Raw genomic sequence first — 57,671 nt, 5'->3', positions numbered from 1 at the left:
GCGCGAGGCCGAGGGGCAACGCCACTTCGCTTGGACAGGTCTGGAGCCCGAGGCGTGGATTGACTTCCGCCCCACGGCTGGCGGCGATCATCGGCTGCGGCTAGAGGTCATTCACATGCTGACGATGGCGGCCGTCAGCGAGCTTCAGTTGATGGTGAATGGGCAAGCGATTGCCCTCAGACACGAACAGGTGGGTGATACGCTCGTCCTGGAGGCACACGTTCCCGACGCGGTCTTGCGAAGCCGTACCGACCGGGTGCGGGTGGCACTCCTGGGTTCATCCCTGGTACGACCCTGCGATCTGAATCCGGAGAGCACGGACAAGCGCTCCCTTGGATTGGGAATTCGCCGAATAGCGCTCATGCCCATTGATACACCCAAAGTGGCTCCTGAGGCGCCCAGCGCAACAAACCCTGTACCACCACCTGCAGCCTGGTATCGCAGGCTGCTTGGGTGAATTGGCCGTGCCAAAGACCCGGCAACTCAGCGTGCCGCAAGTGCCTTGTACACCCCGCATCCCACATACAGATCGCCTGCGCGGCTGACATAAGACATCTTCGTCTGCACCACGCCCGTGGAGGGATTGGTGATGTCGTATTCCACCCATCCCGGCTCACGGTCCGCCTGAGAAACAATGTCACTCACGAGCCGGTCGCCCGCAATGCCGGGGATGTCCTGCACACGCGTCCCCACCTTGGCGGTGTTGCCCCCAAAGGCAAGGTAGGTACCTGCCGTGTCGAGCACAAACACGTACATATCCCGGTCGTGGTACGGCTGGTTCTTGTCAGTGATGCTGCGCAGGAACTGATCCCGCGAGCTGCTCTTGTGCAATGCCACGGCCCTGCCCACCAACACCACGGCCTCCTCGGCCGTGCCCTGCTGCAAACGGAATGCGGAGACCGCACGCGACAAGGTGGATGCGCGGTTTTCGAGGGCCTCGGCCTGTTGCACGGCATGGCCCACCATCTGGGCGTTGTGCTGGGTGATCTGGTCCAGTTGCTGCACCGCAGCACTTACCTCGCGCAGCCCCGTGCTTTGCTCGGCGCTCGATCCGGAGATCTCGCTCATGCTGGCCGCAACGCTGCGAATGCCCCCGGCCATGTCGGAGATGCCCTCCCCGGCTGACCGGATCAGGCCGGCACTGGTTTCGACCTGGCTGACCGAGGCACCAATCAACTCGCGGATTTCGTGCGCTGCGTCACTGGATCGTTTGGCCAGCGTGCGCACCTCTGCCGCCACCACAGCAAAACCACGGCCCTGCTCTCCTGCGCGCGCAGCCTCGACTGCAGCGTTCAAGGCAAGGATATTGGTCTGAAACGCAATGCTGTCGATCACGCCGATGATTTCGGTCATGCGGCGCGCGCCTTGCTGAATGGCTTCGACCGACTGCACAGCGCGCGCCATGGCCTGGGCGCCCACGTCGGCCGCGTCCCGCACCTGCGCGGCCCGTGCATCCGCACTGTGGGCAGTCTGGGCGTTGTTCTGCACCGCAGATGACAGTTGCTCCACACTGGCTGCGGTCTGCTCCAGGTTGGCGGCCTGTTGCTCGGTGCGGTCGGCCAGCGAGCGGTTGCCCTCGGCCAGGCTCTGCCCAGCATGGGCGACCAGCGCTGCATTGCTGCGGATATCGGCCACCATCGACGAAAGGGTGATCACCATGCGCTCAAGCGACTGCGCCATATCGCCCACCTCGTCTTGCCCGTAGTCTCGGCGGGGCTGCGCACGCAGATCTCCGACCTGGGTCAACTCAATGGTTTGTGCCAAGCCTGCGAGGTCTGTCGAAAGGCTGATGTAAAGCACCAGCAGCGCATACGCCACGACGAACCCACCCAGCGCAAGCAACCACCAGGGTGCCCCAAACGCAGCAATGGCCAACGCAGCCCCTACCAGGAGGCTCAACGAGAGCAGCTTGCCAGGCAAATGCCACCTGCGCATCCACCAGAGCCCCGGACGCAGCGGTAGGAATCCTGACATCGTGTCTCCTCTTATCGTTCTTGCCAAATGGCACGAATCCTAGGTGCATGCACTTACGGCGGATTGACAGACCACAAGGTGTATCGCCGCTGCGGGGGTTCGTGTCGGCCAAACCATGCAGACCACACCCGCTCCAGCGCCGGACTGATCGGGGGACCATCGCCCATAATGGCGCCCCATGAATCCCCTGCTTTCCCATCTCCAGCCCTACCCTTTCGAGCGGCTGCGACAGCTCTTTGCGGGGGTCACGCCCCCGGCCGCCTACAGCCCCATCAGTCTGGGCATGGGCGAGCCACGCCATCCTACACCGCAGTTCATCAAGGATGCACTCAGTAACAACCTCAGTGGACTGGCGAGCTACCCCGCCACGGCAGGTGAACTGGGGCTGCGCGAGGCCTTCACCCGCTGGCTGGATCTGCGGTATGCCATTGCGCTGGACCCAGCCACCCAGGTGCTGCCCGTGAATGGTTCACGCGAAGCGCTTTTCTCCTTTGCCCAGACCGTCATCGACCCTTCGCGGGGTCGACCACTGGTGGTCTGCCCCAATCCGTTCTACCAGATCTATGAAGGCGCAGCCTTGCTGGCGGGCGCCGAACCCTACTACGCGGCCAGCGATCCGGAACGCAACTTCGCCGTGGACTGGGACGCAGTGCCGGAGACGGTGTGGCAGCGGACCCAGTTGCTCTTCGTATGTTCGCCCGGCAACCCTACCGGCGCCGTCATGCCGCTGAGTGAGTGGAAGAAGCTGTTTGAACTGAGCGACCGCCATGGCTTTGTCATCGCTTCGGACGAGTGCTACAGCGAAATCTACTTCCGCGATGAACCACCGCTGGGGGGCCTGCAGGCTGCAGACCAGCTCGGCCGCAGCGACTACAAAAACCTGATCTCCTTCACCAGCCTCTCCAAACGCAGCAACGTTCCCGGCATGCGCAGCGGTTTCGTGGCAGGCGACGCCGCGTTGATCAAGTCCTTTCTGCTGTATCGCACGTACCACGGCAGCGCGATGAGCCCCATCGTGCAGGCAGCCAGCATTGCCGCGTGGGGTGATGAGCAGCATGTGGTGGAAAACCGCATGCGCTACCGCAAGAAGTTCGCCCAGGTCACCCCCCTGCTGGCGGGCGTGATGGAAGTCGCCCTTCCGGATGCCGGCTTCTACCTGTGGGCCAAGGTTCCCGACGCGCTGGGCATGGATGACGCCGAGTTCGCGCGAGCCCTTCTGGCTCAATACAATGTCACGGTGCTCCCTGGCAGCTACCTGGCCCGCGAGGCCCAGGGCAGCAACCCTGGTGCCCAACGCATTCGCATGGCCCTCGTGGCAGAAACCGAAGAATGCGCGGAAGCCGCGCTGCGCATCGTGCAATTCATCCAATCCCGTACTGCCTGACCGACAGACCTAGAGACTGACTGACAACAACATGACCCAACAACTGCAAACCCTTATCGACAACGCCTGGGACAACCGTGCCAGCCTCTCGCCCGCCGCCGCCCCCAAGGAGATCCAGGACGCTGTCGAGCATGTGATCGCCGAGCTGAACAACGGCACCCTGCGCGTGGCCACGCGCGAGGGCGTGGGCCAATGGACGGTGCACCAGTGGATCAAGAAGGCCGTGCTGCTGTCGTTCCGACTCAAGGACAACGAAGTCGTCAAGGCCGGTGACCTGGGCTTTTACGACAAGGTGCAGACCAAGTTCGCGCACCTGACCGAAGAAGAAATGAAGGCCACTGGCGTGCGTGTGGTGCCACCCGCCGTGGCCCGCCGTGGCAGCTTCATCGCCAAGGGCGCGATCCTGATGCCGTCTTACGTGAACATCGGCGCCTATGTGGGCGAAGGCACCATGGTTGATACATGGGCCACTGTGGGCTCGTGCGCACAGATCGGCTCCAACGTGCACCTCTCGGGTGGTGTGGGCATTGGCGGCGTGCTGGAGCCCCTGCAGGCCGGCCCCACCATCATTGAAGACAACTGCTTCATCGGGGCCCGCTCCGAAGTGGTCGAAGGCGTGGTCGTCGAAGAAAACTCGGTGCTGGGCATGGGCGTATACCTGGGCCAGAGCACCCCCATCTTCAACCGCGCCACAGGCGAAATCAGCTATGGCCGCGTGCCATCGGGTTCGGTGGTGGTCAGCGGAAACCTGCCCAAGACCGCTGCCAACGGCACGCCGTACAGCATGTACGCTGCCATCATTGTCAAGCAGGTGGACGCGCAAACCCGCTCCAAGACCAGCATCAACGACCTGCTGCGCGACTGACAGCGCACCCTGGGGGCAGGCCCTCCCGCCTGCCCGCCGACAGATACCGACAACAAGAGGGAAACACCATGAGCACGATGGAGCGGATTCTTCGCCTGATGAGCGAAAAAAAGGCATCAGACGTCTACCTGTCGGCCAATGCCCCGGCGCTGATCAAGATCAACGGCGAGTGCGTGCCGATCAACAACCAGATCCTGCCGCCCGACGCGCCGCGCAACCTGCTCTCCGAGGTGGTTCCCCCGGACCGCATTGAGGAGCTGGAAGAAACCGGCGAACTCAACATGGGGGTGCCGCTCAGTGGTGTGGGCCGCTTCCGGGTGAGCGCCATGCGCCAACGTGGCAGCTATGCGGTGGTGATCCGTTTCATCTCGCAGCAGATTCCCGAATTCGACTCCCTGGGCCTGCCGCCCGTGCTGCGCGAACTGATCCTCGAAAAACGTGGCCTGATCCTGATGGTCGGCGCCACGGGCTCGGGCAAGAGCACCTCGCTGGCGTCGATGATCGACACCCGCAACGAAGCGCTCACGGGCCACATCCTCACCATTGAAGACCCGGTCGAATACCAGTTCAGGAACAAGAAGTCCATCGTCAACCAGCGCGAAATCGGCAGCGACACCCAGTCGCTGCAGACCGCCCTGAAGAACGCGCTGCGCCAGGCGCCCGACGTGATCCTGATCGGCGAAATCCGCGACCGCGAAACCATGTCGGCCGCCATTGCCTACGCCCAGTCGGGTCACCTGTGCCTGGCCACGCTGCACGGCAACAACAGCTACCACGCGCTCAACCGGATCTTGTCGTTCTATCCTGTCGAAGTCCGCCCCACCATGTTGGGTGACCTGGCATCCGCCATGAAGGCCATCATCTCCCAGCGGCTGGTGCGCACCATCGACGGGAGCCGCGCACCTGCGGTAGAGGTCATGCTCAACACCAAGCTCGTTTCCGACCTGATCGAAAAAGGCGATTTCTCCGGCGTGAAGGAAGCCATGGAAAAATCCATGGCGGAAGGCTCGCAGACCTTTGAGGAAGCGCTGGCCCGACTCATCATGGATGCCAAGATCGACCGCAAGGAAGGTATGTCGTATGCCGATTCGCCCACCAACCTGATGTGGCGCCTGCAAAACGACTTCTCCCTGGCCGCCAACGCTGCCAAGGCCCAGAAGGAAGCGCGGGACACACCCGACGATGCACCTTCGTTCACCGAGATCGTGCTGGATGTCAAGCCCGCAGCGTGACTCCCTGAGTCGCCTTCGGCACCCTCCCTCCCCTTTTTCGACGCCTCTGATGTCCCGCACCCTGCACCTCGCCGAACAGCTCATCTCCCTGCCCTCCATCACCCCAGAGGATGCGGGTTGCCTCGACCTGCTGGCAGCGCGACTGGTGCCATTGGGTTTTGTGTGTGAACGGCTGGACAGTGGCCCGGCAGACTTCCGGGTCAGCAATTTATGGGCAAAAAGGCCCGTAGCGCTTGATGGGAAAGCGGAAATAGCTATCAAAAACATAGTATTTGCAGGCCACACCGATGTGGTCCCCACGGGCCCCCTGACCCAATGGAGCAGCGACCCGTTCATCCCCACCCACAAAGACGGCAAGCTCTATGGCCGGGGCGCCAGCGACATGAAAACCTCCATCGCTGCCTTCGTCGTGGCCGTGGAGGAGTTTTTGGCGGCCACGCCCGATCCGAAGATCGAGCTGGCCTTCCTTCTGACCAGCGACGAGGAAGGCCCCTCGGTGGATGGGACCAAGGTCGTGATCGAGCAGCTCAAGGCACGCGGCGAAACGCTCGACTACTGCATCGTGGGGGAACCCACCTCTGTCGAAAAAACCGGCGACATGATCAAGAACGGACGGCGCGGCACGCTCAGCGGCAAGCTCACCGTGCGCGGCATCCAGGGGCACATCGCCTACCCGCAACTGGCGCGCAACCCCATCCACCAGGCCCTGCCCGCCTTGGCGGAGTTGGCGGCTACCGTGTGGGACCAAGGCAACGCGTTTTTCCCGCCCACCAGCTGGCAGATCAGCAACATACATGGCGGTACCGGCGCCACCAATGTGATTCCAGGCGATGTGGTGGTGGACTTCAACTTCCGCTTCTCCACCGAATCCACCGCCGAAGGCCTGCAGCAGCGTGTACACGCATTGCTGGACCGCCATAGTCTCGAATACGACCTGCGCTGGACGCTGGGCGGCCAACCCTTCCTGACCACCCCGGGCGAGCTGGTCACGGCCGTGCAGCAGGCCATCACGGCAGAGACCGGTCTGACCACCGAACTCTCTACCACCGGCGGAACCAGCGACGGCCGCTTCATTGCCCAGGTGTGTCCCCAGGTGATTGAGCTCGGGCCCCCCAACGCCAGCATCCACAAGATCGATGAGCACATCGTCGTGGCCGACATCGAACCGCTCAAGAACATCTACCGCCGCACGCTAGAGAACCTGCAGGCCCAGGCCCTTGCATTGGGCAAGGTGTCGGCATGAGTGTGCAGCAGCAACCCCTCATTCCGGCGGGCAATACCGTGGGTACCCTGGTGGAATCCGGTGCGCAATGCCTGGTGGCAGCAGGCGTCTCCTTCGGCCACGGCACAACCAACGCGCACGACGAAGCCGCTTGGCTCGTCTTGTGGCGCCTGGGCCTGCCGCTGGACAGTGACCTGTCGGACGCCCCTGATTCCATCAAAAATCAACCCGTAGCGCCCGCCGATCAAGCGCGAGTAGCTATACTTTTTGAAGAGCGTATCCGCACCCGCAAACCCGCCGCCTACCTCACGCAGGAGGCCTGGCTGCAAGGCGTGCCCTTTTACGTCGATGAGCGCGCCATTGTCCCGCGCAGCTTCATCGCAGAGTTGCTGGTCGATGGTGGTGCCGACGAGTACCTGAGCGACCACACCCACCGGGTGTTGGACCTTTGCACCGGCAACGGCAGCCTGGCCGTGCTGGCGGCCATGGCCTGGCCGGAGGTTCAGGTGACGGGTGCTGACATTTCAGCCGATGCGCTGGCCGTGGCACGCATCAATGTGGACAGACACAACCTGCAAGACCGCATCCAGCTGCAACTCTCCGATGGTCTCACTGCACTGCCTGGGCCCTGGGACCTGATCCTGTGCAATCCGCCCTACGTGAACGCTGCCAGCATGGCAGCGTTGCCCGCCGAATACCGCGCAGAACCCGAGCTGGCCCTGGCCGGTGGCAACGATGGCATGGATTTCGTGCGCCAGCTGTTCGCTGCGGCTCCGGCCTGCATGAGCGAGGATGCGGTGATCATTCTGGAGATCGGCAACGAGCGGGCCTACTTCGAAGCCGCGTTCCCCCAACTGCCTGTTTTCTGGCTCGATACCAGTGCTGGCGAAGACCAGGTTTTACTGGTGACCCGGCAGGCTTTGACCGCCCAATCCCGGCTCACGGCACAATAGAGGGTTGCGCGCCACCGCCTTTTGCATCGGTTGCACCGTTTGCAACGGCCCTGGCCCCCTGCTTTTTCATGCCACCCGCCCAGCGCGGGTGCGCTTTTTTCTGAGCTCCGGATGATCACCCTTAAGAACGTTACCTTGCGACGCGGCGCCAAAGTCGTGCTCGACAGCGTTTCCGCCACCATCAACCCTGGCGAAAACGTTGGACTTGTGGGCCGCAATGGCGCGGGCAAGTCCAGCCTTTTCGCCTTGCTCAGCGGCAAGCTGCACGAAGACGGGGGGGATTTCTACATCCCCACCAGCTGGCGCATGGCCGAGGTTGCGCAGAACATGCCCGAAACCGACCAGCCGGCCACCGAGTTTGTGCTGGAGGGGGACACGCGCCTGGCCGAGGTGCAACGCCAACTGGTAGAAGCCGAGGCCAGCGACGACGGCATGGCCATCGCCCACGCCTACTCGGACCTGCACGATGCCGGCGCGCACGATGCGGTCGCACGCGCACAGGCGCTGATCCTGGGCCTGGGCTTTCGGGTCAGCGAGCTGGACCAGCCGGTCAACAGCTTCTCTGGCGGCTGGCGGATGCGCCTGCAGCTGGCACGCGCGCTGATGTGCCCCAGCGACCTGCTGCTGCTGGATGAACCCACCAATCACTTGGACTTGGATGCCCTGGTCTGGCTCGAAGCCTGGCTCAAGCGCTACGCAGGCACCATGATCGTGATCAGCCATGACCGCGAGTTTCTGGATGCCATCACCAACGTCACCCTGCAGATCCAGCAAGGCGAATTGAACCGCTACGGCGGCAACTACAGCAAATTCGAAGAATTGCGCGCGCAGCAACTTGAACTGCAACAGGCCAGCTTCTCCAAGCAGCAGGAGAAGATGGCCCACCTGCAGAAGTTCATCGACCGCTTCAAGGCCAAGGCCAGCAAGGCCAAGCAGGCGCAAAGCCGCGTCAAGCAGCTCGAACGCATGGAGAAGATTGGACCGGTGCTGGCCGAGGCCGACTTCACGTTCGAATTCAAGGAACCGGCCAACCTGCCCAACCCGATGCTGGCCATCAGCGATGCATCGTTCGGCTATGTGGACGACGAAGGCACGCCCACCACCATCCTCACGGGCGTCAACCGCTCGGTGCTGGCCGGCCAGCGCATCGGCATCCTGGGGGCCAACGGCCAGGGCAAGTCCACCCTGGTCAAAACCATCGCCCGCACCATGAAAGCCCTGGGCGGCAGCGTGACCGAGGGCAAGGGACTGAACATCGGCTACTTTGCGCAGCAGGAACTCGACGTGCTGCGCCCTGCAGAAAATCCGCTGGAGCACATGATCCGCCTCGCCAAGGAGCTAGGCCCCGACCTCAAACAGCCGAGCCGCGAACAGGACCTGCGCAGCTATCTGGGCACGTTCAATTTCACGGGCGACATGGTAAAGCAGGCCGTGGGCACCATGAGCGGTGGCGAAAAGGCCCGCCTGGTGTTGGCCATGATCGTCTGGCAGCGCCCCAACCTGCTGCTGCTTGACGAGCCTACCAACCACTTGGATCTGGCCACCCGCGAGGCGTTGGCCATGGCGCTCAACGACTTCGACGGCACCGTCATGCTGGTCAGCCACGACCGCTCGCTGCTGCGCTCGGTCTGCGAGGACTTCTGGATGGTGGGACGAGGTGTTGTAGGCCCCTTCGATGGCGATCTGGACGACTACCAGCGCTACCTGCTCGAAGAGTCCAAGCGCCTGCGCGAAGAGGCACGCCTGGCCGAGCAGGCACAGACCTCGGTGGCGAGTTCTGCGCCTCCATTGGCCGCAGCACCTTCACCCACTGCCAATCCAGTCCCTGTCGCCGCACCGGTGCCTGCGCCAGCTCCGACCGCATTACCGTCACGGGATGGACGAGAGCAGCGCAAGCTCGATGCCCAGGCGCGCCAACAGCAGGCGGAAGTAACCCGGCCCCTCAAAAAAGAGCTGGAACACATCGACAAGCGCCTGATTGCCTTGGCGGCTGAGCGCACCGCGTTGGAGCACAAGCTCACCCAAGCCCTTGCCCCTGCCGAGATCGCAGAATGTGGCCGCGCCCTCAAGGCGGGAAATGACGAGACGGCCCAACTGGAGGAGCGGTGGCTGGAAATTTCTTCTGCACTGGAAGAAATTTCGGCGTCGGTTGCAGGATAAAAATGTAATTTGATGTAATTGAAAGGGCCACATTTTGTGGCTCTTTCGCTTATGTAGAAACAATTTTATGCTTCTTTTTTCGTAGCAAACTACATTCTCAATGTGCGGGCACTTGCGGTTGCATTTTTTTGCGAAGCGCTGTCAACGGACTGTGGATTGACCGCGTTGTTGGTACATCACAGGAGTTTTTCAGCATGAATACCACCGCAATCTTGTCCGCTTGGCCCGAAGACGAACGCGATCGCAAGCGCGCTCCAGCCCGCTTCTGAAGGCGTGGCAGCCAATTCTCGAAATTCGTAGGCCAACCCAATGCCCGCCACCAAAGTGAAGCACAAAACGTACCAAGGCACGGTATGTGTTTCCACCGAATGGCCCATTTCATAGGCCCATCGAAGCAAGATACCCGGCAGCCCCTTCCCTCTTGCTCCTTTCAACAAAAAACCCCGCAATGCGGGGTTTTTGTTTTTCTGAAGCCTCAGGGCATCAACCCATGTGCAGACCGCCGTTGACCGAGAAATCGGCACCGGTCGCGTAGCCACCTTCTTCCGAAGCCAGCCACGCAATGATCGAAGCGATTTCGCTGGGTTCACCCAGGCGCTTGACAGGAACAGTGGCCACGATCTTTTCGAGCACGTCAGGACGGATCGCCTTGACCATGTCAGTGCCGATGTAGCCAGGGCTCACCGTATTGACCGTCACACCCTTCGTGGCCAGTTCTTGTGCCAGGGCCATCGAGAAGCCATGCATACCGGCCTTGGCTGCCGAGTAGTTGGTCTGGCCCGCCTGGCCCTTTTCGCCATTCACCGAGCTGATGTTGACGATGCGGCCCCAGCCCTTTTCCACCATGTCGGCCACGACCTGCTTGGTGACGTTGAACATGCTGTTGAGGTTGGTTTCAATCACTGCATCCCAGTCTTCGCGCGACATCTTGAGGAACATGCGATCACGGGTGATGCCAGCATTGTTCACCAGCACGTCGATGGTGCCGTGCTCGGCCTTGGTCTTGCCGAAAGCCTCCACCGTGGAGTCCCAATCGCCCACATTGCCCACCGACGCATAGAAGGTGTAGCCCAGGGCTTTTTGCTCCGCCAGCCATTTGGCATGGTCACGGGTAGGGCCACAACCTGCGATGACCTTGAAGCCCTCCTTGTGCAGGCGCTGGCAAATGGCAGTCCCGATGCCGCCCATGCCGCCGGTGACGTATGCAACTTTCTGGCTCATGTGATTTCTCCTTGTTGGTGATTTGCTCAGCAGCCACTCTACCGAAGAAATTCACCACTGCCGTGAAGGAAAACACTGAAGCCCTTTTCTTTTTGGCATATCGCCATGCATCGCACACCTGACGTACCAGGCCCCTTTTCCAATCACGGTTTTGGTGCAGGCTGCAGCCTGCAGTTCATCGGAAAGAAAAGAGAAACATCTTGCGACAACGTTCTCCCCTGAAGTTGGGGCTGCCGCCACCAGGAACAAAAAAGCCGCGTCGCAACGCGGCTTTGATTTTGGCCTTGCACCCGAGAAACAGCTAAACCACAGGTGCGAAAAGGCGCGTGTTAACGCTCCAAGGCCAGTGACACACCCATGCCGCCACCGATACAGAGCGCCGCCAGACCCTTCTTGGCATCGCGGCGCTGCATTTCGTGCAACAGCGTCACCAGGATACGGCAACCCGAGGCGCCGATGGGGTGACCGATGGCGATGGCACCACCATTCACATTGACCTTGGCCGGATCAATCGCCAGCTCCTTGTTCACGGCGCAGGCTTGCGCAGCAAAGGCTTCATTCAGTTCGAAAAGATCCACATCGGCAGCGTTCCAGCCCGCGCGTTGCAAGGCCTTGCGCGATGCGGGCACGGGGCCCATGCCCATGGTGGCGGGGTCCAGGCCACTGGTGCCAAAGGCTGCAATGCGAGCCAGGGGCTTGAGGCCCAGGGCGGCAGCCTTCTTCGCGCTCATCACCACCACGGCGGCTGCGCCATCGTTCAGGCCCGATGCGTTGCCAGCGGTCACGCTGCCCGCCTTGTCAAACGCGGGACGCAGGCCTGCCAGCGCTTCAGCGTTGGTCTTGCGGTTCAGGTATTCATCCGCGTTGAACAGGATGGGGTCGCCCTTCTTCTGCGCCAGGCTCACACCCACGATTTCATCCACGAACTTGCCGGCGTCTTGCGCGGCGGCGGCCTTTTGCTGGCTGCCCAATGCCAGGGCGTCCTGCATTTCGCGCGTGATGCCGTGGGCCTTGGCCACGTTTTCAGCCGTGATGCCCATGTGGTACTGGTTGTACACGTCCCACAGGCCGTCGACGATCATGGTGTCGACCAGCTTCCAGTCGCCCATGCGCTGGCCGTCACGCGAGCCTGGCAGCACGTGCGGTGCCAGGCTCATGCTTTCCTGGCCACCGGCCACCACAATCTCGCTGTCGCCCCAGGCCACAGCCTGGGCGGCGAGCATCACGGCCTTGAGGCCGGAGCCGCACACTGCGTTGATCGTGAGCGCCGGGGTTTCCTTGGCCACACCGGCCTTCATCGAGGCCTGGCGTGCAGGGTTCTGGCCCACGCCAGCCGCCAGCACCTGGCCCATGATGACCTCACCAATCTGGTCGGACGAGAGGCCCGCGCGCGCGATGGCTTCGCGGATCACGATGGCGCCCAGTTCGGTCGCAGGCGTCTTGGCCAGCGCACCACCAAACTTGCCCACAGCGGTGCGGGCGGCCGAAACGATGACGATGTCTTCCATGGAATGTCCTTGTGATTGGAGGTTGTTGGTTGCTTGGTAATTCTCGCAGTGCTGAAAGTCAGGACTTTTGCGTATCAGGATTTCTGCTTCACATAGCTGCCAGGTGCGGGCTCGATGGCCTTGAATTTGGTGCCCTTGCCATAGCCCTTGGGCGCTGCAATCTGCTTGCCTGCATGGCCTTTGAGCCAGCCGGCCCAGTCGGTCCACCAGCTGCCGGAGTGTTCGGTGGCGCCGTCCAGCCATTGGTCGAGCGTGGCGGGCAGCTTGCCATCGGCGCGGATCCAGTGGCTGCGCTTGCCTTTGGCGGGTGGGTTGATGACGCCCGCGATGTGGCCCGAGGCCCCCATCACGAAACGCTTCTTGCCGGGCAGCACCTGGGTGGAGGCATAGGCGGCATTGATGGGCACGATGTGGTCCTCGCGCGAGCCGTAGATGTAGACGGGCAGCGTGAGGTTGCCAAGGTCCATCTTCTCGCCGCACACCGTGAGCTTGCCGGGTTTTACCAGGCTGTTTTCCAGGTAGAAATTGCGCAGGTACCACGCATAGAACGGGCCCGGCAGGTTGGTGCTGTCGCTGTTCCAGTACAGCAGGTCGAAAGGGGGTGGCGTTTCGCCCTTGAGGTAGTTGCCCACCACGTAGTTCCACACCAGGTCATTGGGCCGCAGAAAGCTGAAGGTCGAGGCCAGGTCCTGCCCCTTCATGAGGCCGCCTTTGCCCATCTGCATCTCTCGGAACTTCACGAAAGCCTCGTCGATGAACACGTCGAGGATGCCGGTGTCGGTGAAGTCGATCAGCGTGGTCAAGAACGTTGCGCTGGCCGCGGGCTCATCGCCACGCGCTGCCAGCACGGCCAGCGCATTGCTCAGAATGGTGCCGCCCACGCAAAAGCCCAGCGCGTTGATCTGATCGGCGCCCGTGATGTTCTGCACCACGTCGATGGCGGCCATGGCGCCGTCTTCCACGTAATCGTCCCAGGTCTTGTGGGCCAGGCTGTCGTCGGGGTTTCGCCAGCTCACCACAAAGGTGCGGTGGCCCTGGTCGACGGCGTAGCGAATCAGCGAGTTCTCGGGCTGCAGGTCGAGGATGTAGAACTTGTTGATGCACGGCGGCACCAGCAGAAACGGGCGCTCGTAGACCTTGGCGGTGAGAGGCTTGTATTCGAGCAGCTGGAACAATTCGTTCTCGAACACCACGGCACCTTCGGTGGTGGCCACGTTGCGGCCCACCTCGAACAGGCTTTCGTCGGTCATCGACACGTGGCCCTGGGTGATGTCGTGCAGCAGGTTCTGCATGCCCTTGGCAATGCTTTCGCCCTTGGTCTCGATGGCTTTCTTCTGCGCTTCGGCGTTGAAGGCCAGGAAGTTGCTGGGTGCCATGGCGGCCATCCACTGCTCCACGCCAAAGCGGATGCGGGCCTTGGTTTTTTCATCGGACTCCACCGCATCGGCCAGGCCCATGAGGGTGCGGGCATTGAGCAGGTAGGCTGCGGCCGAGAACGCGGCAACGGGGTTGCTGGCCCAGCCCTCACCGGAGAAGCGGCGGTCCTTGACTTCAGGAGCACCTTGCAGGCCCTGGGCCCAGAGTTCCTGCGCGTCTTTCAGATACTGCTGCTGCAGGGACTGCAGCTTGGTGGGCGAAAATTTCAGGGGTGGTGCTGCTGGTACCTGGGTACCCATGTCCAGCTTCTGGAACGACTGCAGCGCCTGCGACCAGCTTTGCCCGAAAATCTTCTGGAACTGCTCGGCGCTCTCGGCCCAGGGTGATTCAGAATTCATGCTCTTTCCTCATTGATTGGTCGCTCGCAGCGGCAAAGCTTCTGGTTTTTTATCTCTCGGGTTCATTGTTGCCGAGCCCTTTGCACATGGCAACGGATTCAACCCTTCCAGTGAACACAAACCAATGTACCTCATCGTCATCGCCTGGACGTACGTCACCCTCATGATGGCGGTGGCCGAAGCCACCAGCCCCAATGGCACGGTGCTGGGCGCCGTGATCACCTTTGCGCTGTATGGCCTGCTGCCCATGGGCATTCTGGTGTACATCCTTGGCACACCTTCCCGCAAGCGGGCGATCAAGGCACGTGAGGCTGCGGAACAAGCGGCCTACGATGCCGGGCAGGCCGCCGCTGCTGCCGCAGCCACCCCTGAATTACTTGGTTCAGCTGCGCCAGATGCAGGCGGCGAAGCGCCCGCTGCCGCCGAGGGCAGCGCTGTCGCGGCGGTGCGAAAAGAACCGTGAGGCGTTGGTCACGGTGCACCAGGATGATGTGCCGTCGTTACCATGGATGTGGGTGATTCCCAGGGCCTGCAGCCGCAGCCGTGCCAGTCCGGCCAGGTCGCACAGGTATTTGCCCCGGACATCGCCGCTCGGCATAAAACACGTCTCTGAAGCCGGATTCGCCTCGCAAAATGCTGCGCGCACTTCGGGCCCCACTTCGAAGGCCTGGGGGCCAATGCAGGGCCCCAGCCAGACCAGCATGTCCTGGGCGAGCGCTGGAGCACGATTGATTGCTCCATTTTTAATAGCACCCAGCGCTTTCCCATCCAGCGCCAGGGCCTCAAAACGCTTGAAAACTGCTTCCAGCACACCCTGCCCGCCCACTCCGGCAAGCCCGCGCCACCCTGCATGCGCTGCCGCCACCATCTGGCCCGAGCGGTGGGCCCACAGCACCGGCAGGCAGTCGGCCACCATGATGGTGCAGGCCACTCCGGGCGCAGTGGCCACGCAGGCATCGGCGTCGATGCCGTCAGGCGTGCTGCCATCCAGGTGCACCACGCCATCGCCGTGCACCTGGTTCAGAAACACTGGCCGTGCGCTCGTCGGCGCAGTGCCCACCGTGGATTGCAGCCGCAGGCGGTTGGTGTGTACCGCAGCGGGGTTGTCCCCCACATGGGTACCCAGGTTCAGGCTGTCATAGGGCGGCAGGCTCACCCCGCCCGCACGGGTGGTGCACAGTGCGCGCACGCCCGGGGGTACGGGCCAGTCGGGCACCAGGCAATCGGCCGCAGCCAAAGGGCCTTCGTGGGGGCTCAAGCTTCGTGGTCCGGACAGGCTGAAGGCTGGGCCTTCTGGAAGGCGGGCAGCGCCATGGAGGCGTCGAATGCGCCCATCGTGAGTGGCAAGCCCTCCAGGTTCACGTTGAAGCGCCGGCCGTTGAAGATCTGCGGCACGAGGCAGCAATCGGCCAGCGTGGGGGTGTCGCCCCAGCACAGCACAGAAGGGGCCAGGCCCTGGGCTGCGCGCGCTTGCGCCAGCAGCGCCAGCTGGCGCTCAAAGGCCTCGAGCCCGTTGCGCACCCAGTGGCGGTACCACGCGTTCTTGGCGTCTTCCTCCACCTTCAGCTCGCGTACCAGGTACTTGAGCACACGCGGATTGTTCAGGGGATGGATCTCGCACGCCACCATCTGGGCCAGCGCACGCACACGCGCACGTGCCAGCGGGGTCGGGGGCAGCAGGGCTGGCGCGGGATGGGTTTCTTCCAGGTATTCGATGATGGCCATCGACTGCGACAGCGCCGCCCCGTCGTCCGTCACCATCAAGGGCACCAGCGCATCGCCGACGCGGCTGGCGTATTCGGGGGCATGGTGCTCGCCCTTGAGGAGGTGCACGGGGATGTAGTCATAAGGCAGGCCCTTGATCTGCAACGCAATGCGCACGCGGAACGAGGCGGAAGAACGGAAGTAGTTGTAGAGCTGCATGCAAGAAATCCGTTGTTGAATGGAAGGGTCAAAAACGTGGCGGGCGGGGCACCGCAGCTACAGCTGGCGCGCAGTGCGCTGGCCTTGGCGCCGCCCCGCGCGCGGTCCGTCAGGCGCCCGACGCTCCCGCGGGGTCCTGGTGGTTGTAGACAACCTTGGACAGGATGGACATCAGATCGACGCGCTCCTGCGCATTGAGCGGAGCCATCAACCGCTCCTGCACGCGCTGGGCGGCATCACGCATCTGCAGCGCGGCCACTTCGCCCTCCGGGGTGATCCACAGCAACTTGCGGCGGCGGTCGCCGGTATCAGGCTCTCGACGAATCCAGCCGCGCTTTTCAAGCCGCCCGATCACCGAGCCCGACGTGGCCGCATCAAACGCCACGCGGGACGCCAGCGTGACCTGGTCTTCACCGGGCCGGGCCAGCAATTCATGCAGGATGGCGAACTGCACCGGCGTCACGTCAAACCCCGCAGTTTCTTCCATGAAAAGCGCCACGGTTCGCTGGTGGGCACGGCGCACCAGGTGGCCTGGCGTGTTGTGGAAATCGAAGCTCTTTGCCATGGGCGCGAGTGTAGCGCCCCACAGCAGACGGCCTGCGCCCATGGCACACTGCCACACCGAGGCCGCGCCGGGTCCAACCCGGGGTTTTTGCGACACAGTCCATGCCCTGGCATCCGCGCCGTCCGGCAATCATTCATTTCCATTGAACCCAGAAATTCGAGAGGCTGACATGAGCTACGTGTTTTCTCCCGCCCCCGTGGCCAGCGTGCCCGTGGTGGGCAGCGGCGACCGCTTTCCCGTGCACCGCATTTATTGCGTGGGCCGCAACTACGAAGAGCATGCCAAGGAAATGGGCTTCACCGGCCGCGAGCCACCCTTCTTCTTCATGAAGCCCGCCGATGCCATCGTGGTGGTCAACGCGGGCGAGACAGGCCAACTGCCCTATCCCACCCTCACGGCCAACCTGCACCACGAGATCGAGCTGGTCGTGGCCATCGGCAAGGGTGGCAAAAACATCGCCGCCGCCGATGCGTTCACACACATCTATGGCTACGCCGTGGGCCTGGACATGACGCGCCGCGACCTGCAGAACGACATGAAGAAACAGGGCCGCCCCTGGTGCATCGGCAAGGGCTTTGACGCCAGCGCGCCCATTGGCCCCATCACCCCCGCGGCGCAGGCTGGCGACGTGGCCAAGGCGGCCATCTGGCTGCAGGTCAACGGAGCGGACAAGCAACGCAGCACCGTGGCGCAGCTGATCTGGAACATTGCCGAAACCATCGAGCACCTTTCGGCCGCGTGGGAGCTGCAGCCCGGCGACCTGATCTACACCGGCACCCCCGAAGGCGTGGGCGCCGTGGTGCGCGGCGATGTACTGGAGGGTGGCGTCGAGGGCCTGGGCACGTTGCGGCTGAGCGTGGTGTGACGCCCCCGGCCAGGGCGCCACGCGACCCTGGCCCGGGTGCGCAGCCCCGACACTATGCTTTTCATAGCTTCCAGCGCTTATACGACAAGCGCTTGCAGCCTATTTGATCCAGAAAATCCTCCGATGACCTTCCGCAGCCCCATCAAACACTGCCGCGCCTGTGGCACCGCCGTGGTCTACCGCCTGCCGGACGATGGCGACACCAAGCAGCGCGCGGTGTGCCCCGTCTGCAACACGGTGCACTACGAGAACCCGCTCAACGTGGTGGGCACAGTGCCCGCGCTGCCCGATGGCCGCATCCTGCTGTGCAAGCGCAACATCGAGCCGCGCTGGGGCAAATGGACGCTGCCCGCAGGCTTCATGGAGCTGGACGAAACCACGGCCCAGGGCGCCGCGCGCGAGACCGATGAAGAGGCTGGCGCACAGATTGAAATGGGCCCGCTGTTCAGCCTGCTCAACGTGCGCCGCGTGGGCCAGGTGCACCTGTTCTACCGCGCCACGCTGCTGAGCGACCAGTTCAACCCCGGCTACGAAACCATCGAGGCCCGGCTGTTTGCCGAAGACGAGGTACCGTGGGACGAACTCGCGTTTCGCACCGTGAAGGAAACGCTGGAATGCTACTTTGCCGACCGCAAGGCGGGTGGCTTTGGGCTGCACTGCATTGATATCGAGTGAGGCCTGCCACTACAGATACCCTTGATAACAAATGCCAGGCACTGCTTGCGCTGAATGGAGTACGCGCAATGCATAGTAACGACGCTCAAGGCATGCAGCGAATCGCTCCCCATTGATATTTGGTAAATCTCATCACCAAGCCCAATATGAAATACCCAGTTATTCTTTCACTGACGTTGTTATCACAGGCCGCTTTTGCGACCTCAGATGCTTGCATCATTCGTCAATTTCCAGCCAGCCAGCTTCTCAATGTGTCGTCGGCGGGCTGGGCATCGAAAGATGAACCGATTGTTGCCTGTGCCGTCGTCAACCCGGAAATCAGCAACAACCATGGGATGGCTTTCTTTTCCGAAACTTCCACGGGCGATGCGTTGCTGGAGGTGCGTTACGTGGGCAATAAACCATTCCCCGTCAGGAATGCCGACAATTGGATGACAGAAGTGCCTGAGGCCCAACGCACTGCGCTGGCAACGGCCTTGAGGAATCCAAACAAGGAAACCGATGCGGCTGTGATCTTGCACGTGGACAAAACGCTCTACGAAGGCCTCCCAGAAATGGGGAAAAACTTCGCATCCTACCGATTTGGCGTATGTGCCTATGGTTATCCCAAGGAGGGACGGGCATGGACCTCGGTATCCATCAGTACGCTGACAGAATCTGGATGTGGTGGGCGGTTTGACGTTCCCCCAGTCAATTATTTTGAGCGATAGATAGATAACCGAGCGCCCTCATTGCCGCGTGGCATCAAACCTACCTGTAGGTGCCACCATAGTCACGCAAATCAGAACCCTCGCTGTAGCGAAATTCGCAACATGGTCTGCGTAGAAATACTGTCCGACAGATCTTTCGGGATTGCAAGGCACAGGCCAAACCGAGATATGTCGCCTACCCGCCCACCCGCTCCTCGGGCGGCACAGGCGGCCTCGATGAACCGGCTGGGTCTGTCGTCACCGGTGGCAGGCCATCGCTGCCGGGCCGGGGCGGAGTACCAGGCCAGGGTGCCGGAACAGGCGGGGATTGCGGATTGCCCCCGAACAGCCCTCGGATCCAGTCGCGCATGGCACCCAGCGATCCATCGGCGGGGGGTGGTGGGGCATCCACAAACTCGTCCACAAAACGGTCGTTGCCGTTGATCACCTTGGCACGGATCGCCTGCTGCATGAATTCGCCCACCATGGGCAGCGCACTGCGGGCGCCCTGCCCCCAGTGGTCGCTGCGCAGCGTGATGCGGCCGTCGTTGAAGCCCGCCCAGGCACCGGCCACAACGCGCGCATGCATCAGGATGAACCAGCCATCGGTGTTGTCCTGCGTGGTGCCGGTCTTGCCTGCCACATCGGCCTGGATGCCGTAGCGGCTGCGGATCGCGGTGGCCGTGCCTTTGTCGATGGCGCCGCGCATGGCGTTGCGCAGGGTCTGCGCTGCGCGCGGCTCGAAAACTTCTTCAGGGGCTGAGGGGGCAAAGGTCTCCAGCACCTTGCCGTGGCGGTCCTCGATGCGGGTGATCAACACCGGCTCCACATAGCGGCCCAGGTTGGCGATGGAGCTGTAGGCCGTCACCATTTCTTTCAGGGTGACCGGGCTGGTGCCCAGCGCCAGGGACGGCACCTCTTCCAGCGGCGACTGGCGCACCCCCAGGGCCCGCGCCACCTCGGCCACACGGGCGGGGCCCACCTGCTGCATGACCTGCGCGGTGATGGTGTTCTTGGAGAACGCCAGGCCATCGCCCAGCGTCATGGGCTGGTCGCTGGGCGCACCGCCATCGGTGGGGCGCCACACGCGGCCTCCGCCCAGGGGGATTTCCACGGCCGCGTCCATCAGCGTGTCGTCGGGCGACGCGCCGCTGGCAAACGCCGCGCCATACACAAAGGGCTTGAACGTGGAGCCAGGCTGGCGCCGCGCCGCCTGCACATGGTCAAACGGGTCTTGCGCAAAATCGCGGCTGCCCACCCAGGCCAGCACATGGCCGGTGACCGGGTCCTGCGCCAGGAACCCGGCCTGCACGCGCGTCTTCTCGGCGCGCAGCTTTTGCAGGAAGGTGGTGTCATCCAGAAGCGCCTGCAACGCTTCTTCGGGGGCCTGGCCCTTGTCCACGGCGGCGCGGTATTCGGCGCTTTCGCGCACCAGCGTCTGCACCAGTTCGCTCTTCGGGCCCCAGCCATTGCGCTGGGACCAGGCGGTGTCGGCCACCCCCTGCAGCTGGCGCCCCTGGCGCGCTACCGCCTGGTTGGCGATGGCCTGCAGGCGCGAGTCGATGGTGGTGCGGATCACCAGGCCATCGGAGTACAGGTTGTAGCCGTTGCTGTCGGCCCAGGCGATGAGCTGCTTGCGCAGCTGCATCGCAAAGTGCGGTGCGGGGCCCATGACCTCGGTCTGCCGCTCGAAATTGACGCGCAGCGGGCGTTTTTGCAGCGCCTCCAGCTGCTTTTCCTCCAGTTTGCCGCGCTTGACCATTTGCGACAGCACGGTGTTGCGCCGCGCCTGGGCACGCTCGGGGTTGAGCACGGGGTTGTAGTAGGCCGTGCCCTTGAGCATGCCAATCAGCGTGGCGCTTTCCAGCACATTGAGCTTGTCGGCCGATTTGTCGAAATAGGTGCGTGCCGCCATCTCGATGCCGAATGCGTTGTACAGGAACGGCACGGTATTGAGGTAGGTCTCCAGGATCTCGTCCTTGGTGTACGAAACCTCGATCTTGACCGCCGTGATCGCCTCCTTGAGCTTGCGCGTGAGGGCCTGCGGGAACACGCGCGAGCGCCCGATTTCCTCTGGGAACAGGTTGCGCGCCAGCTGCTGCGTGATGGTGGAGCCGCCCTGCGGGTCGCCGCGCAGCGTGTGCACCACCGACGACGCCGTGCGCCGCCAGTCGAGCCCGAAGTGGTCGTAGAAACGGTGGTCTTCGGTGGCGATGAGCGCATTCACCACGTTGGGAGATATCTGGTTGAGTTCCACCCATTCCCGGTTGGCCCAGCGGTATTCGGCCAGCAGCTTGCCATCCACCGACATGAGCTGCGCGGGCAGCTCGCTCTTGGCCTTGCGGATGTCGCTGATGGAGGGGGTGAACGGGATCAACGCCAGTGTGTACACCAGCACGGTGGCGGGCAGCGCCAGGGCGCCCCACATCAGCGCGCGGCGCAGCGGGCGGGGCATCCAGGCAAACAGGCCGGCCAGCCAGCGGAACAGGGCCGCGGCGCGGGCCTGGAAGGAAAGCAGCAAGGTGCGCATCAAAAACCCAGAGAAAGGGGAGAGTGCCTCAGGCGCCCGTGCCCGACAGCAATGCCAGCATGCCGGCTTCGTCCAGCACGGGCACGCCGAGCTCTTCGGCTTTGGCCAGCTTGCTGCCGGCTTCTTCGCCCGCCACCACATAGCTGGTCTTCTTGCTGACCGAACCGGCCACCTTGGCGCCAGCGGCTTCCAGCATGTCCTTGGCCGCGTCGCGGCTCAGGGTCGGCAGGGTGCCGGTCAGCACCACGGTCTTGCCCGCGAGGATCTGCGGGGCGCGTTCGGCCACAGGGCCTTCGGGCCAGGTCACGCCGCAGGCGCGCAGTTGCTCGACCACCTCGCGGTTGTGCGGCTGCTGGAAGAAGGTGTGCAGGCTCTGTGCCACCACGGGGCCCACATCGTTCACCTCCAGCAACTGCTCCACGCTCGCATCCATGATGGCGTCCAGCGTACCAAAGTGCCGTGCGAGGTCCTTGGCCGTGGCCTCGCCCACATGGCGCAGCCCCAGGCCGAACAGAAAACGTGGCAAGGTGGTCTGCTTGGATTTTTCAAGCGCCGCCAGCACGTTCTGGGCCGATTTTTCGGCCATGCGCTCCAGCGCGATGAGGGAGGTCAGGCCCAGCCGGTACAGGTCGGGCAGCGTACGGATCACGTTGGCGTCCACCAGCTGGTCCACCAGCTTGTCGCCGAGGCCCTCGATGTCCATGGCGCGGCGCGCGGCAAAGTGCAGGATGGCCTCCTTGCGCTGTGCGGCACAGAACAGGCCACCCGTGCAGCGGTGGTTGGCCTCGCCTTTTTCGCGCACCACGTCGCTGCCACACACCGGGCAGGCCTTGGGCATCTGGAAGTTGGACACATAGCCCATGCGGTTGCCAGGCATCACGCCCACCACCTCGGGGATCACATCGCCCGCACGGCGCACGATGACGGTGTCGCCCACGCGCACACCCTTCTTGCGGATCTCGAACAGGTTGTGCAACGTAGCATTGGTAACGGTGACGCCCCCTACAAACACGGGCGCGAGGCGCGCGACCGGCGTGATCTTGCCGGTGCGGCCCACCTGCACATCGATGCCTTCGATCTTCGTGGCCATCTCCTGTGCTGGGTACTTGTGCGCCACGGCCCAGCGCGGCTCGCGGGTCTTGAAACCCAGGTCGCGCTGCAGCTGCAGCGAGTTGACCTTGTAGACCACACCGTCAATGTCGTAGGGCAACGCATCGCGGCTGGCGCCCACCTGCTGGTGAAACGCTACCAATTCCGTAGCGCCTGTCGCAATCTGCACCTGCGCCGCGACCGGAAAACCCCATGATTTGAGGGTCAACAGCATCTCGTAGTGCGTGCGGAACACCGGCCCACCCTCGCCGGGCGGCGTGATGGCGCCCAGGCCATATGCAAAAAAGCTCAAGGGGCGCTGGGCGGTGATGTTGGAGTCGAGCTGGCGCACCGCACCCGCAGCCGCATTGCGCGGGTTCACAAAGGTCTTGCCGCCCTGCTCCCGCTGGCGCTCGTTCAGCGCGTCGAAGTCGGCGCGGCGCATGTAGACCTCGCCGCGCACTTCGAGCAAAGAAGGCACACCGTCGGGCAGGGTCAGCGGAATCTGGCGGATGGTGCGGATGTTGTGCGTCACGTCCTCGCCCACTTCACCATCACCCCGCGTGGCGGCCTGCACCAGGCGGCCGTTTTCATAGCGCAGGCTCATGGCCAGGCCATCGAACTTGGGTTCGGCCACGTATTCGATGGCGGGATCGGCGTCCGACAGGCCCAGCTCGCGCCGCACGCGGGCATCAAACGCCTGCGCGCCCGTGGCCTCGGTGTCGGTCTCGGTGTGGATGCTGAGCATGGGCACCGCGTGGCGCACCGAGGCCAGGCCCTCCATCACCGCGCCAATCACGCGCTGCGTGGGTGAATCGAGAGTGAGCAGGTCGGGGTGCGCGGCCTCCAGCCCCTGCAGTTCGCGGAACACGCGGTCGTATTCGGCATCGGGCACGGTGGGCTCGTCCAGCACGTAGTACTGGTGCGCCCAGTGGTTGAGCTGGTCGCGCAGCGCTTTGATTTTGATAGCTGGTTGCGCTTGATCTACGGGCGCTGGGGCCGAAAAAAGGTCTGATTGTTCAGTCATGGTGGCCCAAGCTGGGATTCTTTTTGACAAACCCCAGTTCCCTGCCGCCCGCGAAGCCTACGGATTCATAGAGCCTGTGGGCATCCGCGCGCTGCGCACCCGACAGCAGGAAAACCTTGCAGCAGTTCAGGGCCCAGGCTGCGTCCAGCGCGAACTCCAGCGCTGCCCGGGCCAGTCCCTGGCGTCGGAAGCGCCCGCCCGTGATGACATGCTCGACGACACCAATAGGCATCCCGGCGCTGGCGAAATTGGGCAGGAGCACCAGCATGCAGGTCGCGCCGACCTCGCCATGCCACAGCGCCACCACCAGCCGCACGGTAGGGGACTGCAGCACGGCGCGAAAGTTGTCCAGCGATGCATCGTCGCCCAGCACAGGGTCCTGGGGCCGCAATTCGCGGTACAGCGCCCTGACGGCGCTGTGATCGACCTCATGCGCCAGCCGTACCAGCGTTGCGCTCATGCGGAGGCCTAGCTAAACAGCCGGCGCGCCAGCACCGATCCCGCCGACAGATCGCGTCCGTCGAGCTGGTCGTACAGCAGCTCCAGGTCCGCAGCAATGGGGTCCATGGCCATCGTGGGCAGCGGCTGGCCGTTCTGGTCGCAGAGCACCCCATCCATCGCGTCGCACAGCGCGGCCCCTACGTCGCGCAGGCGCGCAAAAGGCTGTTCGGTGCGGTGCACCTGGGCCACGTCCAGGCTCAGGGTAATGTCGCGGATGGCGGACTGGTCGGGGTCTTCGGCCAGCGCGGCCTGGGTGTCGTAGCCCAGCGTGAGCAGGGGTGGCAGGCCCTGTGCGCTGGCGGGCAACACCAACCGACCAGGCATGGCGCCGGGCACAAAGCCGAGGCGGGCGGCGTTCTGCTGCACGTATCCGGGGCTCCACGCGGCCTGGCGGGCGCGCAGCATGAACATGAGCTGGGCGTCGTGGTCGCTGGCGAACTGGTCCAGCTCACGCGCGCGGGCCACTTCCTGCAGCATGTCGGGGAAGTCGGGCGCGGCGTTCACGGTGTCGGCAAACGCCTGGGCCTTGACGACAAACTCCGAAAACTCGATCTCGTTGAGCGCGCCCATGCGGTTGGCCAGTTGCACGCCGGCCTGAAAGCTCTGGTAGCGCTGGCCAGGTGCAGGGGTTTCCCACTGCTGGGTCGCTTCGTTGAGCCCTTCGATGGCAAACGGCTTGCTGCCTGCGCGGCGCGTGGGCGGCAGCGCAGCCAGGGCAGCGTCGCCCGAGACCACATGCTCAGGCTGCAGTGATGCAATCACATCAATGAGCGGATCGAGCCCGGGGCGGCGCTCCAGCGAGAACGGTGGCACGGGCAGCTGCAGGGCATCGCCCGGGTCCACGGCATGCTCCGAGGGATCGGGGCCACGGTCCAGGCCGTGGTATTCACCCGGCGGCATGGCCACGGTTGCCCCCGCGTCGAAGCCGGGCTCCTGGCGCTGGGCCGGTTCACCGGCGGGGTCCACGGGGTCTTGCGGCAGCGCGCGCTTGGGCGCATTGCGGCGAGAGGTCCAGGTGTTGTAGGCCACGATGAGGGCCAGCACCAGACCGCCGATGATGGCCAGACTCAGTTGCAATGTGCTCATGGTTGGGTGGGTTGTTTCAAGCGTCTGCCATGGAGAGGGCCGATTCCATATCGACGGCCACGATGCGCGACACGCCCTGCTCCTGCATGGTCACGCCGATCAGTTGCTCGGCCATTTCCATCGCGATCTTGTTGTGGCTGATGAACAAGAACTGCGTGCCCTTGCTCATGCTGGAGACCAGCTTGGCATAGCGTTCGGTGTTGGCATCGTCCAGCGGTGCGTCCACCTCGTCCAGCAGACAGAACGGCGCGGGGTTGAGCTGGAAGATGGCGAACACCAGCGCGATGGCCGTGAGCGCCTTCTCGCCGCCCGACAGCAGGTGGATGGTCTGGTTCTTCTTGCCCGGGGGCTGGGCCATCACCTGCACGCCGGAATCGAGGATTTCGTCGCCCGTGATGATGAGCTTGGCCTGGCCACCGCCGAACAGTTCGGGGAACATGCGCCCGAAGTGGCCGTTGACGGTGTCGAAGGTGCCCGATAGCAGCTGGCGCGTTTCGCCGTCGATCTTGCGGATCGCGTCTTCCAACGTGTTCATGGCCTCGGTCAGGTCGGCTGTCTGCGCATCGAGGAAGATCTTGCGCTCGCTGGCGAGCTTGAGTTCGTCCAGTGCTGCCAGGTTCACGGCGCCCAGGGCGGCAATTTCGCGGTGCAGGCGGTCGATTTCACTTTGCAGGCCACCCACGCGCACATTGCCGTCGGTGATCGACTGGGCCACGGCTTCGAGGTCGGCCTGGGCGTCGGCCAGCAAGGTGGTGTATTGCTCCAGGCCCAGGCGCGCGGCCTGTTCCTTGAGCTGGAATTCGGTGATTCGCGCGCGCAGCGGGTCCAGCGCGCGTTCGAGCTGCATGCGGCGTTCATCGCTGGCGCGCAGCTTCGTCGTAAGGTCGTCGTATTCGCTGCGCTGGGCGCCGAGCGCTTTTTCGCGCTCCATCTTTACTTCCAGTGCGGCCTGCAGGCCACCTTGCGCGGCGGCGTCGGACAGGCGGGCCAGCTCGTCGCGCGCGCGCTGCTCTTCATCGGCCAGGGCCTTGGCCTGCTGCGTGGCGGTTTCGATGGAGCGGTTGAGTTCGGCGCGGCGCGCTTCCAGGCTGCGCTGGGAGAACGTGGCCTCTTGCGCCTGGCGCTCCAGCGTGCGCTGCTGTTCGCGGCAGGCGGTGAGCTTGCGCTCAGCCTCGATGACCTTGTCGCCCAGTTGCGCCTCGCGCTCCTGGCTGTCGGCCAGCTGCATGTCCAGTTCTTCAAAACGCGCTTCGGCCGCCACGCGGCGTTCCTGCAGGTCGGCCAGCTGGGCCTCCACTTCGGCCAGGTCGCCGTCGATTTGCTGGCTGCGCGCGCGGGTCTGTTCGGCCAACTGCGTGAGGCGCAGGGTTTCGACCTGCAGCTCGTGGGCACGGCTCTGGGTTTCGGTGGCTTCGCGGCGGGCGGCCACCAAGCGCTGGGAGGCATCGGCATACGCGGCCTCGGCGCGGACCAGGGCGGTGCGCGATTCTTCGGCGATGAGCGCCTGCGCGCGCAATTCTTTTTCGAGGTGCTCGATCTCCTGCGCGCGGGCCAGCATGCCGGACTGCTCGGAGTCCTGCGCGTAAAAGCTCACGCTGTGGGCGCTGACGGCATGGCCCGTGGGCACAAACACCACTTCGCCTGGCTGCAGCGTGCTGCGGCGGGCCAAAGCGTCGTCCAGGGTGGGCGCGGTGTAGCAGCCTTGCAGCCAGTCCACCAACACGGCCCGCAGGCCCGCATCGTTCAGGCGCAGCAGGTCCGAAAGGCGGGCGTGGGGGGACGATGTTTCGGGGTGGCCTGCTGCGGGGGCGCTGTAGAAGGCCAGCCGAGCTGGGGGCGCGTCGTTGCCGCCGGAGCCGAGGAAGCCACGCACCATGTCCAGGCGCCCTACTTCCAGCGCGGCCAGGCGCTCGCGCAATGCAGCTTCCAGCGCGTTTTCCCAGCCGGGTTCGATGTGGATGCGGCTCCACAGGCCTTGCAAGCCATCGAGGCCATGTTTGGCCAGCCAGGGGCGCAGCTTGCCGTCGGTCTTGACCTTTTCCTGTAGCGCCTTGAGCGCCTCCATGCGGGCCGACAGCTCGGCCTGGCGGGCGCTTTCGGTGTTGACGGCCTGCTGGCGGGTGCGGCGGTCGTCGTCGAGCTGGGGCACGGACTCCTGCAGTTCGTGCAGGCGGGCCTCGGTGGTTTCGGCGATCTCTTGCGCTTCTTCGAGCTGCTCGCGCAGGTTCGTCAGGCGGGCTTCATCGGGCGCGGCCAGCGCATTGCGGTCGGTGCGCAGGCGCTCGAAGCGGCTGTCGAGCTGGCGGCTTTGTTCGTCGATGCTGCGCTGCTCGGCGGCCAGCACGCCAATCTGCTGCTGCACCTGCACCACGCTGCTGCGCTGTTCGGCCGTGCGGCTTTGGGCCTGGCGCAGGGCTTCTTCCAGGTCGGGCAGCTGCATGGCCTGCTCTTCGACCTGGGCGGCCAGCATCTCGGCGCGTTCTTCGGCGTCCACACCGGCACCGGCCAGGTTTTCGAGTTCGATGTCGGCCTCTTCCTTGCGGGCCTGCCACTGGGCGATCTGCTCGGCCAGCGTGACCAAGCGCTGCTCCACGCGCTGGCGGCCTTCGATCACGTAGCGGATCTCTGCTTCGAGCTTGCCGACCTCGGCCGTGGCTTCATAAAGCTTGCCCTGGGCCTGGTTCACTTGGTCGCCCGCCGCATAGTGGGCCTGCCGGATGGTTTCGAGATCGGACTCGACGGCGCGCAGGTCGGCCATGCGCGATTCAAGGTCGTTGACGGCTTGCAGGCCGTCCAGGCGCACCTTGTTCTGCTGCTCTTCGGCCTCGGCGCGCTTCAAAAACCACTGCTGGTGCTGCTTGAGCGTGGCGTCGGCCTGCAGCGTGTTGTATTTGGCGGCCACCTCGGCCTGCTTTTCGAGTTTTTCGAGGTTGGCGTTCAGCTCGCGCAGGATGTCTTCGACCCGCGTGAGGTTCTCGCGCGTGTCCGACAGGCGGTTTTCCGTCTCGCGGCGGCGCTCTTTGTACTTGGAGACACCGGCGGCCTCTTCGAGAAACAGGCGCAGCTCTTCGGGGCGCGATTCGATGATGCGGCTGATGGTGCCCTGGCCAATGATGGCGTAGGCCCGCGGCCCCAGGCCCGTCCCCAGGAAGACGTCCTGCACGTCACGGCGGCGCACCGGCTGGTTGTTCAGGTAGTAGCTGCTGGTGCCGTCGCGCGTGAGCACGCGGCGCACCGCGACCTCGCCGTACTGGCCCCACTGGCCGCCTGCGCGGTGGTCGGAGTTGTCGAACACCAACTCCACGCTGGCGCGGCTGGCCTGCTTGCGGGTGGTGGTGCCGCTGAAGATCACGTCCTGCATGGACTCGCCGCGCAGCTCGCTGGCCTTGCTCTCGCCCAGCACCCAGCGCACCGCGTCCATGATGTTGGACTTGCCGCAGCCGTTCGGCCCCACCACGCCCACCAGTTGCCCGGGCAGCATGAAGTTGGTGGGTTCAGCGAACGACTTGAAACCGGAAAGCTTGATCGAGGTGAGACGCACGGGTCAGGGGGCGGGCAAAAATAGGATGGAGGCAGGGATGCAAAGTGGCGCCGGATGGACGTTCCGGGCCGGAACACGCAGGTCGCACAAGGGCGGAATGATACCGCGCCGCCTGACAGCCACCGGTCCTCGGCGGCACGGTAGCGCCCCACAGCCAGGGCACAACGGAAACATTTGGAAAAAATGGGGGCTGCCGCTTATCCAGCAACGATTCATTGCTACCAATATTGATACTCCCCGCAGTACCAGCAAGGCCCCGGGGCCGGATTGGAGCAGGGTTCCCGGGCTACGCGTCCTGTGCGTCTTGCGCGTCCACCCCATTGGTTTTGCGCACCAGCGCCTCGAACTCCGCCACCGGCACGGGCGGGCTGAAGAGGTAACCCTGCCAGGCGTGGCAGTTGTGGCGCTCCAGAAACTCGCGCTGGGCCTCGGTTTCCACCCCTTCGGCAATCACGCGCAGGCCCAGGCTGGTGCCCAGCGCCACCACGGTGCGGGCGATGGCGGCGTCGTTGGGGTCGGTCAGCACGTCGCGCACGAAGCTCTGGTCGATCTTGAGCTGGTCCAGCGGCAGGCGCTTGAGATAGGCCAGCGACGAATATCCGGTGCCAAAGTCGTCCAGCGAGAAGCCCACGCCATACCCCTTGAGCTGGCCCATCTTCTCGATCGTGTCTTCCACGTCCTGCAGCAGCAGGCCTTCGGTCATCTCCAGCTTGAGCTGGGGCCCCTGCGCCCCCGAGCTGGCCAGTGCCGCCAGCACCTGGGCCACAAAACCGCTCTGGTGGAACTGGCGCGGGCTCACGTTCACGGCCATGCCCAGCACCGCCAGGTCGGGGTGTTGCGCCCAACGCGCCAGCTGTGCGCAGGCCGCCTGCAGCACCCACTCACCCAGCGGGAGGATGAGGCCGGTCTCCTCCGCCAGCGGGATGAAATGTGCGGGCGAGACAAACCCATCGCGCGGGTGGCGCCAGCGCAGCAATGCCTCGGCCCCGGTGATGCGGCCCCGGTCGATCTGTGGCTGGTAGTACAGCTCGAACTGGCCCTGGGCCAGGCCAATGCGCATGTCCAGCTCCAGCGCGGCGCGCGCGCTGACGGCCGCCTGCATCTGGGGGTCGTAAAAGCGCAAGGTGTCACGGCCCGCATTCTTGGCCTGGTAGAGGGCCAGGTCGGCCCGCTTGAGCAGCTCGTCCACCGTCTCGCGCATCCCGCTGAAAATGGTGACCCCCATGCTCAGCGAGCTGTGGTGCGCGGCGCCATTGAGCAGGTAGGGCTCCCGCAGTGCAGTCAGGATGCGCTGGCCGACTTCTTCGCTGCGGGCTGCGGCGTCCTCCGGGTTGTCGCCCAAGTCTTCCAGCACCACCACAAACTCGTCACCCCCCTGGCGGGCCACGGTGTCGTCTTCGTGCACACAGCTGCGCAGCCGGTGCGCCACCTGCAGCAGCAGGTTGTCGCCGCTGTCGTGGCCCCGGGTTTCGTTGAGTGTCTTGAAATTGTCCAGATCCAGCAGCAGCAAGGCGCCGCTGCGCTGGTGGCGGGCACTCGTGGCCAGCGCCTGCTGCAGGCGGTCCATGAGCAGGCGGCGGTTGGGCAGGCGGGTGAGCGGGTCGTAGTAGGCCAGGTAGTTGATCTCTTCCTCGGCCGCCTTGCGCTGGCTCAGGTCCTGCATGGTCACAAGGTGCCCGCCCTCCACCACCACGCCGGACACCTCGACCGGGCGCCGCGTGCCATCGGCGCAGCGGATGGTGTATTCGCTGGCGGCTATCACCCCGTCACCCGCCAGCGCCTGCTGCGCGGCCCTGCGCCAGGCCCCGTGGACAGCGGCGCGTTCGGCTTCGTCGGGGTAAGCGCGCTGCCACCAGGTTTCCACGTCCGGCACGTCTTCCGCCGTGTAGCCACAGATCTGGACATAACGCGCGTTGCGAAAACTGATGCGCCCGTCGGGCTGGACCAAGCACAGCCCCATGGGCAGGTGCTCCAGGATGCCGCGCAGCCGGTGCTCGTTGCTGCGCAGGGTGTCTTCCATGCGCTTGCGCGCCGTGATGTCCTGCACCACCGCGATGTGGTGGTCGGGCTTGGCCCCCGGCACCCACATGGGCGACACCGTGAGGTCTACCCACACCACCTGCCCGTTCTTGTGGAGGTAGCGCTTTTCCAGCCGGTATTCGGGCACATCCCCCTTCTTCAGGCGCTCCAGATGCTGCGCGTCTGTCTCCAGGTCGTCTGGGTGGATGAGGGCCTGGACCTGGAGCGCCCGCATTTCCTCGGGGCTGTAGCCCACGATGTCGCAATAGCGCTGGTTGGCGCGCAGAAATTGGCCGGTGGAGGTATCGAGCAGCGCCACGCCCACGCTGGCCTGGTTGAACAGGGCATGAAAGCGTTCTTCGCTCTCGTGCCGGGCTTCGTCGGACGCCTGGGCCCGCGCAAGGGCCAGCGTGCGCTGGCGCATCAGCAGGCCCACGGTAGATGCCAGCAGCAGCGAGACCAGGGCGCCGCCCAGGCCGACCAGCACGGGCAGCCGCGCCTCGGACGGCGACAGGAACGAGCGCGAAGGGTGGAAGGTGAGGCGCCAGCGCCGGTCATGCACCTGCAACTCGCGCACAAAGGGCGACGCGCCCGGCAGCGCCGCGGAAGACTGCGCGAGCAAGGGCCGCACCGTGGTGTCGGTGGAGCCCGCCCGGACCGAGCCGTAGTCTTCCATGGACACCACAATCCCATTGAGCAACCCCTGGCTGCCCAACGCCTGCACCAGGTCGAACACCCGGATGGTCGATGCCACGGCACCGATGAAACGCGGCTCTGGTGTGCCCGCCGTGTAATCGAACACCGGCACGCGGATCACGAAACCGGGGCGGTGGGTTTCCTCCTGCAGCAAATCGAACGGTGCCGAGGCCACCGTGTGGCCACTGTCCCGGCTGTACTGCATGGCGGCCAGGTTGGTGGGCTGGGCGCTGATGTCCAGGCCCAGCACACTTTCGTTGCCGGCCATGGGCCACAGATACTCCGCCACAAAATACTCAGCCCGCTCGCCCGGCGGCCGGATGGCAAAGTTGGGGTAGCCCTGGGTCGTCAGCGATGTGTCGGCGCGCACGCGGGTTTCATAGGCCGCCCGCTCGGCCCCGGGCACCCAGCGGGTGAACGACAGATTGCGCACACCGGGGTACCGCTGGCCCACCTCCAGGTCGCTGGCTGCACGCTCAAACTCCAGGCGCGTGAGGTGGGGATTGGCTGTGAACAGGCCACGCAGGCCGTTGACGACTTCGGTATGACCTTCGATGCGCTGGCTCAGCGCATCGGCAAACGCGCGCGCCTCCTGCATGAACCGCGCCCGTCCGACCTGGGCCACGGAATCGGCCTGTTGCCATGCCAGCCAGAGGCTCATCGTCACCCCGAGCACGGCCACGCTCAATCCGGCCATCCAGTACCGGTATCGACCGTTTTGCGTCAGAGGGGCCATGGCGTGGGGCGGGTTGGCATTCGGTATCAGAACAGAGCCTGGGCAGTGGTACTGGCGTTATGGGTATACGCGGCGGCGGCCGCACCAGGGCGCCGGGCAAAACGCAGGATAGCGGCAATCCGCCAGGCTTTGGAGCAACCTTCGGCATAACAACTGGTTACCAACCAGTTATTTGGTGGAAAGTGCCGTCAGCGCAACAGCCCCATGCGTCTTCAGCTATGAATTGATGAGTGATTTTTATAGTCTGGGTCAAGACGGCCTCGGTGCGTGGCTCACGGCCACCGGATACGGCGCGAACCGACTGCGGTTCTCGTTCACATCCAGCGCGCGCCCAATGGGCGGAAACGCACGCTGCGGGCAGGCGTCCCGCTCGCACACCTTGCAGCCCATGCCAATCGGCACGGCGGCCTCGGGGTTGGCCAGGTCCAGCCCACGGGAATACACCAGCTGCGGTGCATGCCGGATGTCGCAGCCCAGTGCCACCGAGAACTCCTTGCCGGGCACGCCCCACCCGCCCCCGCTGCGCGACACCGCGCGGGCCACCCACAGGTAGGCGCGGCCATCGGGCATGCGCGCCACCTGCGGCACGGTGCGGCCAGGCTGGGCAAAAGCCTCGTACACGTTCCACAGCGGGCAGGTGCCTCCGATCTTGCTGAAGTGAAAGTGTGTGGCCGACTGCCGCTTGCTGATGTTGCCCGCGCGGTCCACGCGGATGAAGAAGAACGGCACGCCGCGCGCGCTGGGCCGCTGCAAGGTGGACAAGCGGTGGCACACCGTCTCGAAACCCACGCCAAACTGGTGGCCCAGCCGGTCGATGTCGTAGTGCGCCGCTTCGGCCGCCCGCAAAAAGGCCGTGTAGGGCAGCACCAGCGCCCCCGCAAAGTAGTTGGCCAGGCCAATGCGTGCCAGCGCCCGGGCCTGGTCGCTGGACAACCCGGCGCTGTCGGCCAAGCGCTGCAGCTCGGCGCCCTGCTCCAGAAACGCCAGCTGCGTCGCCATCTGAAACGCGCGCTGCCCGCGCTCCAACCCCGCCGCCAGCTGCAGCAGCCCGGCCTCGGCCTGGAACACGCGCTGCGCCTGGCCAGGCAGGTCGGCCACGTCCACCACACGCACTCCGTGGGCCACGAGCAGGCGTTGGGCCAGTGCTTCGTCTGCACGGCCGAGCAGCAGTCCCCACTCGGCGGCGCATCGTTCGGCCGCGTCGTCCAGCTCGGCAATGTGGTTCTGGCGCGCAAAGAAGAAGTCGCGCACCTCTTCATAGGCCATGGGCGGATGGCTGGGCAGCGGGGCCACCCCACTGCGGTCATCCCCCAGGCCCCATTGCTTGTTGAGGCTGCCCAGCGCCTCCAGCCGTTCCAGCGCCTGGCGGTGCCGCTGGTGCAGTGCCAGCAGCGTGCGCGCCACGGCGGGCATGCCGGCGGCCAGCTCGCGGATCTCGGCCAGGGACACGGCATCGCCAGCGCCGTCTCCGGCGAGGCCCGCAGGCAGGTCCGCCAGCACCTCGCGCAGGCCGGTGATGAGGCGCGCCTCGTCGTCATCCGAAAAGCGCTGCACGTCCACGCCGAACACAGCATTGATCTTGAGCAGCACAGGCACCGTGAGCGGGCGCTGGTTCTGCTCCAGCTGGTTGAGGTAGCTGGCGGACAGGTCCAGCGCCCGCGCCAGCGCAATCTGGGTCATGCCGCGCTCTTCGCGCAGGCGGCGCAGGCGCACGCCCATGAAGGTTTTTTTCATTCCATCTTTCTCAGTGGCGCTTGGTAGCACCTTCACCATCATTCGCAATATTTGCAAATTGACGATTTTGCATTCGCAATCATTCGCCAATTCAGGACTTACAGAGGGATGCCATTGTGCGTAAATTGCGAAGCATGACAACCCCCACTGGCACCGTCGAGCTGACGGAAATCGTCTTCCCCGCCGAAGCCAACCACTACGGCACGCTGTTTGGCGGCAACGCCCTGCAGCTCATGGCCAAGGCGGCGTTTCTGGCAGCGCGCGGCGCCGCACAGCGCGATGTGGTGATGGCGGGCGTGACCGACGTGCGTTTTCTGGCCCCCGTGCCCGTGGGCCATGTGCTCACGCTGCGTGCCTGGGTCACCCGCGTCGGCCGCAGCTCGCTCACCGTGTGCGTGACCGGTCTGGCCGCCACGCTGGGCTCGCCCCCAGAAGAGGTGCTGAAGGGGATTTTTGAAATGGTGGCGGTGGATGGCAAAGGCCGCCCCGCTGCCATCACCAACACATATGTAAACCAGGAGACCGCATGACCACCACCGTTGAAACCCCGGGCTTCAAGCCCAAGAAGTCCGTCGCGCTCTCGGGCGTGACGGCGGGCAACACCGCCCTGTGCACCGTAGGCCGCACGGGCAACGACCTGCACTACCGGGGCTACGACATCCTCGACATTGCCGAGGTCTGCGAATTCGAAGAAATCGCCCACCTGCTGGTGCATGGCAAGCTGCCCACGCGCGCCGAACTGCGCGCCTACAAGGCCAAGCTCAAGGCCCTGCGCGGCCTGCCGATGAGTGTGAAGCAGGCGCTGGAGCAACTGCCCGCCGCCAGCCACCCCATGGACGTGATGCGCACGGGCGTCTCGGCCCTGGGCTGTGCGCTGCCTGAAAAGGACGACCACAACCTGCCCGGAGCGCGCGACATTGCCGACCGGCTCATGGCATCACTGGGCTCCATGCTGCTCTACTGGCACCACTGGGCCAGTTCGGGCCGTCGCATCGAGGTGGAGACGGATGACGACTCCATCGGTGCGCACTTCTTGCACCTGCTGCACGGATCCAAACCCAGCGCTGCCTGGGAGCGTGCCATGCACACTTCGCTCAACCTGTATGCCGAGCACGAGTTCAACGCCAGCACCTTCACCGCCCGCGTGGTGGCCGGCACAGGCAGCGACATGTATTCGGCCATCACCGGCGCCATCGGCGCGCTGCGGGGCCCCAAGCATGGCGGCGCGAACGAGGTAGCTTTCGAGATTCAGAAGCGCTACGACAGCCCGGACGAAGCCGAGGCCGACATCCGCCGCCGCGTGGAGGCCAAGGAGGTGGTCATTGGTTTTGGTCACCCGGTCTACACCGTGAGCGACCCACGCAATGTCGTCATCAAGGGCGTGGCGCGCGGTTTGTCGGAAAAGGCCGGTAGCACCAAGATGTATGACATTGCCGAACGGCTGGAGACCGTGATGTGGGAGGTGAAAAAAATGTTCCCCAACCTCGACTGGTTCAGCGCCGTGAGCTACCACATGATGGGTGTGCCCACCACCATGTTCACTCCGCTGTTCGTCATCGCACGCACCAGCGGCTGGGCGGCACACATCATCGAACAGCGGCAGGACAACAAGATCATCCGGCCGAGTGCGAACTACACGGGGCCCGAAGACCTGGCGTTCGTGCCGATCCAGGACCGCAAGTAAAACCAAACGGCCGAAGCCTCCTGCCCCACGCTCATGAACACTCTGTATCGCAAGAAGCTGCCCGGCACGCAGCTCGACTACTTTGATGCCCGCGAGGCTGTCGAATCTCTGCAACCGGGCGCCTGGGTCACCCTACCCTACACCGCCCGAGTCCACGCCGAAAACATCGTGCGCCGCGCCGATCCGGCCACCATCAACGACTGCCTGTACCAGCTTATCGAGCGCAAACGCGACCGCGACTTCCCCTGGTACCCGGCACGCGTGGTGTGCCACGACATCCTGGGTCAGACGGCCCTGGTGGACCTGGCGGGCCTGCGCGATGCGATTGCCAAGGAGGGTGGCGACCCGGCCCAGGTGAACCCCGTGGTGCCAGTGCAGCTCATCGTGGACCACTCGCTGGCCGTGGAGTGTGGCGGGTTCGACCCCGATGCCTTCGCCAAGAACCGCGCCATCGAAGACCGCCGCAACGAAGACCGCTTCCACTTCATCGAGTGGACCAAAAAAGCCTTTGCCAATGTGGATGTGATCCCGGCGGGGAACGGGATCATGCACCAGATCAATCTGGAAAAGATGTCGCCCGTGGTCCATGCCGAGCGTGGCGTGGCCTACCCCGACACCTGCGTAGGCACCGACAGCCACACACCGCATGTGGACGCACTGGGCGTGATCGCCATCGGCGTGGGCGGTCTGGAGGCCGAGAACGTGATGTTGGGGCGTGCATCGATGATGCGGTTGCCCGAGATCGTGGGCGTGGAGCTGACCGGCCATCGCCAGGACGGCATCACAGCCACCGACGTGGTGCTGGCGCTCACCGAGTTTCTGCGCAAGGCCAAGGTGGTGGGCGCCTACCTGGAGTTCTTTGGCGAAGGCGCAGCCAAGCTCACGATTGGCGACCGCGCCACCATCTCGAACATGGCGCCCGAATACGGCGCCACGGCGGCCCTGTTCAGCATCGACGAACAGACGCTGGAGTATCTGACGCTGACGGGCCGCGAGGCGGAACAAGTGAAGCTGGTCGCGACCTACGCCAAGGCAGCGGGATTGTGGTCCGACACCCTCAAAGACGCGGTCTACGCGCGCAACCTGGTGTTCGATCTGTCAAGCGTGGTGCGCAACCTGGCCGGCCCCTCCAACCCGCATGCGCGCGTGGCCACGTCCGACCTGGCGGCCCAAGGCATCGCAGGCCCCTGGGCCATGCCCGCACCACAGGACGGCACGATGCCCGATGGCGCCGTGGTCATTGCCGCCATCACCAGCTGCACCAACACCAGCAATCCGCGCAACGTGATCGCCGCAGCGCTGCTGGCGCGCAACGCCAACCGGCTGGGCCTCACGCGCAAGCCCTGGGTCAAGACCTCGCTGGCGCCCGGCTCCAAGGCGGTGGAGCTGTATTTGAAGGAAGCGGGTTTGCTGGCCGACCTGGAAAAGCTCGGCTTTGGCATCGTGGCCTTTGCCTGCACCACCTGCAACGGGATGAGTGGCGCGCTGGACCCTGCCATTCAGCAGGAGATCATCGACCGCGACCTCTACGCCACGGCCGTACTCTCGGGCAACCGCAATTTCGACGGGCGCATCCACCCCTATGCCAAGCAGGCCTTCCTGGCCTCGCCCCCGCTGGTCGTGGCCTATGCGATTGCGGGCACGGTGCGTTTTGACATCGAAAAGGACGTGCTGGCGATGGTAGACGGCCAGGCGATTCGCCTCAAAGACCTGTGGCCCAGCGACGCAGAAATCGACGCCGTGGTGAAAACTGCCGTGAAGCCCGCGCAGTACCGCGCCGTGTACGAACCCATGTTCGCCATCCGACACGACGATGGCCAGCGCGCGTCGCCACAGTACGAGTGGCGCCCGCAGTCCACCTACATCCGCCGCCCGCCCTACTGGGACACCGAGGGCATCGGTGCACTCGCCGCCCACCCGCGCACGTTGAAAGGCATGCGTCCGCTGGCCATCCTGCCCGACAACATCACCACCGACCACCTGTCGCCATCGAACGCCATCCTGCCGGACAGCGCAGCGGGCGAATACCTGGCCCACATGGGCGTGCCCGAGGAGGACTTCAACTCCTACGCCACGCACCGGGGTGACCACCTCACCGCCATGCGCGCCACGTTTGCCAACCCGCAGCTCGTCAACGAGATGGCCGTGGTGGATGGCAAAGTGAAAAAGGGATCGCTCGCCCGCGTGGAGCCCGAAGGCCGGGTCATGCGCATGTGGGAGGCCATGGAAACCTATCTGAACCGCCGCCAGCCGCTCATCATCATTGCCGGTGCCGACTACGGCCAGGGGTCCAGCCGCGACTGGGCCGCCAAGGGCGTCCGGCTGGCGGGGGTGGAGGTGGTGGTGGCCGAGGGCTTCGAGCGCATCCACCGCACCAACCTGATTGGCATGGGGGTGTTGCCGCTGGAGTTTGAGGCGGGGGTCAACCGAACCACGCTGGGGCTGGATGGGACGGAGACCTACGACGTGGAAGGCCACCGCGCGCCATGCGCCTGCCTCACGCTGGTCATCCGCCGTCAAAATGGGGGATGCGCCAAAGTACCTGTGACTTGCCGCCTGGATACGGCCGAAGAGGTTTCCATCTACGAAGCCGGTGGCGTCCTGCAGCGCTTTGCGCAGGACTTCCTGGCCGCCAGCCATGTGGAGCGAGGCACAGGCCATGAAAGGCCCCCGATTGATCTTCGTGGCCAAGCCATCGCCTGAAGTGGCCGCAGCGATGTGGAGGACCGTTGCACTCAATGGGCTGGACAGCAGCACCCTGTCCCCCCAGGACAACTGGCACCAGACCCTGTCAGACCGTTATGGGGACACCCCGGAGGTGCGCCAGAAAATGCTGCGCGTGGGCGCACGCGTGAGGGCGCAGGCCTGCACGCTGGTGCTCAACCGGATCCGCGACGGGGTGCACAAAGAACAGGGCAAAAACACAATCCACTGGTCCTTTAGGGCTCGTGGAAGGCCGCACTGCTTCGATGCTTTGCTTGTTGCCGTCCGACAAGCGTTGTACGAAGAAGGACTGGCAACGGAAACGGGCCACACACCACACAGCACGATCAGCTACTGGGCGCCAACCCGCCTGGGCCCCACCCGGATGGACCCGATTGCCTGGACCCTCGATGAACTTCTGCTGGTCGTGGGCGGCAACGGCAAAAGCTACAGCTACGAAACCATTGGCCGTTGGCCATTGCAGCCCGTACCGCCAGATCCCTCCAACACACAACTGCGGCTGTTTTGAATCGCCGTCACCCACCATCCGGCTGCACCGGCCTGCTCCTTCTTTCCCCCAATGTTCCCATCTCCTCAAATTCGAGTCCCGGCCACCTACCTGCGTGGCGGCACCAGCAAAGGCGTGTTCTTCCAACTGCAGGACCTGCCCGCCCCCGCCCAACAACCCGGCCCCGCCCGCGACGCCTTGCTGCTGCGCGTGCTGGGCAGCCCGGACCCGTATGGCAAGCAAATCGACGGAATGGGCAATGCCTCGTCGAGCACCAGCAAGGCCGTGATCCTGAGCCGCAGCACACGCCCAGGCCATGACGTGGACTACCTTTTCGGCCAGGTGTCCATCGACAAGCCCTTTGTGGACTGGAGCGGCAATTGCGGCAACCTCTCGGCCGCCGTGGGGCCGTGCGCCATCCACATGGGGCTGATCGATGCCGCACGCATTCCGCTGAATGGCAACCTCACCGTGCGGATTTGGCAGGCCAACATTGGCAAGACCATCGTGGCGCACGTGCCGATCACCCACGGGCAGGTGCAGGAGACGGGCGACTTTGAGCTGGACGGCGTGACCTTTGCAGCTGCCGAGGTGGCGCTGGAGTTCCTCGACCCTGCCGACGAAGGAGACGCGGGCGGATCGATGTTCCCGACCGGCAACGTGGTGGATACGCTGGAGGTTCCCGGCGTAGGCAGTTTTGCCGCCACGCTGATCCATGCGGGCATCCCTACCATCTTCCTGAATGCCCAGGACACTGGCTACGCAGGCACCGAACTGCAAGGCGACCTCAACGAGGACAAGGTGGCGCTTGCACGCTTTGAAGCCATCCGCGCCCACGGAGCCCTGCGCATGGGCCTGATCCAGAACCTGGGCGAAGCCGCCACCCGCCAGCACACCCCCAAGATCGCCTTTGTGGCACCCCCGACTGGCTACACCGCCTCCAGCGGCAAACGCATCGAGGCGCAAGACATCGACCTGCTGGTGCGCGCTCTCTCCATGGGCAAGCTGCACCACGCGATGATGGGCACGGCAGCTGTGGCCATTGGCACTGCCGCTGCCATACCAGGCACGCTGGTCAACCTGGCGGCGGGCGGTGGCGTGCGAAGCAGCGTGCGGTTTGGCCACCCCTCGGGCACCTTGCGCGTGGGGGCCGAGGCCCGGCAGAACGACGCTGGCGATTGGCAAGTCACCAAAGCCCTCATGAGCCGCAGCGCCCGCATCCTCATGGAAGGCTGGATCAGAGTGCCATCCCCCTGAGCGGCTGCGCCGCTTCCCCCTTCTCTCGCCTCGCTGCGCGATGCGGGAAGGGGGACGGCGCCAGCGCGGCGGGGCGGCCCTTGCGCGGCGCCCGCTGGCTTGGGCCGCGCCAGTTTCAGCAACACGAGCCACACCCGCTCAGTGCATCAAACCACAAGGAAACGCCATGCAAACCAGCAGACAACAACTCAAAGCCCTGGCCCACGCCCGCCGGGGCGTCATCGTGCCTGGCGCGTTCAACGCCCTCTCCGCCCGCGTGGTGGCCGACCTGGGCTTTGAAGCGATTTACATCACCGGCGCAGGCGTCACCAACATGTGGTTCGGTCTGCCCGACCAGGCCTTCATGGGCCTGACCGACATTGCAGACCACACGGCCCGCATCCGCGACGCCGTGGAGTTGCCGCTCATCGTGGACGCCGACACCGGCTTTGGCAACGCCCTCAATACCTACCACGCCGTGCGCACGCTGGAGCGCGCCGGGGCCGACTGCATCCAGCTCGAAGACCAGGTCAGCCCCAAACGCTGCGGGCATTTCAATGGCAAGGAAGTGATCAGCACCAACGAGATGCTGGGCAAGATCAAGGCCGCCGTGGATGCGCGCCGCGACCCGGACACTCTCATCCTGGCGCGCACGGATGCCTGCGCAACGCAGGGTTTCGAGGCCGCCGTGGAGCGCGCCCAGCGCTTTCAGGAGGCGGGCGCCGACATCCTGTTTGTCGAGGCCGTCACCTCGCTGCAAGAGATCCGCGCCCTGCCCCAGCGGCTGGCGGCGCCGCAACTGATGAATATGGTGATCGGCGGCAAGACGCCCATCACCAGTGCCGAAGAACTGGCGGGGCTGGGCTATGGCCTGGTGCTGTACGCCAACGCGGCGCTGCAGGGCGCGGTGGCTGGCATGCAGAAGGCACTGACCGTGCTGCGCGACACCCAACGCATCGATGAGGACCCGGCCCTGGTGGCGCCGTTCGCGGAGCGCCAGCGGCTGGTGCGCAAGAGCGCCTGGGACGGGCTGGAAGAAAAATACAGATAAAAAATGCCACCAGCGCATTAACCGCAAGCGCCAATAGCTATCAATTACATAGCAATCAGCATATCTCTCCGGGATAGCCCTTGGATTGCGGCCTGCATCCGTGCCGCACAAGAACGGAGCACACGGCACAATGGGTCTTCCCAGCACCTTGTGCGCGCTACCCCCCATGCAAAGCATTCCTTCCCAGAACGTGGTGGACCTGCTGCTCGACGCGGTCTGCGTCGTCCATGTGGACAGCACCATTGAGTTTGTGAGCCCGGCGTTCGAGCGCATCTTTGGCTACGCGCCCCAGGAAGTCATCGGCAAGCGCATGCTCGACATGGTGCACCCCGAAGATCTGGCGATCACCCAGCGCCAGGCACAGCGCGTGATGGAAGGCCACCTGCAGCTGCAGTTTGAAAACCGCTATGTGCGCAAGGACGGCTCCATCGCCCACATTCGCTGGACAGCGCGCTGGCTGCCCGACAAGCAGCTGCGGCTGGCCGTGGCGCACGACATCACCGAGCGCAAGTTCACCGAGTCCATGCAGGCGGTGATCTATGCGATTTCCGAGGCTGCCCACACCACCCAGAATCTTCAGGCACTGTTCCAGCACATCCACCAGATCATCGGACGGCTTTTGCCTGCCACCGACTTCGCGGTCGCGCTCTACGACGCCTGCAATGATTCGTTGAGTTTTCCGTACCACGTCAACGAACCGGGGCCCGCCCCCACGCCGACGACCCTGGTGCAGGATGCGCTGTGTGCCGAGGTGATCCGCAGCGGCCGCACCCTGCTGCTGACCCCCGACACCCCCCCGCCCTCCGACAACGCCGGAACCCTGGAGGCGCTGCTCCATCAGCAGCTGCCACACGAACGCGCGCCGCTGTACTGGCTGGGCGTGCCGTTGCAAACGCAGAAAGGTGCCATTGGTGCGCTGGTGCTGCAAAGCTACAACGAGCAGGGCCGCTACACCGAAAAAGACAAGGAACTGCTGCAGTTTGTCTCCACCCAGGTCGCAGCCGCCATCGAGCGCAAGCAGATGCACGAGCGCCTGGAGCACATGGCGCAGTACGACCAGCTCACGCACCTGCCCAACCGCCAGCTGTTTCTGGACCGCCTCAAGACGGCGCTGGCCCGCGCGCGGCGCGATCAAAGCCTGTTGTCCTTGCTCTTCCTCGACCTGGACAGATTCAAGCAAGTCAACGACACGCTGGGCCATGCCATGGGCGACCTGCTGCTGCAGCGTGTGGCCCAGCGGCTGCTGGAATGCGTGCGCGGCTCCGACACCGTGGCTCGCCTGGGCGGCGACGAATTTGTGGTGCTGCTCGAAAGCGGCCATGCCCGTGAGCACGCTGCGGCCGCCGCCGAGAAGATCCTGGCTGCCTTTGGCCAGCCCTTTGACCTGGAAGGCATCCACCTGACCATTCAGCCCAGCATCGGCGTGTCCATCTACCCTGAGCATGGGGGCGAGGAACACCACCTGCTGGGGCATGCGGACGAGGCGATGTACCTGTCCAAGAAAAACGGTGGCAACCAGGTGCGGGTGGCTTCGCCCCAGGGCGGACTGCCACCATGACGCAACCCGCAGCCCCAGCTATTCACACCTCCCCCCTACAAACGCCCCCGCAAAGCACCACACCACGCGGGCACGGGCTGCGCATGCTGGCCACCAGCCTGGGCGTCACTGCGCTGGCCTTGCCGTTGGCGTTCATGGTGACGGTGCTGCTGCACCCTTTCTGGTCCTGGCTGGAAACCACGACGGGCCTGGAGAGCATGGGCCGCCATGGCCCGGCCAGCTGGTGTTATGGGACCATCTGGGGGTTGATCGTGCTGGCTGTGTTCCTGCACGTTGGCCTGCGCAGGGCGCGCACCCTGTTCGCTCCCGCAAAAAATTGCCCTGGCAAGCGCCTTTCCTGACCCCTCAGTGCTCCATCCCATTCCATCCATGTCCTCCTCGTTCTCCAGCACCATGTTCTACAACGCACTCCAGCTCGCCCATGTCCTGTCCGTCATCGTGTGGATCGGCGGCATGGTGTTTGCCCATTTCTTCCTGCGCCCTGCAGCACAGTCGCTGGAGCCGCCGCTGCGTGTGCGGCTCATGCACGATGTGTTGCAGCGTTTTCTGGCTGCGGTGAGTGTGGCGGTGGTGGTGGTACTGGGCAGCGGGCTGTGGATGATCGGCCGCGTGGCCAAACAGGCCGTGCAGGCAGGGGGCAGCTTTGCCATGCCGCTGGACTGGACCATCATGGCCACGCTGGGCCTGGCCATGATGGCCATCTTCGGTCACATCCGGTTTGCACTGTTCAAGCGCCTGCAGCGGGCGGTGGCTGCGTCGGACTGGCCCGCCGGGGGCAAGGCCCTGGGCAGCATCCGCAGCTGGGTGGGTGTGAACCTGGCGCTGGGCGTGGTGATTGTGGTTGTCACCGTGCTGCTGTAGCGCGGCGCCACGCCGAATCGGCCGACGGCAGGGCGTTGTAGCCCCCTGCCTGTGCCGCGTCAATGCACGATGGCCAACTTGCCAAAATGCCGCCCGCCCGCGCTGAGTTCGGCATACGCGGCCTGCGTTTCATCGATGCCGAACACGCGGTCGACGGCGGGCACGATGCGGTGCGCCGCAATGGCCTGCGTGGCTTGCGCAAGGTCGGCCACCGACCCCGTGTTGTTGCCCACGATGCGCAAGGCTTTCACGATGACCGGCAGCATGTCGATGGAAGCCACCGATCCCGTGACGAAGCCCACCGTGAACACCGTGCCGCCGAACGCAGCCGCCTGCAGCGAGCGTGCCAGGGTAGCGGCGCCCACGGTTTCCACCACCAGGTCGGCACCGCGCCCGTTGGTGAGCCGCAGCACCTCCTCGTCCCAAGCGGGGGTGGCGCGGTAGTTGATCAGGTGGTCCGCGCCAAGCTGGCGCGCACGCTCCAGCTTGTCGTCGGACGATGAAGCCAGAATCACCGTGGCACCGCTCGCCTTGGCAAACTGCAGCGCAAAAATGCTGACGCCGCCTGTGCCCAGCAGCACCACGACGGACCCTGGACGCACCGATGCCGACCGCACCGCATTCCAGGCGGTGGTGGCCGCAATCGGCAGCGCCGCACCGTGCACAAAATCCAGGTGCGGCGGCAAGGCCACCAGGCTGGCAGCCGGCACGGCCACGTATTCGGCCAGCGAACCCGGCAGGGTCACGCCCCGCAACGCCGCCACATGGCCAGGGGTGATGGCGCCAGCCAGCCAACCCGGCATGAAATGCGGAATCACCCGGTCGCCCACCGCGACGCCCTCCACCCCCTCGCCCAGGGCAACCACCTCGCCCGCGCCGTCGGCCACCGGCACCATCGGAAAGCCCGCCACCGGGAACCCCCCCGTAGCGATGGCCACATCCAGGTAGTTGAGAGAGGCAGCCCGCAGCCGCACCACCACCTCGCCCCTGGCGGGCTCGGGGTCTGGGAGCTGAGTGGTTCGGAACGCGGTGAGCGAAGGCGCGGTGAGTTCAACGGCTTTCATGGGCGGCAGGTCCTTGTGATGTGGGAAAGAAAAAAAACGAAAACGGATGGGGTGCCGCCCCGCCGGGGCAACACCTGCCGCGCCAGTGTGATTCACCATCATTGACAGATAAACTGCCATTCACTGCAATCATTTGAAATCAGGAGTTGCAAATGGACATGCTGGACAGCATGAAGGTCTATGTGCTGACCGTGGAACAAGGCAGCCTCAGTGCCGCCGCCGTGGCCACCGGCATCTCGGCCACCATGGCGGGCAACCACCTGCGCACGCTGGAGAAGCGGCTGGGCACGCAGCTGCTGCACCGCACCACCCGGCGCCAGCACCTCACGGCCTTTGGCGAGGATTACTACGCGCGCTGCAAGGAAATCCTGCGCCTGGTGGCCGAGACCGATGCCCTGGCGCAGAACCAGCAGTTGGCCCCGGCAGGCAAGCTGCGCATCAGCGCACCGGTCACCTTTGGCGCCGAGGCGCTGATGCCCGCCCTCTCCACCTACCTTGACTGCTACCCCGACGTCAGTGTGGACATCGCGCTGAATGACCGCGTCGTGGACCTGCTGGAAGAAGGCTTTGAAGCCGCGATCCGCATCGGCCACCTGCCGGACTCCGCACTGATCGCCAGGCCCCTGGCGCCCTACCGGCTGATGGTCTGCGCATCCCCCGCCTACCTCGTGCTGCGTGGCACCCCCCAAAGGCCGGGCGACCTCACCGGCCACGAATGCCTATCGTTCAGCCCTTCCGCCCTGATGCAGTGGAGCCTCACAGGCGACGATGGTGTGTGCCGCGTGCCCGTGTCGGGGCGGCTGCAGGTCAACAACGGGCAGGCGCTGCGGGTGGCGGCGCTGCACGGCCTGGGCATCGTCCTGCAGCCGGCCATCCTGCTCGAAGCCGATGTGCGCGCGGGCCGCCTGGTGCAGCTGTTTGCAAGCTATGAACTCCCGAGCCGCCCCATGAGCGTGGTGTACCCGCCAGACCGCTACCGCTCGCCCAAGCTGCGCAGCTTCGTGGATTTTTTGCTGGAACAGTTTTCGTAGCACGCGGCTGCAGCGCGCATAAAAATGCGCTCGCTGCTGGTGGTCCCGCGGTTCACCTACAGAAGTCGCGGACAAGCCCTCTGCTGACAGCACCCCAGCACGCAGAGCCTCTACCATCGGGCACAGAGGAGCCTTGCTACGTGTTCAAGTATTTCGAAAGCCGCCTTCCCCCCTACCCCCCCGCCGAACCCCATTTGCCCCCGAAGGACTTCATGGCCTTTGTGTGGGATGGCACGCGTGGCCTGCGCGGCTACGTGGTGGCCATGGCCGGTCTGTCTGCGGCCATCGCCTTCTATGAAGCGTTGCTGTTTGCCGTGCTGGGCTACGTGGTGGACTGGATATCCAACACGGCCCCGGGCGCACTGTGGGCCGAGCGCAAAGGTGCGCTGATCGGCATCGCCGCGCTGCTGCTGGCTTCGGTGGCACTGGTGGCGGTGCAAACCAGCATCAAGCACCAGGTGCTGGCCATCAACTTCCCGCTGCGCCTGCGCTGGAACTTTCACCGGTTGATGCTGGGCCAGAGCATGGCCTTTTATGCCGACGAGTTTGCAGGCCGCATCACCACCAAGGTCATGCAGACCGCGCTGGCCGTGCGCGACATGATCTTCACGACGACCGACGTGGTGATTGGCATGGGCATTTACATCGCCACCATCCTGGTGCTGCTCGCGGGGTTCGATGCGCGGTTGATCGTGCCGTTTGCGGTATGGATCGTCGCCTACGGCTTGGCCTGCTGGTACTTTGTGCCGCGTCTGGGCAAGGTGGGCAAGGCGCAGGCCGATGCGCGCTCGGTGATGACCGGGCGCATCACCGACGCCTACACCAACATCGCCACCGTCAAGCTGTTCTCGCACACCCGGCGCGAATCTGAATTTGCCCGTGCCGCCATGGATGCGTTCAAGCTCACCGGCTACGCGCAGATGCGGCTGGTGAGCCGGTTCGAGATCGTGAACCACATCCTGGTGGTGGCGATGATTCTCGGCGCCTGCGGGACCGCGCTGTGGTTGTGGTCGGCGGGCGAAGTGGGCGCCGGGGCCGTGGCCGCCGTCACCGCCATGACGCTGCGCGTGTCGGGCCACGCCCACTGGGTGATGTGGGAGATGACCACCCTGTTCGAGAGCGTGGGCACCATCCAGGACGGCATCAACACGCTGACCAAGCCCCACACCGTGGTCGATGCGCCCGGCGCGGCGCCTCTCAGCGTGACCCAGGGCGAGGTGCGTTTTGACAACATGAGCTTTGCCTACGGCAGCGGCCCCGGTGCCCGCCCTGTCATCGACCGGCTCAACCTGACCATTCGTCCGGGCGAGAAGATCGGGCTCATCGGCCGCTCGGGCGCAGGCAAGTCCACCCTGGTCAACCTGCTGCTGCGTTTTCACGACGTGCAGTCGGGCCGCATCCTTATCGATGGGCAGGACATCGCCCAGGTCACGCAGGACAGCCTGCGCCGCAACATCGGCATGGTCACGCAAGACACCTCGCTCTTGCACCGCTCCATGCGCGACAACATCCTGTACGGCCGCCCCGACGCGAGCGAAGCCGACCTGCACCAGGCCGCCGAGCGCGCGGAAGCGGCGGACTTCATCACCACGCTGACGGATCTGCAGGGCCGCGCAGGCTACGAGGCGCATGTCGGTGAGCGCGGCGTGAAACTCTCGGGGGGCCAGCGCCAGCGCGTGGCCATTGCGCGCGTGATGCTCAAGGACGCGCCCATCCTGCTGCTGGACGAGGCCACCAGCGCGCTCGACTCCGAGGTGGAAGCCGCCATCCAGCAAAGCCTGGACGGCCTCATGCAGGGCAAGACCGTGATCGCGATTGCCCACCGCCTGTCCACCATCGCCGCCATGGACCGCCTCATCGTGATGGACGCGGGCCGCATCGTCGAAGAAGGCACCCATGCGCAACTGCTGGCGCAGGGTGGCGTGTATGCACGGCTGTGGGGTCACCAGAGCGGTGGATTCCTGGGCGAATCGGAAGAGGATTGACCTGACAGGGACCGACACCAAGCCGCCTGGACGACAGGCTGTCGCGCAAGCGGCTGTGCAGCCGACGCGTTGCCCCTACGGTGGCGGTTTTCAACACCTGATGGAAAGGCTTCGATGATCAAAGTCACCGCCCTGTACCGCTGGCGCGAAGGCGCCACCTTCAACCATGACTACTACCACGGCGAACACATGCGCATCGCCCGTTCGGCCCTGCAGCCACTGGGCCTGGTGCGGCTGGAGAGCGACCGCGTGCTCTACCCCGGCGAGCCCCGCCCCGGCCAGGTGGTGGCGCTGACCAATGCTTTTTTCAGCGACCTGAAGCAGGCACAAATCGCAGCCAAACAGACGGCGGCGGCGCTGATGGCCGACATTCCCAACTACACCAACATCGAGCCCGAGTCGTACTTTGCGCAGATGCTGGCACATGAGGTCACTGCCTGAGCGCACAGGCTAGCGCGTGAATTGCAATTCAGCGCTCGCGCACGGCCTTGAACAACAGGCCCAGGCTCACGGCCATGCCCAGCATGGGTACCCCGGCCAGAAGTGCCACCACGGCGCGTGTGACGGGTGACCAGTCGAAATCCCGCGCCGTGCGCCACGCACCATAGGCTGCCACACAACCCAGGATGAGCATTCCCATGCGGAAACTCGCTCCAGGCTTGAAGAACGCAATCAGCAGCACCGCGTTGGCCACGCCAATGGCCAGGGCCACATGGCCCAGATGCAGGGAGAAGGCGGACCGCGCACCACGGCTGTGCTCCCCCTCCTCGTCATCGTCCACCCCGCTGCGTGAGCGGCTGTGCGCCGAAACCTGGGACGGCTGGGCACGCGTTGGCGCTGGTGCAGCTGTATCGGCCCGGCCCCACTCCGATGCGGACAGTCCGGCCGCCACCACACCGGCCGCCGCGGCAGGGGCGGACACCGACCGCGCCTCTGCGCTGGGGGCCAGCCCCCGCTCCTGCAGCATGGCACGCAGACGGCCTGGCGCGCGCAGGGCCGTGACCAATGCACGCACGGGGCCCTGCTCGGCCGGAGAGACTCGCAAGTTTTCGACCCTCAGGGTGCTGCCGCGCACATGGGCCAGCATGAAAAGCGCCTTGCCCACCAGGGCGTCCTTGGGTCCACCCCTCCCCTCCTCGACGAAGAGGGCCAGGTTGTAGGTCGCGTCGGCATGGCCCGCCTCGGCCGCCTGGGCATACCACGCGCGGGCCTGGGCCAGGTTCACGGGTCCCCCGTCGCGGCCATGTTGGTCTGATGTGCCCAGGCTGAACGCCGCATGGGGGTCGCCTTCGCGCGCGAACCAGCCCACCAGGTCGCGCGTGACCGAGCCGGTCCACACGACGGGTGCAGAGGAAGACGAGGACGAAGGTGCAGGGGCCATGGGTGCCAGGCTGAGGCCGCCCGGTGAGTCGGACTCTTCCTGGCGTTGCTGCATCTTTTGCGCCTGCTGCCGCTGCGCTTGCGCCGCAGCATTCCATTTGGCGGCCTCTTCCTTGTCCACGGGGCCGCCCCAGCCACGCTCGTGCATCAACGCCAGCAAGCGCTTGGCGGGTTCGTAGTCCCAGTCGGCGGCCCGGTGGCACCAGTAGCGGGCGCTCTCGTAATTGGGCTGTTCCCAGCCGATCACCGTCTCCAGCGCATGCTGAAACGCCGCCACCTCATGGCCCTGCGCAGCCACTGCCATCACGGTGTCGGCGGCTTCGATGCGTTTGCGCGTGAAGAGCGCCATTTGCTCGGCATGCACAAAGGCATCGTCCACGGCCTTGCGCTCGTCGTCCACGATCTTGAGCAGCTGCTCACCCGACGCAGAGTTCAGGCGCGCGGACAGCGTCTGCACACGCGCTTTCGCCTCCGCCGGAAAGCGTTCGTAAAAGCCCTTGGCATCCAGTTGGGTCTGGGCATCGTGCGCACCCATTGTCTGCAGCACGGCTGCCAGGTCGAAGTGCCGACGCTGGCCCATCGTGCCAAAGCGCAACGCGCGGCCCATGGCGTAGAGGGCGTGTTTGTTGCCGAGCGCCGCCCAGCGCCGGTACTCGGCCCAGGCCGTGGCGTCGTCACCCGCCTTGCGGGCGCTGACCGCATGCCGCACCTGCAGATCCGGCTCTTCGGGCACATCGCCGTTGGCCAGGTAGTGCAGGCCGTTCTGGGGGTCATACAGGTTCAGGCCCAGCCTATGGGCCTGCTCGCAGGCATGGTCAAACGGCGGGCCCCAGTCCGACATGCGGGTGTTCAGACCAAAGCCAAACGTGGGCTCGGTGTCTTCCGTGCCGCCCAGCCAGATGTCCCAGGCCTCTGGGAACCGATCTTCCACCACCCGGGCCCACGCCACGAACTTGGGGTTCAGCGGGCCCCTGGGGCCATCAGCCGCGCGCTCGAACTGTGCTTCGGCCTCCGCCTTGGTGGTGGGCCAGGGCCAATCGGCAGGTTTTTCCCAGAGCTGCAGCGTGTAACTCATTCCATCCCCTCCCGGCGCGGCGTTACTACTTGGTGTGGTTCGCGGATTTTAGGGGGCCCTTTATCCTTGCCACGGCAGCCAGGTGTTGATGCAGCGTGCCCTGCAACGTGGCGGCGGTCTGCTAATTTTTGGTGAAAATAGGCCCTACCGCTTGTTCACATTGCGTTTATAGCTATAAATTTAATAGCAAACAACTTTCAAACCGCCTACCCATGTCCACCACCACACCCATTCCGCTCGACATGCCCATCCCCACGGGCGACCAGCTCAAGGCAGCGCGCATTGCCGCAGGGCTCAGCCAGGCGCAGGCGGCGGAGCTGATGGGTTACCCGCTGCAGACGGGCAGCCGGGGCGGTGTGCAGTCGCGCACCTGGCAGGCGCTGGAGAGCACCAGCGACGAGCGCAACATGCAAGGGCCGGTGTTTGCGATGTTTCTGCTGCTCACGGGCCAGCATCCTGCGTTTTGCCTGACCGAAAGATCCGGAGCGAACGGTGGTGCGCACGCCCCCGTGGGCGCCTGAACCCAGCCGGGCGCATGCAGAAGGCGCCCTGCGCGAACCCAGAACCCTAGCGGGGGGCTGACTGGGGCTCCGGGTTCACTGGGTCGGCCTCAATAGCCCGGAGCTTCCTTCGCGTACTCAGGCGATGTTGACGGTGAGATTCGCCGCGTAGCCGCTCGCCACACTCCCACTGATGGCCACCATCTCCGTGCTGGTGCCGTCACTGAACACGTTGTCGGCGGCGAAGCTCGCCACCGAATTGTTCTGGCCCTTGGCGCTGTACAGCGTGCTGTTGTAGACCGCCGTCGTCACATCCTGCGGGAAGGCCAGTTGGGTGGTGGCCGTGGCGGTGACGCTCAGGTTGTCGTTCAGATAGACCTGGGCGTGGATGTGCGTGATGCGGCCTGCGTACCAGCCGGGGTAGATGGTGGTGAAGGTGACCTGGCCACTGCTGTTGGTCACCTGGATACCGCGCAGATACGTCAGCCCCGCCTGGCCCGCATTGGTGCCGGTGCTGTAACCCGAGTAGAGGCCATCCTTGTCGCAGTGCCAGATGTAGACCGCTGCGCCCGCCACGGGCGCACAGCCATTGCTCACATCCTGCACCGTCAGCGTGACCGTCAGCGGTACGCCGGTTTTGCCTTCGGTGATGTTGCTGCGCACCATGGCCGAGTTCGACAGGATTGCCAGCAGTGGATAGGGCCCCTGGGTCTCGGTGGCCGTGAGTGTGCAGGTGCCCGTGGCGGCGCGCGTGGCCACCACCGTGTAGGTGCGCGCCGTGACGCCATCTGCGGCCGTCACCACGATGCTCAGGGTGTTGCTCCCCACCGCGAGGGTGATGGCAGATGACGCCGCGCCGCTGGCCACCGTGCTGCCATTGACTGTGACCTTGGCACCGCTGCTCGCAGTGGTCGGTGTGAGGGTCAACGAAGCCACGGTGTTGGAGATGGCCGCCGTATAAGACGTTGTGGCCGCCGCAAAGGACGGAGACAGGCTGCCAGACGACAGGACCAGCGCAGACAGGCTCGCATCCGTGGACACTGAGGCTGCGGCCCGCGTCACGACCACGGTGGTGGTGCTGCTGGTGCCGCTGTCCTGCGCGGTCACGACGATCTTGATCGTGTTGCTGCCCACCGCCAGCGCGATGGCGCCGGAATTGCTGCCGTTGCCCACCGCCACACCATTCACCGAGACCGTGGCCGCCGCGCTGGTGGCCGTGGGCGTCACGGTGACCGACGTCACGCTGTTGGCGACCGTGGCGGTGTAGCTGCTGGTGGCGGAAGCGAAGGCCGGCGTGAGCGCCCCAGCCGATAGCACGAGTGCTTTGAGCGAGGCATCGCTGGACACCGTGGTGGCGGCCCGCGTGACAACGATGGTGTAGCTGCGCGTGGTGACCTTGTCCTGGGCGGTGACGCGCACGGTGAGCGTGGTGGTGCCTACGGCCAGCGAGATGGCTGCCGACGCGCTGCCGCTGGTCACGGCCACGCCATTGATACGGATGCTTGCGGCGCTGCTGGTGGCCGTGGGCGTGAGCGTGACCATCGAGACGGCATTGGCCACCGCCACCGTGTAGGCCGTGGTGCCCGCCGCAAACGTGGGCGACAGCTCGCCCGACGACAGCGTGAGTGCGCGCAGCGACGCATCTGGGGACGCACTGGCCGGCGCCCGCGTGACCCGCACCGTGTAAGTGCGCGCGGTGCTGCCATCGGCCGCCGTGACGACGACCGACAGCGTGTTCGCTCCCTCGGCGAGGGCCACCGTCGCCGTGCTGCTGCCGCTGGCCACCGTGGTGCCGTTGACCTGGACGCTGGCATCGGCGCCCGCAGTCGTTGGCACCAGCTTCAGCGACGCAACGGTGTTGGCCACCGCCAGGTCGTAACTGGTGGTGGCCGCATCAAACGCCGGGCTCAACCCTTCTTCTGACACGCTCAGCCCGGAGAGCGCCGCATTGCTCGACGTGCTGGAACTGCTGCTGCCGCCACCTCCGCACGCGCTCAAGGTCAGCGCCGTGAGCGCGCCCACGGTGCCCAGTGCATTGCGACGCCGAGTGAGAAGAGGATGGGTTGCGTGTGTCATACGGGGGCCTTCAGAAGATTGGGGATAGGGAGTCAAACCATGCAAATGGCAGATGCGCCACCCGCGTTTCTGCCTGCCAATTGGGGAGACAAATGGGAGACGCCGCCCAGCGTTGTCTCACTGCGGCGGCGCCCGATCCGTTGCACCCTTCCCAGCCATGCCCCTGCTTTTCGTCCGCACCCGTTGCAAGCCTGTTGCAACGACGGGCAAAAAAAAGGGATGGCCCGCTAAGGCCATCCCGCACCCTGCCCAGCAAGGGCAGACCAACGGATAGCTCGCTCAATCCACCTTGATATTCGCCGCCTTGATGACCTGCGCCCACTTTTCGACTTCAGCCTTCTGGAAGGCGGCAATCTGCGTCACGTTCAGGTCGGCCGGCTCCATGCCAAACCCCTTCAGGCGGTTTTGCATGTCGGGCTGGGCGAGGATCTTGCGGATCTCGTCGTGCAAGCGCGTGACAACGGGTGTGGGGGTGCCGACGGGCACAAAAATCGCCTGCCACGACTGCACCTGGAAGTCGGCCAGGCCATTCACGCCCGATTCGGCCACGGTGGGCACATCGGGCATGGAGGCCAGGCGTTTGGGCGAGGTGACGGCAATGGCGCGCAGCTTGCCGCTCTGGATGTGCGGTGCAGCAACTACCGTGGTGTCGAACATCATGTCCACCTGGCCGCTGATCACGTCCTGGATGGCGGGGCCGCTGCCCTTGTACGGGATGTGCGTGAACTTCACGCCCGACTTGTAGGCCAGCAGTTCCACAGCCAGGTGCTGCGAGCTGCCGGTGCCGGCGGAGGCAGACGACAGGCCGCCCTCCTTGGCTTTGGCGGCGGCCAGCACGTCCTTGAGCGTCTTGTGTGGGCTGTTGGCGGCCACGACCAGCACCACGGGGTTGGTACCGATCAGCGTGACGGGGCTGAATGACTTGATGGGGTCATAGCCCAGCTTCGGGTACAGGCTGATGTTGATGGCGTGGGAGCTGACGGTGCCACCCAGCAGCGTGTAGCCGTCAGGTGCGGCGCGCGCTGCAGCTTCCGAACCAATGCTGCCGGCCGCGCCACCCTTGTTCTCGACCACCACGGTGGTCCCCAGGACGGTGCCCAACTGCTGGCCGATCAGGCGGCCGAGCGTGTCGGTGGTGCCGCCAGCGGCAAACGGCACCACGTAGCTGATCGGCTTGCCCGTGGGCCAGGTGCCCTGGGCGGCGGCGGGCAGGCCGATGAAGCCCACGGCGGCGGCAAGGGCCGCTGTGTGGATGAGGGTTCTGCGTTGCATGAAAAGTCTCCTGGTTTATGGATGGTGAATGGATGGCCCGAATGGAGGAACCGCTCTGGCGTTTCTACGGTTCAGGCCGTCTCAAGGCAGGTCAACGATCTCGACCCAGTTGGGGTTCTTGCCCGCAGGCACACGCGTTGGGGTGCCCGGGATGCCGGTGGTGGGATCGATGGGATGCAGCGAAACCTGGTGGGACTCCTGCCCCGCCGCGATCAGGAATCGGCCCGACGAATCCACCGCAAAGCCGCGCGGGGTTTTTTCGGTGGGCACCTGGCCCAGCGGTTGCAGCTGGCCCGTGGCCGCGTCGATGCGGAAGCTGCTGAGCGTGCTCGAGGTACGTTCCGACGCATACAGCGTACGGCCATCAGGCGACAGGTGAATGTCGGCCGCCCAGGGCTTGCCGGTAAAGCCGGCCGGCAGCGCTGTGGTGCGCTGCACCGCGCGCAGCGTGCCGCGCGTGGCGTCGTAGGCCATCACGTGGACGGAGGCGTCCAGTTCATTCAGCAAATAGACAAAGCGCTGCCCCTTGTCCCACACGAAGTGGCGCGGGCCCGCTTTTTCAGGGGTCACCGTGGTGACTGCCGGCTCGTTGGCGGTGAGCTTGCCGGTCTCGGCATCGAAGCGCCAGGCCGAGAGGTTGTCGCCGCCCAGGCTGGTGGCAAACACATGGCGATTGGCGGCATCGGCATGGATGGCGTGCGCATTGGGCGCCGTGGGGATGAGCTGCTGCACAGCGCCCACCGCCCCATCCTTGCCAATGCTGTTGACCGTGATCTTGTGGCCCGGGTACGAGGCCGCGAATAGCCAGCGACCCGTGGCATCGGTATCGATATTGGCCATGCTGTCGGCCAGCGGGGCCTCGCCCAGCTTGCGCAGCTTGCCGCTGGCGGGGTCGATCGCCAGGCTCACCACCCGAAACGGCTGCGAACGCAGTGCCACGTACAGCACCTTCTTGTCCGGGCTCACCGCCATGGGCATCGCCATGCCGCCCAGTGCCGTGGTGTCCACCGGCTTGAGCGCGGCGGCGCTTCGGTCCAGCTCGAACACCGACACATCCTGGCTGTCTGCGTTGGAGACATAGACCCAGGTGACCGCCCAGGCGCCGGGCGTGGCCAGGCAGGTAGCGGCAGCCAGTGCCAGTTGCGCCGCCCGGGTGCGGATGCGAAGTACAGCGGTCATTGCCATCTCCTGAAGTGATCGGCGCGGTGGTCGCAGCCACCGCTTGCCATGTGGGTGTTCATCCGCCGGCTACTGACCGGGACTCGGTGTGGTCGGCGGAGTGTCTTGGGTTTTGTCATACGTTATATGTTGTCGTACAACAAGAACTGCATTGTCGCTATAACTTCCAACTCTTCATGCAGGGATTACCCCAATTTTGAAGACTGCCGCTCGCGGGATTTTTCCGGCGATACCATAGGGAAATTCGCGCAAAAATGCTGGTAGAAACCCTGATTTTTCACCTAAAAAGATCCCAATCCCCACCATTCCTATTGCCATTTTGCAATCTTGGTTGTACGATGACTAACAACTTAATTCACGGAGACATTCCATGACCCTGCGCCGTAGAGCCGCCTTTCTGGCGTGTATCGCCACCCTTGCTGCGGCCTCTGCCACCGCACAGACCGCCGAATGGCCTGCCAAGACCCTGCGGATCGTGGTGCCCTACCCTCCAGGCGGCAGCTCGGACATCATTGCGCGCTCCATCAGCCAAGTGCTGTCCGAATCGCTCAAGCAGACGGTGATCGTCGAGAACAAGCCCGGCGCCAACGGCAACCTGGGTGCCGACTTTGTGACCAAGGCCGAACCCGATGGCTACACCCTGCTGCTGTGCGACGTGGGTGCGCTGGCCATCAGCCCCTCGGTTTACACCAAGCTGTCGTTCGACCCCTCCAAGGACCTGCGTGGCGTGACCATGCTGGCGTACTCCCCCCACCTGTTGGTGGTGCACCCTTCGGTGCCCGTCAACAACTTCAAGGAGTTGGTGGCGTATTCGAAAAAGAACGACCTGAACTTTGCCGTGACGGCCACTGGCAGCGCGCCGCACGTAGCGGGCGTGGCGCTGGAGCGCGCCAGCGGTGCAAAGTGGCAATACATCCCCTACAAGGGGGGCGTTACCGCCATTCAAGACACCGTGGCTGGCCAAACCCAGATCCTGATGAACGGCATGCTCGCCACCCTGCCCCAGGTGCAGAACGGCAAGCTCAAGGTGCTGGGCGTTTCCAAAGCCACGCGCATGCCGCTGATTGGCGATGTGCCCACCCTCGCCGAACAAGGCGTGGCTGGTTTCGAATCGGGCACATGGCAAGGCATTCTGGTGCCACGCGGCACCCCGGATGCCATCGTGCAAAAGCTTAACAAGGCACTCATCACGGCCATCCGCGCCCCCGAGATCCGCTCGCGCCTGGCCGGCCAGGGTGCTGAAGTGGTGACCATGACCCCCGCCGAGCAAGACCAGTTCTTCACCAAGGAACGCGCACGCTGGGCCACCGTGGTGAAGGCCGCCAACATCAAGCTCGACTGATTTCCCACTTCGAAGCTCCAAGGCTTTCAAGGTTTTTCTCACCAGACCCACCATCACCATGAACCCGCAAGAACTCAAATCCATCATGGGCTCCGGCCTGCTGTCCTTCCCCATCACGGACTTCGACGAGCAGGGTGAATTCCGCCCCAAGACCTACATCGAGCGCCTGGAGTGGCTGGNATCATGGGCTCCGGCCTGCTGTCCTTCCCCATCACGGACTTCGACGAGCAGGGTGAATTCCGCCCCAAGACCTACATCGAGCGCCTGGAGTGGCTGGCCCCCTACGGCGCCAGCGCCCTGTTCGCCGCTGGCGGCACGGGCGAGTATTTCTCGCTGTCCGGCCCCGAGTACGGCCAGGTGATCAAGACCGCCGTGGATACCTGCCGCGGCAAGGTGCCGATCATTGCCGGTGCCGGTGGCCCCACCCGCACGGCCATCGCCCATGCCCAGGAGGCCGAGCGCCTGGGCGCCCACGGCATCCTGCTGCTGCCCCACTACCTGACCGAAGCCGGCCAAGAGGGTTTGATCGAGCATGTGGCGGCGGTCTGCAAGAGCGTGAAGTTCGGGGTCATCGTCTACAACCGTGACCGCACCAAGCTGACGGCCGATTCCCTGGCCATCCTGGCCGATCGCTGCCCGAACCTGGTGGGCTTCAAGGATGGCGTGGGCAATATCGAGACCATGTCTTCCATCTTCATGAAGATGGGCGATCGTTTCTCGTACCTGGGCGGCCTGCCCACGGCCGAGGTGTATGCAGCGGCCTACAAGGCGCTGGGCACGCCGGTGTACTCGTCGGCGGTGTTCAATTTCATCCCCAAGNGACCGCACCAAGCTGACGGCCGATTCCCTGGCCATCCTGGCCGATCGCTGCCCGAACCTGGTGGGCTTCAAGGATGGCGTGGGCAATATCGAGACCATGTCTTCCATCTTCATGAAGATGGGCGACCGCTTCTCCTACCTGGGCGGCCTGCCCACGGCCGAGGTGTATGCAGCGGCCTACAAGGCGCTGGGCACGCCGGTGTACTCGTCGGCGGTGTTCAATTTCATCCCCAAGACGGCGATGGAGTTCTACAAGGCCGTGGCCAGCGACGACATCGCCACGCAGCACAAGTTGCTCAAGGAGTTCTTCATGCCTTACCTGGCGATTCGCAACCGGGTGGAAGGCTACGGCGTGAGCATCATCAAGGCGGGCGCCA

General features: G+C 64.8%; 45 protein-coding genes and 2 pseudogenes (1 of these 47 running past the window's edge). 28 read left to right on the top strand and 19 right to left on the bottom strand.

Annotated elements, in window-relative coordinates:
* Window positions 1-457, top strand: partial view of a phytanoyl-CoA dioxygenase family protein gene (locus ASE39_RS14295; protein WP_082615449.1) — the 3' end only. 2,093 nt of this gene lie to the left of the window's left edge; the window shows 457 of its 2,550 coding nt (coding positions 2,094-2,550); the start codon falls outside the window, past its left edge; it ends in the stop codon at window positions 455-457.
* Window positions 458-483: 26 nt separating this feature from the next.
* Here the strand turns inward: ASE39_RS14295 and ASE39_RS14290 are convergent, their stop codons facing one another.
* Complete coding sequence (locus ASE39_RS14290) at window positions 484-1,974, bottom strand: methyl-accepting chemotaxis protein (RefSeq protein WP_057271592.1); 1,491 nt, start codon at window positions 1,972-1,974, stop codon at window positions 484-486.
* Window positions 1,975-2,152: 178 nt separating this feature from the next.
* Here ASE39_RS14290 and dapC point away from each other — a divergent pair, with 178 nt between their 5' ends.
* From dapC to ASE39_RS14260, 6 genes are all read left to right on the top strand, one after another.
* Window positions 2,153-3,358: a succinyldiaminopimelate transaminase gene (dapC, locus tag ASE39_RS14285; protein WP_057271591.1), complete on the top strand. Its 1,206-nt coding sequence runs from the start codon at window positions 2,153-2,155 to the stop codon at window positions 3,356-3,358.
* A 31-nt stretch (window positions 3,359-3,389) separates the two neighbouring features.
* Window positions 3,390-4,223: a 2,3,4,5-tetrahydropyridine-2,6-dicarboxylate N-succinyltransferase gene (gene dapD / locus ASE39_RS14280; RefSeq protein ID WP_010458910.1), complete on the top strand. Its 834-nt coding sequence runs from the start codon at window positions 3,390-3,392 to the stop codon at window positions 4,221-4,223.
* 68 nt (window positions 4,224-4,291) lie between these two features.
* Window positions 4,292-5,455 carry a PilT/PilU family type 4a pilus ATPase gene (locus tag ASE39_RS14275; RefSeq protein ID WP_010458912.1) on the top strand — a complete coding sequence of 388 codons (1,164 nt, stop codon included), beginning with the start codon at window positions 4,292-4,294 and terminating at the stop codon, window positions 5,453-5,455.
* Between the two features lie 49 nt (window positions 5,456-5,504).
* Window positions 5,505-6,698, top strand: a complete 1,194-nt coding sequence (gene dapE, locus ASE39_RS14270) for a succinyl-diaminopimelate desuccinylase (RefSeq protein ID WP_057271590.1) — start codon at window positions 5,505-5,507, stop codon at window positions 6,696-6,698.
* Complete coding sequence (gene prmB / locus ASE39_RS14265; RefSeq protein ID WP_057271589.1) at window positions 6,695-7,630, top strand: 50S ribosomal protein L3 N(5)-glutamine methyltransferase; 936 nt, start codon at window positions 6,695-6,697, stop codon at window positions 7,628-7,630. Before dapE ends, prmB begins: the two co-directional genes overlap by 4 nt.
* 111 nt (window positions 7,631-7,741) lie before the next feature.
* Window positions 7,742-9,790 carry an ATP-binding cassette domain-containing protein gene (locus ASE39_RS14260; protein ID WP_057224517.1) on the top strand — a complete coding sequence of 683 codons (2,049 nt, stop codon included), beginning with the start codon at window positions 7,742-7,744 and terminating at the stop codon, window positions 9,788-9,790.
* A gap of 483 nt (window positions 9,791-10,273) precedes the next feature.
* Here the strand turns inward: ASE39_RS14260 and phbB are convergent, their stop codons facing one another.
* The 3 genes from phbB to phaC all read right to left on the bottom strand — a co-directional run bounded on the left by phbB (window position 10,274) and on the right by phaC (window position 14,294).
* Complete coding sequence (gene phbB / locus ASE39_RS14255; RefSeq protein ID WP_010458920.1) at window positions 10,274-11,011, bottom strand: acetoacetyl-CoA reductase; 738 nt, start codon at window positions 11,009-11,011, stop codon at window positions 10,274-10,276.
* A gap of 329 nt (window positions 11,012-11,340) precedes the next feature.
* A complete protein-coding gene (locus ASE39_RS14250) occupies window positions 11,341-12,519 on the bottom strand; it encodes an acetyl-CoA C-acetyltransferase (protein ID WP_057271588.1) in 1,179 nt (392 codons plus the stop codon).
* Between the two features lie 74 nt (window positions 12,520-12,593).
* Window positions 12,594-14,294, bottom strand: coding sequence for a class I poly(R)-hydroxyalkanoic acid synthase (gene phaC, locus ASE39_RS14245; protein ID WP_057271587.1), 1,701 nt, complete (start codon window positions 14,292-14,294; stop codon window positions 12,594-12,596).
* A gap of 124 nt (window positions 14,295-14,418) precedes the next feature.
* On the opposite strand from phaC, the gene ASE39_RS14240 reads away from it, so the two are divergent.
* Window positions 14,419-14,757, top strand: a complete 339-nt coding sequence (locus ASE39_RS14240) for a hypothetical protein (RefSeq protein ID WP_057271586.1) — start codon at window positions 14,419-14,421, stop codon at window positions 14,755-14,757.
* Here the strand turns inward: ASE39_RS14240 and pgeF are convergent.
* The 3 genes from pgeF to ASE39_RS14225 form a co-directional block, all read right to left on the bottom strand.
* Window positions 14,677-15,552, bottom strand: coding sequence for a peptidoglycan editing factor PgeF (gene pgeF, locus ASE39_RS14235; protein ID WP_057271585.1), 876 nt, complete (start codon window positions 15,550-15,552; stop codon window positions 14,677-14,679). The two genes, ASE39_RS14240 and pgeF, sit on opposite strands and share 81 nt — an antisense overlap.
* Entirely contained in the window at window positions 15,549-16,217 is a 669-nt protein-coding gene (gene maiA / locus ASE39_RS14230) for a maleylacetoacetate isomerase (RefSeq protein WP_057271584.1), read from the bottom strand. The genes pgeF and maiA overlap by 4 nt, the downstream gene beginning before the upstream one ends.
* Before the next feature lie 109 nt (window positions 16,218-16,326).
* Window positions 16,327-16,782, bottom strand: a complete 456-nt coding sequence (locus ASE39_RS14225) for a MarR family transcriptional regulator (protein WP_029413102.1) — start codon at window positions 16,780-16,782, stop codon at window positions 16,327-16,329.
* A gap of 169 nt (window positions 16,783-16,951) precedes the next feature.
* Between ASE39_RS14225 and ASE39_RS14220 the strand changes: the two genes are divergently transcribed.
* From ASE39_RS14220 to ASE39_RS26475, 3 genes are all read left to right on the top strand, one after another.
* Window positions 16,952-17,647: a fumarylacetoacetate hydrolase family protein gene (locus ASE39_RS14220; protein ID WP_057271583.1), complete on the top strand. Its 696-nt coding sequence runs from the start codon at window positions 16,952-16,954 to the stop codon at window positions 17,645-17,647.
* 123 nt (window positions 17,648-17,770) lie between these two features.
* Window positions 17,771-18,322: an NUDIX hydrolase gene (locus ASE39_RS14215; RefSeq protein ID WP_057271582.1), complete on the top strand. Its 552-nt coding sequence runs from the start codon at window positions 17,771-17,773 to the stop codon at window positions 18,320-18,322.
* A 146-nt stretch (window positions 18,323-18,468) separates the two neighbouring features.
* Window positions 18,469-19,032 (top strand): hypothetical protein, encoded by a 564-nt coding sequence (locus tag ASE39_RS26475; RefSeq protein WP_140426787.1) that lies wholly within the window; start codon window positions 18,469-18,471, stop codon window positions 19,030-19,032.
* A gap of 175 nt (window positions 19,033-19,207) precedes the next feature.
* Here ASE39_RS26475 and ASE39_RS14210 read toward each other — a convergent pair whose 3' ends face one another.
* The 7 genes from ASE39_RS14210 to ASE39_RS14180 all read right to left on the bottom strand — a co-directional run bounded on the left by ASE39_RS14210 (window position 19,208) and on the right by ASE39_RS14180 (window position 33,970).
* The gene (locus ASE39_RS14210) at window positions 19,208-21,541 is read right to left on the bottom strand and encodes a transglycosylase domain-containing protein (RefSeq protein WP_057271581.1); all 2,334 of its coding nucleotides are present in this window, start codon (window positions 21,539-21,541) and stop codon (window positions 19,208-19,210) included.
* Between the two features lie 28 nt (window positions 21,542-21,569).
* Window positions 21,570-23,657, bottom strand: a complete 2,088-nt coding sequence (ligA, locus tag ASE39_RS14205; RefSeq protein ID WP_057271580.1) for an NAD-dependent DNA ligase LigA — start codon at window positions 23,655-23,657, stop codon at window positions 21,570-21,572.
* Window positions 23,650-24,117, bottom strand: a complete 468-nt coding sequence (locus ASE39_RS14200; RefSeq protein WP_010458940.1) for a GNAT family N-acetyltransferase — start codon at window positions 24,115-24,117, stop codon at window positions 23,650-23,652. Before ASE39_RS14200 ends, ligA begins: the two co-directional genes overlap by 8 nt.
* Before the next feature lie 8 nt (window positions 24,118-24,125).
* Window positions 24,126-25,244, bottom strand: a complete 1,119-nt coding sequence (locus tag ASE39_RS14195) for a hypothetical protein (RefSeq protein ID WP_057271579.1) — start codon at window positions 25,242-25,244, stop codon at window positions 24,126-24,128.
* A 16-nt stretch (window positions 25,245-25,260) separates the two neighbouring features.
* The gene (smc, locus tag ASE39_RS14190) at window positions 25,261-28,785 is read right to left on the bottom strand and encodes a chromosome segregation protein SMC (protein WP_057271578.1); all 3,525 of its coding nucleotides are present in this window, start codon (window positions 28,783-28,785) and stop codon (window positions 25,261-25,263) included.
* Between the two features lie 286 nt (window positions 28,786-29,071).
* Window positions 29,072-32,236 carry an EAL domain-containing protein gene (locus ASE39_RS14185; protein WP_057271577.1) on the bottom strand — a complete coding sequence of 1,055 codons (3,165 nt, stop codon included), beginning with the start codon at window positions 32,234-32,236 and terminating at the stop codon, window positions 29,072-29,074.
* Window positions 32,237-32,485: 249 nt separating this feature from the next.
* A complete protein-coding gene (locus ASE39_RS14180; RefSeq protein WP_057271829.1) occupies window positions 32,486-33,970 on the bottom strand; it encodes a short-chain fatty acyl-CoA regulator family protein in 1,485 nt (494 codons plus the stop codon).
* Window positions 33,971-34,104: 134 nt separating this feature from the next.
* Here ASE39_RS14180 and ASE39_RS14175 point away from each other — a divergent pair, with 134 nt between their 5' ends.
* The 9 genes from ASE39_RS14175 to ASE39_RS14135 all read left to right on the top strand — a co-directional run bounded on the left by ASE39_RS14175 (window position 34,105) and on the right by ASE39_RS14135 (window position 43,571).
* Window positions 34,105-34,500: a hotdog domain-containing protein gene (locus ASE39_RS14175; protein WP_057271576.1), complete on the top strand. Its 396-nt coding sequence runs from the start codon at window positions 34,105-34,107 to the stop codon at window positions 34,498-34,500.
* Entirely contained in the window at window positions 34,497-35,654 is a 1,158-nt protein-coding gene (gene prpC, locus ASE39_RS14170; protein ID WP_057271575.1) for a 2-methylcitrate synthase, read from the top strand. Before ASE39_RS14175 ends, prpC begins: the two co-directional genes overlap by 4 nt.
* A gap of 33 nt (window positions 35,655-35,687) precedes the next feature.
* Window positions 35,688-38,357, top strand: a complete 2,670-nt coding sequence (gene acnD / locus ASE39_RS14165) for a Fe/S-dependent 2-methylisocitrate dehydratase AcnD (protein ID WP_057271574.1) — start codon at window positions 35,688-35,690, stop codon at window positions 38,355-38,357.
* Entirely contained in the window at window positions 38,314-38,886 is a 573-nt protein-coding gene (locus tag ASE39_RS14160; protein ID WP_082615447.1) for a hypothetical protein, read from the top strand. Before acnD ends, ASE39_RS14160 begins: the two co-directional genes overlap by 44 nt.
* A 51-nt stretch (window positions 38,887-38,937) precedes the next feature.
* Window positions 38,938-40,122, top strand: coding sequence for a 2-methylaconitate cis-trans isomerase PrpF (gene prpF, locus ASE39_RS14155; protein ID WP_057271572.1), 1,185 nt, complete (start codon window positions 38,938-38,940; stop codon window positions 40,120-40,122).
* 166 nt (window positions 40,123-40,288) lie between these two features.
* Window positions 40,289-41,152, top strand: a complete 864-nt coding sequence (locus ASE39_RS14150) for an isocitrate lyase/PEP mutase family protein (protein WP_057271571.1) — start codon at window positions 40,289-40,291, stop codon at window positions 41,150-41,152.
* 166 nt (window positions 41,153-41,318) lie between these two features.
* Complete coding sequence (locus tag ASE39_RS14145; RefSeq protein WP_057271570.1) at window positions 41,319-42,710, top strand: diguanylate cyclase; 1,392 nt, start codon at window positions 41,319-41,321, stop codon at window positions 42,708-42,710.
* Window positions 42,707-43,051, top strand: a complete 345-nt coding sequence (locus ASE39_RS14140) for a hypothetical protein (protein WP_140426786.1) — start codon at window positions 42,707-42,709, stop codon at window positions 43,049-43,051. The genes ASE39_RS14145 and ASE39_RS14140 overlap by 4 nt, the downstream gene beginning before the upstream one ends.
* Before the next feature lie 52 nt (window positions 43,052-43,103).
* Entirely contained in the window at window positions 43,104-43,571 is a 468-nt protein-coding gene (locus ASE39_RS14135; RefSeq protein WP_082615471.1) for a CopD family protein, read from the top strand.
* Between the two features lie 59 nt (window positions 43,572-43,630).
* Here the strand turns inward: ASE39_RS14135 and ASE39_RS14130 are convergent, their stop codons facing one another.
* Complete coding sequence (locus ASE39_RS14130; RefSeq protein WP_057271828.1) at window positions 43,631-44,635, bottom strand: NAD(P)-dependent alcohol dehydrogenase; 1,005 nt, start codon at window positions 44,633-44,635, stop codon at window positions 43,631-43,633.
* A 152-nt stretch (window positions 44,636-44,787) separates the two neighbouring features.
* Between ASE39_RS14130 and ASE39_RS14125 the strand changes: the two genes are divergently transcribed.
* The 3 genes from ASE39_RS14125 (at window position 44,788) to ASE39_RS14115 (ending at window position 48,092) form a co-directional block, all read left to right on the top strand.
* A complete protein-coding gene (locus tag ASE39_RS14125) occupies window positions 44,788-45,666 on the top strand; it encodes a LysR family transcriptional regulator (RefSeq protein WP_057271567.1) in 879 nt (292 codons plus the stop codon).
* Window positions 45,667-45,806: 140 nt separating this feature from the next.
* Entirely contained in the window at window positions 45,807-47,651 is a 1,845-nt protein-coding gene (locus tag ASE39_RS14120) for an ABC transporter ATP-binding protein (protein ID WP_010458972.1), read from the top strand.
* A 114-nt stretch (window positions 47,652-47,765) separates the two neighbouring features.
* Window positions 47,766-48,092 (top strand): EthD family reductase, encoded by a 327-nt coding sequence (locus ASE39_RS14115; protein ID WP_010458973.1) that lies wholly within the window; start codon window positions 47,766-47,768, stop codon window positions 48,090-48,092.
* A gap of 28 nt (window positions 48,093-48,120) precedes the next feature.
* On the opposite strand, the gene ASE39_RS14110 is transcribed toward ASE39_RS14115, so the two are convergent.
* The gene (locus tag ASE39_RS14110; protein ID WP_057271566.1) at window positions 48,121-50,106 is read right to left on the bottom strand and encodes an SEL1-like repeat protein; all 1,986 of its coding nucleotides are present in this window, start codon (window positions 50,104-50,106) and stop codon (window positions 48,121-48,123) included.
* A 212-nt stretch (window positions 50,107-50,318) separates the two neighbouring features.
* Here ASE39_RS14110 and ASE39_RS14105 point away from each other — a divergent pair, with 212 nt between their 5' ends.
* The gene (locus ASE39_RS14105; protein ID WP_057271565.1) at window positions 50,319-50,627 is read left to right on the top strand and encodes a helix-turn-helix transcriptional regulator; all 309 of its coding nucleotides are present in this window, start codon (window positions 50,319-50,321) and stop codon (window positions 50,625-50,627) included.
* A 117-nt stretch (window positions 50,628-50,744) separates the two neighbouring features.
* On the opposite strand, the gene ASE39_RS25935 is transcribed toward ASE39_RS14105, so the two are convergent.
* The 3 genes from ASE39_RS25935 to ASE39_RS14090 all read right to left on the bottom strand — a co-directional run bounded on the left by ASE39_RS25935 (window position 50,745) and on the right by ASE39_RS14090 (window position 55,133).
* Entirely contained in the window at window positions 50,745-52,682 is a 1,938-nt protein-coding gene (locus tag ASE39_RS25935; protein ID WP_082615446.1) for a cadherin-like beta sandwich domain-containing protein, read from the bottom strand.
* Between the two features lie 279 nt (window positions 52,683-52,961).
* On the bottom strand, window positions 52,962-53,954 hold the full coding sequence (locus tag ASE39_RS14095; RefSeq protein WP_057271564.1) for a tripartite tricarboxylate transporter substrate binding protein: 993 nt from the start codon (window positions 53,952-53,954) through the stop codon (window positions 52,962-52,964).
* Window positions 53,955-54,035: 81 nt separating this feature from the next.
* Window positions 54,036-55,133 carry a beta-propeller fold lactonase family protein gene (locus tag ASE39_RS14090; protein WP_057271563.1) on the bottom strand — a complete coding sequence of 366 codons (1,098 nt, stop codon included), beginning with the start codon at window positions 55,131-55,133 and terminating at the stop codon, window positions 54,036-54,038.
* A 370-nt stretch (window positions 55,134-55,503) separates the two neighbouring features.
* Here ASE39_RS14090 and ASE39_RS14085 point away from each other — a divergent pair, with 370 nt between their 5' ends.
* The 4 genes and pseudogenes from ASE39_RS14085 to ASE39_RS14075 all read left to right on the top strand — a co-directional run.
* Entirely contained in the window at window positions 55,504-56,475 is a 972-nt protein-coding gene (locus ASE39_RS14085) for a tripartite tricarboxylate transporter substrate binding protein (RefSeq protein WP_010458985.1), read from the top strand.
* Window positions 56,476-56,533: 58 nt separating this feature from the next.
* Window positions 56,534-56,654: pseudogene (locus tag ASE39_RS27130) on the top strand (5-dehydro-4-deoxyglucarate dehydratase); the annotation flags it as partial.
* 1 nt (window position 56,655) lies between these two features.
* Window positions 56,656-57,294 (top strand): annotated as a pseudogene (locus ASE39_RS14080) (5-dehydro-4-deoxyglucarate dehydratase); the annotation flags it as partial.
* A gap of 1 nt (window position 57,295) precedes the next feature.
* A partial coding sequence (locus tag ASE39_RS14075) for a dihydrodipicolinate synthase family protein (protein ID WP_206779128.1) occupies window positions 57,296-57,671 on the top strand: 376 nt, incomplete at both ends.

Origin of the sequence: Acidovorax sp. Root267 (genome assembly GCF_001429215.1) — a bacterium.
Taxonomy (GTDB): domain Bacteria; phylum Pseudomonadota; class Gammaproteobacteria; order Burkholderiales; family Burkholderiaceae_C; genus Acidovorax; species Acidovorax radicis.
Note: the sequence above shows the minus strand (reverse complement) of the source record. Positions and strands in the feature narration are given on the sequence as shown.

Excerpts from the sequence above, each read along its gene's own strand:
- ASE39_RS26475 (WP_140426787.1), top strand. The coding sequence starts at position 18,469 with ATGAAATACCCAGTTATTCTTTCACTGACGTTGTTATCACAGGCCGCT.
- ASE39_RS14220 (WP_057271583.1), top strand. The coding sequence starts at position 16,952 with ATGAGCTACGTGTTTTCTCCCGCCCCCGTGGCCAGCGTGCCCGTGGTG.
- ASE39_RS25935 (WP_082615446.1), bottom strand. The coding sequence starts at position 52,682 with ATGACACACGCAACCCATCCTCTTCTCACTCGGCGTCGCAATGCACTG.
- ligA (WP_057271580.1), bottom strand. The coding sequence starts at position 23,657 with ATGACTGAACAATCAGACCTTTTTTCGGCCCCAGCGCCCGTAGATCAA.
- dapD (WP_010458910.1), top strand. The coding sequence starts at position 3,390 with ATGACCCAACAACTGCAAACCCTTATCGACAACGCCTGGGACAACCGT.
- ASE39_RS14110 (WP_057271566.1), bottom strand. The coding sequence starts at position 50,106 with ATGAGTTACACGCTGCAGCTCTGGGAAAAACCTGCCGATTGGCCCTGG.
- ASE39_RS14115 (WP_010458973.1), top strand. The coding sequence starts at position 47,766 with ATGATCAAAGTCACCGCCCTGTACCGCTGGCGCGAAGGCGCCACCTTC.
- ASE39_RS14180 (WP_057271829.1), bottom strand. The coding sequence starts at position 33,970 with ATGAAAAAAACCTTCATGGGCGTGCGCCTGCGCCGCCTGCGCGAAGAG.
- ASE39_RS14090 (WP_057271563.1), bottom strand. The coding sequence starts at position 55,133 with ATGACCGCTGTACTTCGCATCCGCACCCGGGCGGCGCAACTGGCACTG.
- dapE (WP_057271590.1), top strand. The coding sequence starts at position 5,505 with ATGTCCCGCACCCTGCACCTCGCCGAACAGCTCATCTCCCTGCCCTCC.
- prmB (WP_057271589.1), top strand. The coding sequence starts at position 6,695 with ATGAGTGTGCAGCAGCAACCCCTCATTCCGGCGGGCAATACCGTGGGT.
- ASE39_RS14225 (WP_029413102.1), bottom strand. The coding sequence starts at position 16,782 with ATGGCAAAGAGCTTCGATTTCCACAACACGCCAGGCCACCTGGTGCGC.
- ASE39_RS14195 (WP_057271579.1), bottom strand. The coding sequence starts at position 25,244 with ATGAGCACATTGCAACTGAGTCTGGCCATCATCGGCGGTCTGGTGCTG.
- ASE39_RS14135 (WP_082615471.1), top strand. The coding sequence starts at position 43,104 with ATGTTCTACAACGCACTCCAGCTCGCCCATGTCCTGTCCGTCATCGTG.
- phbB (WP_010458920.1), bottom strand. The coding sequence starts at position 11,011 with ATGAGCCAGAAAGTTGCATACGTCACCGGCGGCATGGGCGGCATCGGG.
- ASE39_RS14130 (WP_057271828.1), bottom strand. The coding sequence starts at position 44,635 with ATGAAAGCCGTTGAACTCACCGCGCCTTCGCTCACCGCGTTCCGAACC.
- ASE39_RS14240 (WP_057271586.1), top strand. The coding sequence starts at position 14,419 with ATGTACCTCATCGTCATCGCCTGGACGTACGTCACCCTCATGATGGCG.
- ASE39_RS14215 (WP_057271582.1), top strand. The coding sequence starts at position 17,771 with ATGACCTTCCGCAGCCCCATCAAACACTGCCGCGCCTGTGGCACCGCC.
- ASE39_RS14095 (WP_057271564.1), bottom strand. The coding sequence starts at position 53,954 with ATGCAACGCAGAACCCTCATCCACACAGCGGCCCTTGCCGCCGCCGTG.
- dapC (WP_057271591.1), top strand. The coding sequence starts at position 2,153 with ATGAATCCCCTGCTTTCCCATCTCCAGCCCTACCCTTTCGAGCGGCTG.
- ASE39_RS14290 (WP_057271592.1), bottom strand. The coding sequence starts at position 1,974 with ATGTCAGGATTCCTACCGCTGCGTCCGGGGCTCTGGTGGATGCGCAGG.
- phaC (WP_057271587.1), bottom strand. The coding sequence starts at position 14,294 with ATGAATTCTGAATCACCCTGGGCCGAGAGCGCCGAGCAGTTCCAGAAG.
- ASE39_RS14085 (WP_010458985.1), top strand. The coding sequence starts at position 55,504 with ATGACCCTGCGCCGTAGAGCCGCCTTTCTGGCGTGTATCGCCACCCTT.
- prpF (WP_057271572.1), top strand. The coding sequence starts at position 38,938 with ATGTTCCCATCTCCTCAAATTCGAGTCCCGGCCACCTACCTGCGTGGC.
- ASE39_RS14275 (WP_010458912.1), top strand. The coding sequence starts at position 4,292 with ATGAGCACGATGGAGCGGATTCTTCGCCTGATGAGCGAAAAAAAGGCA.
- ASE39_RS14210 (WP_057271581.1), bottom strand. The coding sequence starts at position 21,541 with ATGCGCACCTTGCTGCTTTCCTTCCAGGCCCGCGCCGCGGCCCTGTTC.
- maiA (WP_057271584.1), bottom strand. The coding sequence starts at position 16,217 with ATGCAGCTCTACAACTACTTCCGTTCTTCCGCCTCGTTCCGCGTGCGC.
- acnD (WP_057271574.1), top strand. The coding sequence starts at position 35,688 with ATGAACACTCTGTATCGCAAGAAGCTGCCCGGCACGCAGCTCGACTAC.
- ASE39_RS14200 (WP_010458940.1), bottom strand. The coding sequence starts at position 24,117 with ATGAGCGCAACGCTGGTACGGCTGGCGCATGAGGTCGATCACAGCGCC.
- ASE39_RS14145 (WP_057271570.1), top strand. The coding sequence starts at position 41,319 with ATGCAAAGCATTCCTTCCCAGAACGTGGTGGACCTGCTGCTCGACGCG.
- ASE39_RS14185 (WP_057271577.1), bottom strand. The coding sequence starts at position 32,236 with ATGGCCCCTCTGACGCAAAACGGTCGATACCGGTACTGGATGGCCGGA.
- ASE39_RS14160 (WP_082615447.1), top strand. The coding sequence starts at position 38,314 with ATGAAAGGCCCCCGATTGATCTTCGTGGCCAAGCCATCGCCTGAAGTG.
- ASE39_RS14250 (WP_057271588.1), bottom strand. The coding sequence starts at position 12,519 with ATGGAAGACATCGTCATCGTTTCGGCCGCCCGCACCGCTGTGGGCAAG.
- ASE39_RS14125 (WP_057271567.1), top strand. The coding sequence starts at position 44,788 with ATGGACATGCTGGACAGCATGAAGGTCTATGTGCTGACCGTGGAACAA.
- prpC (WP_057271575.1), top strand. The coding sequence starts at position 34,497 with ATGACCACCACCGTTGAAACCCCGGGCTTCAAGCCCAAGAAGTCCGTC.
- ASE39_RS14150 (WP_057271571.1), top strand. The coding sequence starts at position 40,289 with ATGCAAACCAGCAGACAACAACTCAAAGCCCTGGCCCACGCCCGCCGG.
- ASE39_RS14105 (WP_057271565.1), top strand. The coding sequence starts at position 50,319 with ATGTCCACCACCACACCCATTCCGCTCGACATGCCCATCCCCACGGGC.
- ASE39_RS14140 (WP_140426786.1), top strand. The coding sequence starts at position 42,707 with ATGACGCAACCCGCAGCCCCAGCTATTCACACCTCCCCCCTACAAACG.
- ASE39_RS14260 (WP_057224517.1), top strand. The coding sequence starts at position 7,742 with ATGATCACCCTTAAGAACGTTACCTTGCGACGCGGCGCCAAAGTCGTG.
- ASE39_RS14175 (WP_057271576.1), top strand. The coding sequence starts at position 34,105 with ATGACAACCCCCACTGGCACCGTCGAGCTGACGGAAATCGTCTTCCCC.